Annotated in this window: 42 protein-coding genes and 17 pseudogenes (1 of these 59 running past the window's edge); 42 read left to right on the forward strand and 17 right to left on the reverse strand. The window is 72.5% G+C overall.

The features are described from left to right. A partial coding sequence (locus UG55_RS26760) for a helix-turn-helix domain-containing protein (RefSeq protein ID WP_131799235.1) occupies positions 1–216 on the reverse strand: 216 nt, incomplete at its 3' end. Between the two features lie 83 nt (positions 217–299). Between UG55_RS26760 and UG55_RS00005 the strand changes: the two are divergent. The 4 genes and pseudogenes from UG55_RS00005 to UG55_RS00020 all read left to right on the forward strand — a co-directional run bounded on the left by UG55_RS00005 (position 300) and on the right by UG55_RS00020 (position 6,993). Then, positions 300–1,294 (forward strand): annotated as a pseudogene (locus tag UG55_RS00005) (AAA family ATPase). Between the two features lie 4 nt (positions 1,295–1,298). After that, the gene (locus UG55_RS00010; protein ID WP_066060863.1) at positions 1,299–2,843 is read left to right on the forward strand and encodes a DUF58 domain-containing protein; all 1,545 of its coding nucleotides are present in this window, start codon (positions 1,299–1,301) and stop codon (positions 2,841–2,843) included. Positions 2,844–4,222: 1,379 nt separating this feature from the next. After that, positions 4,223–5,338 carry a transglutaminase-like domain-containing protein gene (locus UG55_RS46445; protein ID WP_396230766.1) on the forward strand — a complete coding sequence of 372 codons (1,116 nt, stop codon included), beginning with the start codon at positions 4,223–4,225 and terminating at the stop codon, positions 5,336–5,338. Beyond that, positions 5,335–6,993: a serine/threonine-protein kinase gene (locus UG55_RS00020; RefSeq protein ID WP_066060869.1), complete on the forward strand. Its 1,659-nt coding sequence runs from the start codon at positions 5,335–5,337 to the stop codon at positions 6,991–6,993. Before UG55_RS46445 ends, UG55_RS00020 begins: the two co-directional genes overlap by 4 nt. A 50-nt stretch (positions 6,994–7,043) precedes the next feature. Here the strand turns inward: UG55_RS00020 and UG55_RS26765 are convergent, their stop codons facing one another. Continuing rightward, positions 7,044–7,253: a DUF4236 domain-containing protein gene (locus UG55_RS26765; RefSeq protein WP_083986227.1), complete on the reverse strand. Its 210-nt coding sequence runs from the start codon at positions 7,251–7,253 to the stop codon at positions 7,044–7,046. 373 nt (positions 7,254–7,626) lie between these two features. Here UG55_RS26765 and UG55_RS00030 point away from each other — a divergent pair, with 373 nt between their 5' ends. The 8 genes and pseudogenes from UG55_RS00030 (at position 7,627) to UG55_RS00055 (ending at position 16,205) form a co-directional block, all read left to right on the forward strand. Continuing rightward, the gene (locus tag UG55_RS00030; RefSeq protein ID WP_066060873.1) at positions 7,627–8,895 is read left to right on the forward strand and encodes a hypothetical protein; all 1,269 of its coding nucleotides are present in this window, start codon (positions 7,627–7,629) and stop codon (positions 8,893–8,895) included. Between the two features lie 2 nt (positions 8,896–8,897). After that, entirely contained in the window at positions 8,898–11,513 is a 2,616-nt protein-coding gene (gene hypF / locus UG55_RS00035) for a carbamoyltransferase HypF (RefSeq protein ID WP_396230767.1), read from the forward strand. Continuing rightward, on the forward strand, positions 11,497–12,621 hold the full coding sequence (gene hypD / locus UG55_RS00040) for a hydrogenase formation protein HypD (RefSeq protein WP_066060879.1): 1,125 nt from the start codon (positions 11,497–11,499) through the stop codon (positions 12,619–12,621). The genes hypF and hypD overlap by 17 nt, the downstream gene beginning before the upstream one ends. Then, positions 12,614–12,791: pseudogene (locus tag UG55_RS30600) on the forward strand (hydrogenase expression/formation protein HypE); the annotation flags it as partial. The gene hypD and the pseudogene UG55_RS30600, both read left to right, overlap by 8 nt. A 1-nt stretch (position 12,792) precedes the next feature. Further along, positions 12,793–12,872: pseudogene (locus UG55_RS30605) on the forward strand (hypothetical protein); the annotation flags it as partial. Position 12,873: 1 nt separating this feature from the next. Further along, positions 12,874–13,738, forward strand: a pseudogene (gene hypE, locus UG55_RS00045) (hydrogenase expression/formation protein HypE); the annotation flags it as partial. 783 nt (positions 13,739–14,521) lie between these two features. Beyond that, complete coding sequence (locus tag UG55_RS46450; RefSeq protein ID WP_396230768.1) at positions 14,522–15,238, forward strand: toll/interleukin-1 receptor domain-containing protein; 717 nt, start codon at positions 14,522–14,524, stop codon at positions 15,236–15,238. A gap of 79 nt (positions 15,239–15,317) precedes the next feature. Continuing rightward, positions 15,318–16,205 carry a hypothetical protein gene (locus tag UG55_RS00055; RefSeq protein WP_304440369.1) on the forward strand — a complete coding sequence of 296 codons (888 nt, stop codon included), beginning with the start codon at positions 15,318–15,320 and terminating at the stop codon, positions 16,203–16,205. A 15-nt stretch (positions 16,206–16,220) separates the two neighbouring features. On the opposite strand, the gene UG55_RS00060 is transcribed toward UG55_RS00055, so the two are convergent. Next, entirely contained in the window at positions 16,221–17,348 is a 1,128-nt protein-coding gene (locus tag UG55_RS00060) for a ketoacyl-ACP synthase III family protein (RefSeq protein ID WP_066060893.1), read from the reverse strand. Positions 17,349–17,630: 282 nt separating this feature from the next. On the opposite strand from UG55_RS00060, the pseudogene UG55_RS00065 reads away from it, so the two are divergent. Beyond that, positions 17,631–17,951, forward strand: a pseudogene (locus tag UG55_RS00065) (pyridoxamine 5'-phosphate oxidase family protein); the annotation flags it as partial. 110 nt (positions 17,952–18,061) lie between these two features. Here UG55_RS00065 and UG55_RS00070 read toward each other — a convergent pair. Then, positions 18,062–19,603 carry an MFS transporter gene (locus UG55_RS00070; RefSeq protein ID WP_083986228.1) on the reverse strand — a complete coding sequence of 514 codons (1,542 nt, stop codon included), beginning with the start codon at positions 19,601–19,603 and terminating at the stop codon, positions 18,062–18,064. Positions 19,604–19,774: 171 nt separating this feature from the next. Between UG55_RS00070 and UG55_RS26770 the strand changes: the two genes are divergently transcribed. The 8 genes and pseudogenes from UG55_RS26770 to UG55_RS46455 form a co-directional block, all read left to right on the forward strand. Beyond that, positions 19,775–19,912, forward strand: coding sequence for a GNAT family N-acetyltransferase (locus UG55_RS26770; protein ID WP_242423500.1), 138 nt, complete (start codon positions 19,775–19,777; stop codon positions 19,910–19,912). Positions 19,913–20,125: 213 nt separating this feature from the next. Beyond that, the gene (locus UG55_RS00075) at positions 20,126–20,707 is read left to right on the forward strand and encodes a dihydrofolate reductase family protein (protein ID WP_066060896.1); all 582 of its coding nucleotides are present in this window, start codon (positions 20,126–20,128) and stop codon (positions 20,705–20,707) included. 442 nt (positions 20,708–21,149) lie between these two features. Beyond that, positions 21,150–21,854: a hypothetical protein gene (locus UG55_RS00080; protein ID WP_066060899.1), complete on the forward strand. Its 705-nt coding sequence runs from the start codon at positions 21,150–21,152 to the stop codon at positions 21,852–21,854. Between the two features lie 831 nt (positions 21,855–22,685). Next, the coding region (locus UG55_RS30610) for a zinc ribbon domain-containing protein (RefSeq protein WP_242423501.1) at positions 22,686–22,888 on the forward strand (203 nt) is incomplete at its 3' end. 1 nt (position 22,889) lies between these two features. Further along, positions 22,890–23,081, forward strand: a pseudogene (locus UG55_RS30615) (OB-fold domain-containing protein); the annotation flags it as partial. Positions 23,082–23,102: 21 nt separating this feature from the next. Further along, on the forward strand, positions 23,103–23,500 hold a 398-nt coding region (locus tag UG55_RS30620; protein ID WP_304440370.1), incomplete at its 3' end, for a beta-ketoacyl synthase N-terminal-like domain-containing protein. A 1-nt stretch (position 23,501) separates the two neighbouring features. Beyond that, a pseudogene (locus tag UG55_RS00095) lies at positions 23,502–24,305 on the forward strand (thiolase C-terminal domain-containing protein); the annotation flags it as partial. Between the two features lie 78 nt (positions 24,306–24,383). Further along, positions 24,384–24,497 (forward strand): annotated as a pseudogene (locus tag UG55_RS46455) (helix-turn-helix domain-containing protein); the annotation flags it as partial. A gap of 118 nt (positions 24,498–24,615) precedes the next feature. On the opposite strand, the pseudogene UG55_RS26780 reads toward UG55_RS46455, so the two are convergent. The 11 genes and pseudogenes from UG55_RS26780 to UG55_RS00150 all read right to left on the reverse strand — a co-directional run. Then, positions 24,616–24,786: pseudogene (locus tag UG55_RS26780) on the reverse strand (IS3 family transposase); the annotation flags it as partial. A gap of 451 nt (positions 24,787–25,237) precedes the next feature. Next, the gene (locus UG55_RS00105) at positions 25,238–26,068 is read right to left on the reverse strand and encodes an MBL fold metallo-hydrolase (protein WP_066060918.1); all 831 of its coding nucleotides are present in this window, start codon (positions 26,066–26,068) and stop codon (positions 25,238–25,240) included. 223 nt (positions 26,069–26,291) lie between these two features. Next, entirely contained in the window at positions 26,292–27,581 is a 1,290-nt protein-coding gene (locus tag UG55_RS00110; RefSeq protein WP_066060922.1) for an NtaA/DmoA family FMN-dependent monooxygenase, read from the reverse strand. Continuing rightward, positions 27,581–28,894 (reverse strand): NtaA/DmoA family FMN-dependent monooxygenase, encoded by a 1,314-nt coding sequence (locus UG55_RS00115; RefSeq protein ID WP_066060925.1) that lies wholly within the window; start codon positions 28,892–28,894, stop codon positions 27,581–27,583. Before UG55_RS00115 ends, UG55_RS00110 begins: the two co-directional genes overlap by 1 nt. A gap of 574 nt (positions 28,895–29,468) precedes the next feature. Beyond that, a pseudogene (locus tag UG55_RS00120) lies at positions 29,469–30,944 on the reverse strand (ABC transporter substrate-binding protein); the annotation flags it as partial. Positions 30,945–31,029: 85 nt separating this feature from the next. Beyond that, entirely contained in the window at positions 31,030–31,977 is a 948-nt protein-coding gene (locus tag UG55_RS00125) for an ABC transporter permease (RefSeq protein WP_066060928.1), read from the reverse strand. Between the two features lie 3 nt (positions 31,978–31,980). After that, positions 31,981–33,018, reverse strand: a complete 1,038-nt coding sequence (locus UG55_RS00130; protein WP_066060930.1) for an ABC transporter permease — start codon at positions 33,016–33,018, stop codon at positions 31,981–31,983. Between the two features lie 79 nt (positions 33,019–33,097). Then, positions 33,098–33,892, reverse strand: coding sequence for an ABC transporter ATP-binding protein (locus UG55_RS00135; RefSeq protein WP_083986230.1), 795 nt, complete (start codon positions 33,890–33,892; stop codon positions 33,098–33,100). Positions 33,893–34,276: 384 nt separating this feature from the next. After that, a pseudogene (locus UG55_RS30625) lies at positions 34,277–35,153 on the reverse strand (ATP-binding cassette domain-containing protein); the annotation flags it as partial. A 204-nt stretch (positions 35,154–35,357) separates the two neighbouring features. Further along, the gene (locus UG55_RS00145; protein WP_242423502.1) at positions 35,358–36,713 is read right to left on the reverse strand and encodes a multidrug effflux MFS transporter; all 1,356 of its coding nucleotides are present in this window, start codon (positions 36,711–36,713) and stop codon (positions 35,358–35,360) included. Then, positions 36,706–37,578, reverse strand: coding sequence for a GntR family transcriptional regulator (locus tag UG55_RS00150; RefSeq protein WP_066060937.1), 873 nt, complete (start codon positions 37,576–37,578; stop codon positions 36,706–36,708). Before UG55_RS00150 ends, UG55_RS00145 begins: the two co-directional genes overlap by 8 nt. A gap of 329 nt (positions 37,579–37,907) precedes the next feature. On the opposite strand from UG55_RS00150, the gene UG55_RS00155 reads away from it, so the two are divergent. Next, entirely contained in the window at positions 37,908–38,360 is a 453-nt protein-coding gene (locus tag UG55_RS00155; protein WP_066060940.1) for a VOC family protein, read from the forward strand. Next, positions 38,354–39,793: an amidase gene (locus UG55_RS00160; RefSeq protein ID WP_242423503.1), complete on the forward strand. Its 1,440-nt coding sequence runs from the start codon at positions 38,354–38,356 to the stop codon at positions 39,791–39,793. Before UG55_RS00155 ends, UG55_RS00160 begins: the two co-directional genes overlap by 7 nt. Positions 39,794–39,864: 71 nt before the next feature. Here UG55_RS00160 and UG55_RS00165 read toward each other — a convergent pair whose 3' ends face one another. Continuing rightward, the gene (locus UG55_RS00165) at positions 39,865–40,524 is read right to left on the reverse strand and encodes a GntR family transcriptional regulator (protein ID WP_066060943.1); all 660 of its coding nucleotides are present in this window, start codon (positions 40,522–40,524) and stop codon (positions 39,865–39,867) included. Between the two features lie 225 nt (positions 40,525–40,749). Between UG55_RS00165 and UG55_RS00170 the strand changes: the two genes are divergently transcribed. The 17 genes and pseudogenes from UG55_RS00170 to UG55_RS30665 all read left to right on the forward strand — a co-directional run. After that, positions 40,750–41,766, forward strand: a 1,017-nt coding sequence (locus tag UG55_RS00170) for an LLM class flavin-dependent oxidoreductase (protein ID WP_242423504.1), incomplete at its 3' end; no start/stop codon positions are given. A 147-nt stretch (positions 41,767–41,913) separates the two neighbouring features. Then, positions 41,914–42,741 (forward strand): fumarylacetoacetate hydrolase family protein, encoded by an 828-nt coding sequence (locus UG55_RS00175; protein ID WP_066060948.1) that lies wholly within the window; start codon positions 41,914–41,916, stop codon positions 42,739–42,741. Positions 42,742–44,488: 1,747 nt separating this feature from the next. After that, a pseudogene (locus tag UG55_RS30630) lies at positions 44,489–44,565 on the forward strand (chaperonin); the annotation flags it as partial. A 1-nt stretch (position 44,566) separates the two neighbouring features. Beyond that, positions 44,567–44,863: pseudogene (locus tag UG55_RS30635) on the forward strand (chaperonin); the annotation flags it as partial. Between the two features lie 117 nt (positions 44,864–44,980). Further along, positions 44,981–45,345 (forward strand): Rieske 2Fe-2S domain-containing protein (locus UG55_RS45035; RefSeq protein ID WP_255360395.1); only part of this gene is annotated, 365 nt, incomplete at its 3' end. Positions 45,346–45,373: 28 nt separating this feature from the next. Then, positions 45,374–45,536 (forward strand): annotated as a pseudogene (locus UG55_RS30645) (ring-hydroxylating oxygenase subunit alpha); the annotation flags it as partial. A gap of 23 nt (positions 45,537–45,559) precedes the next feature. After that, positions 45,560–46,002: pseudogene (locus tag UG55_RS30655) on the forward strand (ring-hydroxylating oxygenase subunit alpha); the annotation flags it as partial. Between the two features lies 1 nt (position 46,003). Then, positions 46,004–46,255 (forward strand): annotated as a pseudogene (locus UG55_RS30660) (ring-hydroxylating oxygenase subunit alpha); the annotation flags it as partial. After that, the gene (locus UG55_RS00195; protein ID WP_066060961.1) at positions 46,255–47,049 is read left to right on the forward strand and encodes an SDR family NAD(P)-dependent oxidoreductase; all 795 of its coding nucleotides are present in this window, start codon (positions 46,255–46,257) and stop codon (positions 47,047–47,049) included. The pseudogene UG55_RS30660 and the gene UG55_RS00195, both read left to right, overlap by 1 nt. Positions 47,050–47,130: 81 nt before the next feature. Continuing rightward, positions 47,131–47,550: a VOC family protein gene (locus tag UG55_RS00200; RefSeq protein WP_066060964.1), complete on the forward strand. Its 420-nt coding sequence runs from the start codon at positions 47,131–47,133 to the stop codon at positions 47,548–47,550. Between the two features lie 115 nt (positions 47,551–47,665). Then, positions 47,666–48,280 carry an isochorismatase family protein gene (locus UG55_RS00205; protein WP_128422797.1) on the forward strand — a complete coding sequence of 205 codons (615 nt, stop codon included), beginning with the start codon at positions 47,666–47,668 and terminating at the stop codon, positions 48,278–48,280. Beyond that, on the forward strand, positions 48,277–49,050 hold the full coding sequence (locus UG55_RS00210) for a class II aldolase/adducin family protein (RefSeq protein ID WP_083986232.1): 774 nt from the start codon (positions 48,277–48,279) through the stop codon (positions 49,048–49,050). Before UG55_RS00205 ends, UG55_RS00210 begins: the two co-directional genes overlap by 4 nt. Further along, complete coding sequence (locus UG55_RS00215; RefSeq protein WP_066060968.1) at positions 49,047–49,985, forward strand: xanthine dehydrogenase family protein subunit M; 939 nt, start codon at positions 49,047–49,049, stop codon at positions 49,983–49,985. Before UG55_RS00210 ends, UG55_RS00215 begins: the two co-directional genes overlap by 4 nt. Further along, positions 49,982–52,474, forward strand: a complete 2,493-nt coding sequence (locus UG55_RS00220) for a xanthine dehydrogenase family protein molybdopterin-binding subunit (RefSeq protein ID WP_083986233.1) — start codon at positions 49,982–49,984, stop codon at positions 52,472–52,474. Before UG55_RS00215 ends, UG55_RS00220 begins: the two co-directional genes overlap by 4 nt. Then, on the forward strand, positions 52,471–53,070 hold the full coding sequence (locus tag UG55_RS00225) for a (2Fe-2S)-binding protein (protein ID WP_066060971.1): 600 nt from the start codon (positions 52,471–52,473) through the stop codon (positions 53,068–53,070). Before UG55_RS00220 ends, UG55_RS00225 begins: the two co-directional genes overlap by 4 nt. Continuing rightward, on the forward strand, positions 53,067–54,917 hold a 1,851-nt coding region (locus tag UG55_RS00230; RefSeq protein ID WP_242423505.1), incomplete at its 3' end, for a xanthine dehydrogenase family protein molybdopterin-binding subunit. The genes UG55_RS00225 and UG55_RS00230, both read left to right, overlap by 4 nt. Position 54,918: 1 nt before the next feature. Next, positions 54,919–55,478 (forward strand): annotated as a pseudogene (locus UG55_RS30665) (molybdopterin cofactor-binding domain-containing protein); the annotation flags it as partial. 119 nt (positions 55,479–55,597) lie between these two features. Here UG55_RS30665 and UG55_RS00235 read toward each other — a convergent pair. Next, entirely contained in the window at positions 55,598–56,155 is a 558-nt protein-coding gene (locus tag UG55_RS00235) for a TetR/AcrR family transcriptional regulator (protein ID WP_066061298.1), read from the reverse strand. 279 nt (positions 56,156–56,434) lie between these two features. On the opposite strand from UG55_RS00235, the gene UG55_RS00240 reads away from it, so the two are divergent. Further along, a complete protein-coding gene (locus UG55_RS00240) occupies positions 56,435–56,881 on the forward strand; it encodes an SRPBCC family protein (RefSeq protein WP_066060979.1) in 447 nt (148 codons plus the stop codon). Positions 56,882–57,062: 181 nt separating this feature from the next. Next, on the forward strand, positions 57,063–57,671 hold the start of the coding sequence (locus UG55_RS00245; RefSeq protein WP_066061300.1) for an acetyl-CoA C-acetyltransferase. The gene runs 609 nt beyond the window's last position; only the first 609 of its 1,218 coding nucleotides appear in the window; the start codon lies at positions 57,063–57,065; the stop codon falls past the right edge of the window.

Below are 57,671 nucleotides of genomic sequence, written 5' to 3' on the forward strand. Positions count from 1 at the left end.
CTTTTTCGGCCTACCGGGAATCGGTTTGGCATGCAAGGCCTCGATACCGCCAGCACGATACTGCTGCGCCCAGGAGAACACGGCCGCCCGGCTGAAGCCCAACGAATCGGCCAGTTCATCGGCGTTCGCCCCGTCATCGACGATCTGGCGGGCCACGCGAATCCTGATAGATTCAAGCGTGGCATGGTCTATTTTCCGGCCGTCCGTTTCCCGCATGCAATGATTAAATCACAATAGTTCTATCCGTGTCCAGTTACTTTCGTTCTATTTAGTACCACCGTAATCGCTGAACAGCCGGAATGAGCGCCAGGAGGAACGTGTCGGACAGCCGTGACGAGGGTGCGGGGCGGGATTTCGCCGCGGCCTTCCAGAGTGTGGTCGACAATGTCGAGCTGGTGGTCCGGGGCAAGACCGAGGTGGTGCGGCAGGCACTGACCTGCCTGCTGGCCGGCGGCCACCTGCTGGTCGAGGACGTTCCCGGTCTCGGCAAGACCTCGCTGGCCCGGTGTCTGGCGGCCTCGGTCGACGCGACCTGCCACCGCATCCAGTTCACCCCGGACCTGCTGCCCTCCGATGTCACCGGCGTCACCGTCTACCACCAGGGCAGCGGCGAGTTCCGGTTCCACCAGGGGCCGGTGTTCGCCCACGTCGTGGTCGCCGACGAGGTCAACCGGGCGTCACCGAAGACGCAGTCGGCGCTGCTGGAGGTGATGGGGGAGGGCCAGGTCACCGTCGACGGCGCGGCGCATCCGGTGCCCCGGCCGTTCTTCGTCGTCGCGACGCAGAACCCGGTCGACATGGACGGCACCTACCCGCTGCCGGAGGCACAGCTCGACCGGTTCCTGATGCGGCTGCGGGTCGGCTATCCGGATCGGGCCGCCGAGGTGGCGATCCTGCGCGACCGGCGCGGCGGCCTGCGGGTCGAGGACCTCCGGCCGGTGCTCACACCGACGAGGTGCTTGCGATGACGGCCCTGACGGCCAACATCCACGTCGCGGACACCGTCCACGGCTATGTCGTCGATCTCGTCGCGGCGACCCGGGAGCTGCCGGGCCTGCGGCTCGGAGCGAGCCCACGGGGCAGCATCGCGTTGCTGCGCGCGGCCCAGGTGCGGGCGGCGGCGGCCGACCGGCGGTTCGTCACCCCGGAGGACGTCAAGGCGCTCGCCGTGCCCACGCTCGCGCACCGGCTGCTGCTGGCGCCGGACGCCGAGCTGCGCGGCTACACGGCCGAGCGCGCCGTCGCCGAGATCCTGGAGACCGTTCCGGTGCCCCGCACGCTGGCCGAGGTCTGACTCCATGGCGGCGTCGAGCCGCCCGGCGGGGGCGGGGCCGTCCCGGCGGGCGTTCGGGATGATCACGGGGACCGGGTGGGGCGTCGCGGTGGGCGCGGTCGGCTGCGGCGTGGCGGCCGTCCTGCTGCGAGCCCCGGAACTGGGGGTGCTGGCGGTCGGCTGCCTCGCCGCGCTCGTCGGCGGTGCGGGGCTGGTGGCACGCCGGGCGCATTTCGAGATCGACATCGAGGTCGTCCCGGCCCGCGTCGCCCGCGGCGAGCCGGCGGTCGCCAGTGTGACGATCAGCAACCCGGGGCACCGGGCCAGCTGGTCCGCCCGGCTGGTGATTCCGTACGGTGACCAGCGCTCGCAGGTCGTGGTGCGCCCCCTCCCGGCGGGCAGCCGCCGCACGGTCGGCATCCCGCTGCCGACAGACCGCCGCGGCCTGTTGCGGGTCGGGCCGGTGGGCGTTCTCACCACTGACCCGTTCGGCCTGTTCTCCCGGTACGAGGCGCTCGACGGGCGCGCGCAGCTACCCGTCCACCCGGCGGCGGTAGCGCTGGCACCGCTGCCCTCGGCGCGTGCGAGCAGCCCGGACGGCCTGCCGGTGGACAGCCGGGTCGAGGGCGGGGTGACCTTCCACGCGCTGCGCGAGTACGCACCCGGTGACGACCTTCGGCACGTGCACTGGCGCAGCAGCGCCCGGGCCGGAACGCTGCTCGTACGCCGGCACGTCGACCCGAGCGAACCTGTCACGACCATTGTGCTCGACAACCGGCGGCGGGCGTACCTGGACGGCCGCGCGGACGACGCCGAGGGCAACGGGGCCGAGGGCAACGGGGCCGAGGGCAACGACGCCGAGGGCAACGACGCCGAGGGCAACGACGCCGAGGGCAACGACGCCCGCGTCTTCGACGTGGCCGTCGACGTCGCGGCGTCCGTCGTCCTGGCCTCCACCCGGAGCAGGTTCCCGGTGCGCCTGCACACCACCGGCGGCCTGCGGCTGGACTGCCGGGACCGGCGTGACGGCGACACGGCCGTCCTCGACGCGCTGGCGGGCACCGGATGGGCCGACGCAGCCGACACCGACGCCGCAGCCAACACCGCCGCCGCCGACGGTGCCGCTGTCGGCGGTGGTCCGGGGTCCGGGGGGGGACCGGCCGGTGGGGTTCGGGCCGCGGGCGATCCGCTGGCCGAGGCGGCGCGGGTCCGCGGCCGCCGGGGCGTCGGTTCGCTGGTGGTCGTCACCGGTCCCCGCGACGTCGGGCAACTGGCCTCGGCGGCGACTCTGGTCAGCCAGTTCGAGCAGGTCGTGGTCCTGCGGGTCACTGGCCTGGCGGGCCCGCCGCCGGGGGAGCGGGCGGCCGAGGCGTCCGCGTCCGAGGCGTCTGCGGGGAACCGGCCCGGGGCGTATCCCCTGGCCGCCGGTGGGCGACTTCGCCTCCTGGAGATCGCGGACACCGCACATCTCGCGTCCGTGTGGGCACGAGGAACCGGAGCCGCGGGACGGACGAGATCGGCTCGGGTGTCGCCCGCGCTGTCGCCGGCCGGGACGGGACGGCCGTCGTGAAGCACGGGCGCGCGACCGGTCCGAGCCGCCCGGACGAGCCGGACAACGCCGGCGGTCCGGTCGGCGCGGTACGGCTCGCCAGCCTCGCCGCGGTGTCGATCACGGCGGGCCTCGCCGGCTGCGCGTTCCACCGCGGATTCGCCGCGTCGGGCCTTCTCCCCGCGATCGCCGTGGCCGCCGTACTGCCGGTGATCGTCTCCGCCGCGCTGACCCGGCCCGTTCGCCGGCCCGACTCGCCGCCGCGGCTGCCGCCGCTGCCGCTGTCAGTGTGCCTGTCCCTCCTGGTCTGGCTCGCCGTCGTCTGGGTCACGCTGTTCCGGAACGGCTCGCCGTATGCCCCCGGCACGCTGCCGGCGGTGTGGGACGGCGTGGTCAACGGGGGAACGCGGCTGCTCGACACGACCCTGCCCGTCCAGGGATCACCCGACCTGCTGGTCGTGCCGCAGGCACTCACCTGGCTCGCCGCACTCGCCGGAGCGGAGATCGCGGCGCGGACGCGGGCGCTGCTCGTCCCGGCCCTGCCGGCGGTCGCCGTGTTCGCCGCGGGGGTGCTGCTCACCGTGCCGGGTGTCGGGTCGAACCTCGGCGTCGCGGCCGGCCTGGTCGTCGCCGTGATGCTGCTGGTGGGGTGCCGCCGGGCGGAGCTGACCGGGAGCGAGCTCGCCGTCGGCGGCCGTGGCGGCCGCGACCGCGGCGCCGGGCAGGCGTGGCCGGCGGCCGCGCTGGGGAGGGTGGTGCCCGCCGCCCTGATGCTGACGGTGACGGTCGGCGCGGCGACGCTGGCCGGGCCACTGCTCGCCGCTGCCGGCCCGGGCGNCGAACCGTATGACGTCCGCAGGCTGCGGCAGGTGCGGCTGGATCAGCGGACGGCGCAGAACCCGCTCGATTTCGTCTCGGCCTGGCTGGGCCGTCCCGACGAGGTGTTGTTCCGGGTCAGCCCGCCGCCGTCCGGAAACCTCCGGCTGGCGGTGCTGGACCGTTTCGACGGCCAGCAGTGGACGTCCTCGGCGCGGTATCTGCCGGCGGGCGGCCGGGTGCCGCCCGCGACGGGCACGGCCTCGGCGAAGCCCGCCGGCAACGCTCCCGCGGAGAGCTCGCACTTCCAGATCGTCGCGTTGGACGGGCCGTTCCTGCCCCATCGCGACCGGCCGGTCGCCCTGAGCGGAGCCGAGCTGGCCGTCGACCTCCGGGACGGGACGCTGACAGCGAGGGAAGGTGGGCCGGCCCTGGCGGACCGCGGCTACACCGTCGAGTCGGTCGCCCCGCGCGAACCCACCCCCGCCGAGCTGGCGTCGGCCCGGGTGCCGGCCGGCACGGACGGCGACGGAACACCGGGCCTGCCCCCGGGCGTGCCGGAGGTGGTCGCCGCGGCCGCCCGGGTGGCCACCGACGGGGCGCTCACCCCGTTCCAACAGGCCCACCAGCTCGAACAGTATCTGCGCGGCCTCACCTACGACCCGTCCGCCCCGGCCGGGCACACCTACGGACACCTCGCGTACTTCCTGGGCACCAGCCGCACCGGAACCTCCGAGCAGTTCGCCGCGTCCTACGCGGTGCTCGCCCGGCTGGTCGGGCTGCCCAACCGGGTGGTGATCGGGTTCAGTCCGAAGCCGGTCGCGGCCGGCGACGATGCCCGGCCCGGTGACGCGCCGAATGGCGCGGCCCACGCCGGAGAGGTCAGGACCGGCGATGTCCTGGTCTGGCCGGAGATCCACTTCGAAGGGTTGGGATGGGTGCCGTTCTACCCGACTCCGGCGGCGGCGAAGGACGACAGCGGCCAGGTGGCGACCTCGGCCCAGGGCGAGCCGTCGGAGCGGGCCCAGCGGGTGGCCGAGGCCGCCGCGGTGCCGGCCCCGACGCCCACGGCGGCCCCGGCACCGCCGGCAGCGCCGGCCGGGGGCAGCGGCACCCTCCTCCTCGCCGCTCTGGGTGCGGCCGCATTGTGCGCGGTGGGCACGAGCGGCTACCTCGTCACCGCGTGGGCAGTGCCGAGGCTGCGGCGAAGACGACGGCGGTCGCGGGTGTCGGACGCCCGGGAGCGGGTGGTCGGCGCCTGGCTGGACACGCTGGACGCACTCGACGTCGCGGGGATTCCCGTGCCGGCTTCGGCCACGTCCGCCGAGATCGTCACGGCGGTCGCCGCGGGTTCCCCGGTCGCCGCGGACCCTGCCTCTTCCGCCGCGGACCCCGTCTCTTCCGCCGCGGACCCCGCGCCCGCCGGAAGCCCCGCGGCCGGCGGAAGCTCGCTGACCGGTCTCGCCGCGCTGGCCACGGTGGCCCTGTTCGCCGGGGGTGAAGTGTCCGCGGCCGACGCTGACACCGCCTGGCGGCAGGCCGACCAGGTACGGGCGCGGCTGCGCCGGACGACGCCGCGGGTCCGGCGGATCCGCCGCTCGCTCGCCCCCGACCGGCTGCGTCCGCGCCGCCGGCCGACGGCGGCCGAGCCGCGCCGGCCGAGGAAGGCGGTGCGGATGAGCCGGGGGACCGGCCGGTGACCCCGATCGGGGAGGAGGGCTCGACCGACCCGGTTGCGGCCCAGGACCCGTGGGAGCCGCGGGAGCCGCGGGTGACGGACAGCGGCCTGTCGGCCACGACCGACGGGCATGATCCGCTGATCCCGGGCTATCGGTCGTTCTCGCCGATCGGGCAGGGCGGGTTCAGCATCGTCTACTCTGCCTACCAGGACCGCTTCGACCGCACCGTGGCAGTCAAGGTGATCAGTTCGGATCTGCGGGACGCGGCGGCGGCGCGGCGTTTCACCCGCGAGTGCCGGGTCGTCGGCAAGCTCACCGGGCACCCGAACATCATCACGGTGTTCGAGGCCGGTTCCACGGCGGACCGTCGCCCGTTCATCGCGATGCAGCACCTGCCGGGAGGGTCCGTCGCGGACACACTGCGACGGACCGGGCCGCTCGGCGTCGCCGACACCCTGCGCATCGCGGCGGCCATCGCGGACGCCCTGCACGCCGCGCACGAGAAGAAGATCCTGCACCGCGACGTGAAGCCCGGCAACATCCTGATGTCCGACCGCGGCGAACCGGTGCTGAGCGATTTCGGGATCGCCAGCCGGGGCTTCGGCGCCGACATGTCCGCGAGCGGGTACGCGTTCACGCCCTCGTTCGCGGCGCCGGAGGTCCTGCGGGGCGACGACCCCAGCGTCGCGTCCGATCTGTACGGCCTGGGCGCGACGATGTACGCGATGCTGGCCGGCACACCGCCGTTCGGCCTCCTTCCCGGCGACAACCTGGCCACGATGATGCTGCGGGTGCTGAGCGAGGAACTCGCCCCGATCCGCCGCCCGGACGTCCACGCCGATGTCGACGGCCTGGTCCGCGGGCTGCTCGCACGCGATCCCGCGGCCCGGCCGCGCGACGCCGCCGCGGTCGCGCAGGACCTGCGGCGGCTGCACGCCCTGGACGGAGTGACCCGGCGCCCCAGCCCGCTGCCTCCGACCGGCCCGCCGCCCGCCGCGCCGGCGCGAGACCCCGGCCCAGGCCCGGTGCCGGTGCCGGTGCCGCTGCCGGTTGAGGGCGCACTCGTCCCGCCGGCGGACTCGCCGCCCGTCCCCGGCCTGGAGGACCTCCGCGGCCCGGGCACACCGTCGGTGGCCGGGCATCGTCCGCTGGTACCGCCGGCGGACGAGGTATCCGGGCGCCGGGAGGCGGCGCGCGGCGGTGGGAAGGACCGGGCGGCGCCGACCTGGCTCAGGCGGATCAGGGCGGGAGTGCTGGTGCCCGTCGGCCTGGCGCTGGCCGTCCTGACCGCCGTCGGGTTGTGGGCCGCGGACGAGGACGCCCCGCCGGGGTCGGGATCGGGAACGTCGACGATCTCCACTCCGCCGACTCCCGCGACACCGGTCGGGCCTTCCGGCCTGAGTGTCACGGACAGAACCACCGTCGTCCGCCTGACCTGGACGAACGGGTCCGTCACCCGGAACCTGCTGCTTCGGGTGTTCGGCCCCGCGGGGGCCGGCGGTCACCTCCTGCCCGACGGTGCGACCCGCCACGACCTGGAGGTTGATCCCCAGGAGCCGTACTGCTTCACCGTCGGGGTGGTGCTGGGGGCGGGGGCGACAGCGGTCGAGGGCGCCTGGTCGGACTTCGTCTGCATCCGAGGGGCGACTCCTCCTCCTTCCACCCCCTCTTCCTAGGGCTGAAGGCCGCTGCTCGAGCCGGAAGGAACCAGGTGGCCGACGGCCTGCTACTGGGTGTTGGTGGACTTGTGGCGCGCCGACGGCCGCCACGACCAGTGGCCCGGCAGGTCGACCGAGGACACGCCTGAGCGCTGCCGGCGGGACCACAGGCGCCAGGTGAGCGGCCCCGCCTTCATGCTGACGGACGACAGCCCGCGGCTGCCCATGTTGAACCGCAGCGGCCCGGCCTTGGAGCGTTTCGTGTAGCGCAGTCCCATCTGCCACCTCCGAATGCGTGGAACGCGCGGGATTCGCGCGTTGCGACCGTCTGGGTACTTTGTGCGCGTTGCCGGGGCTTCCAAACCGGCCGCGGCGCGCCGACGAGCCGGGCGCGCGGCGGCGAGGGCGTGGGGCGTGGGGGTGGCGCGTAGGTGGCAGTGTCTGCCTACTGCCGATCGGCGGTGGGGCCTGCGGCACATAGCGTTTTCCCTGCCGAAGGCGTCGACGGCGGGCCCGCCGCACGCCGCGCGTGACGTTGCGGACCGACCTGGGAGTCCCGGCGGCACCAACCAGGCGTCCCACATGCACCCCCGCACGCGCTCCCGCCGGTGACCCGGACGGGCCACACGACTGACACGACGGGTGACACACATGGCCACCACAGACAGCCCTGCCCCCACCGAGCCCGGCGTGGCCGGGCCGTGTGCGCGTCCGCAGCCCGTCGGAGTTTTCCCGCTGCCCGCGGGCTTCCTGCTCATCCCGGGCGGGGAGGCGACGGCCGTGACCCGCCGGGTCCTCGCCGCCGGCATGCTCCCGGCGACCTGGCCGCCGGAGCTCGCGGCATTCGAACTCGCCTACCAGGGCAAGGTGGCGGAGGCCGCGGAACGTCTCGTCGGCGACGACCCGGTCACCCGGTACAACCGTTTCGTCCTGCGCCCGCCGGGCGAGCCGGTCGAGGATCCCGCCGCCCTGCGCGCGGCCCTGGGCGGCGAGCTGGGTGTGCTGGTGGACATCGTCCGCTTCGCGGTCGGTGAGCTGGACGAGCCGCCGGCCTTCGGGGGTGAGACCGGGGAGATCGCGGCCCTGGTGTGCTCGGCGCACGCCGCGCACGCGATGGCGGCGGGCTGGCTCGGTGACGCGGCCCGCCTGCTGGTCGCCGGGGCCACCGCGGCGGCCCAGCCCGCCCCCGGACTGGCCGCCCAGCTGAGGTCGACCGCCGCGGGGCTGCGCCGGGACGCCGAGGGCCCCACCCCCGAGGTCGTCGCCGACCTGAGCGCCGCGCTCGCCGCCCTGGAGCACACCGACCTGGCCGCCGGGCGCGCCGAGCTGCATCTGACGCTCGGCTCCGTCCACCACGAGCTGGCCGGGGGTGAGCTGGCCGGCCTGCGTACCGCGGCGGAGCACTACCTGGCCGCGCTGCGGCTGATCACCATCGACACCGCCCCGGAGCTGTTCGCCTCGGCGCAGGTCAGCCTGGCCGCGGCCTACCTGGCGATGCCGATGAACTCCGCCTCCGACCAGCTGCGGATCGGGGTGGCCATGCAGGGACTGCGCACCGCGCTGAGCGTCTACACCCGCGAGACCCATCCCGAGCAGTGGGCGGCCACCCAGCTCAACCTGGCGAACGCGCTGGTCAACGCCCCGACCTCGCACCGGCGGGACAACCTCGTGGAGGCGGTCGGGCGCTACCAGGAGGTCATCGCGACCAGGGAGGGTCTCGACGACCCTCTCGCCTACGCCCGCACGTTGGCCAGCCAGGGCAACGCGCTCGCCCACCTGGGTGCCTTCCCGCAGGCCACCACGGTGCTGCACGAGGCCCGCTCGATCTTCGAACAGTCCGGCGACGACGACTCGGCGTCCGCCGTGCGCGGTCTGCTGGACGAGATCGCCCGCCACCGCGCGCTGAGCCGCTCGACGTGACGGTGCAGGCTGGCGGCCCGGCCGCGGTCCGGCGGCGGGTGACGGTCGAAGGGGTCGTGCAGGGCGTCGGTTTCCGGCCGCACGTCTACCGGCTCGCCGCCGGGCTGGGCCTGGCCGGTTTCGTCCGCAACGACGCGGGGTCGGTCGTCGCCGAGGTGGAGGGCGCACCGGCCGCGGTCACCGAGTTCCTGCGGCGGCTGGCCTGCCCGGCACCGCCGTCGGCGCGGGTGGAGCGGATCACCACGGTCGAGATCACTCCGGACGGCCAGGGGCATCCCGCGACCGCGCTCCCCGCGACCGCGACCGCGACCGCGCTCCCCGCGACCGCGACCGCGACCGCGACCACGACCGCGACCACGACCGAGCCCATGCCCGCCGCAGCCGCGACCGCTGCCGGATTCCGCATCGTGACCAGCGCGCCGACCCCCGGCCCGCGGATCACGGTGCCGCCCGATGTGGCCGTCTGCGGTGACTGCCTGCGGGAGCTGGCGGACCCCGCGGACCGGCGGTACCGCCATCCCTTCATCACCTGCACCAGCTGCGGCCCGCGTTTCACGATCATCGAGAGCCTGCCCTACGACCGGGCGGCGACCTCGATGGCCGGCTTCGCGATGTGCCCGCGGTGCGCCGAGGAGTACGGGGACCCGGCGGACCGCCGCTTCCACGCCGAGCCCATCTGCTGCCCGGACTGCGGGCCGCGCCTGTGGTTCCACCCGGCGGAGCACCCCGACCAGCGGACCGACGGCACCGACGCCGCGCTCGCGGCGGCGCAGCGGGCGCTGGCCGCCGGCCAGGTCGTCGCCGTCAAGGGCATCGGTGGCTACCACCTGGCCTGCGACGCGGGCGACGGCGCCGCCGTCGCCCGGCTGCGGGCCCGCAAGGGACGTCCCGACAAGCCGTTCGCGGTCATGGTGCGGGATCTGGAAGCCGCCGCCGAGCTCGCCGACCTCGGCGCGGCCGAACGGGAGCTGCTCGCCTCGGCGGCGGCACCGATCGTCCTCGCCCGGCGGCGGCGCGGGGCGCCGCTGGCGGACCTGGTCGCACCCGGCACCCCGCTGGTCGGGCTGATGCTGGCGTACTCGCCGCTGCACCATCTGCTGCTCACGCCCGCGCCCGGCGGCGGCTCCCCGGAACCGGCCCCGGCGCCGGCCCCGGCCCGGGCGCTGGTGATGACCAGCGGCAACCGCTCCGGTGAGCCGATCTGCACCGCGGACGACGAGGCGCGCACCCGGCTGGGTGGCCTCGCCGACGCATTCCTGGCCCACGACCGCCCGATCGTGGCGCCGTGCGACGACTCGGTGGAGCGCTGGGACGGTGAGCGGGTCCTGCCGGTGCGCCGTTCCCGCGGGTACGCCCCGCAGGCGGTCGATCTCGGACGTCCCGGCCGGCCCGTGCTCGCGGTCGGCGGCGACGGCAAGTCGACCGTCTGCCTCACCACCGGGCGGCACGCGATCGTCTCGCAGTACCTGGGCGACATCACCGGGCTGGACGCGCTGCGGGGCTTCGAGGACTCCTGCACGCGGATGACCGGGCTGTACGAGGTCGAGCCGGTGGCGCTCGCCGCCGATCTGCACCCCGGCTATCTCACCCGCGCCTGGGCGAGAGGGCGGCCGGCGGGGAAACCGGGAACGCTGCACGAGGTCCAGCACCACCACGCACACGTCGCCGCGTTGCTCGCCGAGCACGGCCGCCTCGGCGAGCGGATCCTCGGGATGGCGTTCGACGGCACCGGCTTCGGGCCCGACGGCGGCATCTGGGGCTGCGAGGCGCTGCTGGTCGGCCCCGACGTCACCCGCGCCGAACGGTTCGCCCACCTGCGCCCGGTTCCGCTGCCGGGCGGCGACGCGGCCGCCCGGGAGGCGTACCGGTGCGCGCTCGCGCACCTCGCCGCCGCCGGGCTGCCCTGGGCCGACGACCTTCCGCCGGTGCGGGCCTGCTCGCCCACCGCGCTCGGCGTGCTGCGGACCATCATCGATCGAGGCGTCTCCTGCGTTCCGTGCGGCAGCCTGGGACGCCTGTTCGACGCGGTGGCCTCGCTGCTCGGGGTGCGCCAGACGAGCACGTTCGAGGCCCAGGCGGCCGTCGAGCTGGAGGCGCTCGCCGCGGAGGCCGGCATGGACGTCGCGGACGTCGCGGACGTCGCGGGGTTCGCGGACGTCGCGGGGTTCGCGGACGTCGCGGAGCCCGCCGGTCCGCCGCTCGCCTTCGGGTTCGACGGGGGAGTGCTCGACCCCTCGCCGGTGATCACCGGGCTTGTCGGCGGACTGCGCGCTGGCACCCCCACCCGCCTGCTGGCCCAGTCGTTCCATCTGGCTGTCGCCGAGGCGGTGGTGACCGTCGCGAGGGCGGCGCGCAGCCGGCACGGGGTCGGCGTCGTCGGGCTGACCGGGGGCGTGTTCGCCAACGTCACGCTGCTGCGCGCGTGCCGCGCGCGGCTGGGGGCGGCCGGGTTCGAGGTGCTCGTCCACCGCCTCGTCCCGCCGGGTGACGCCGGACTCTCGCTGGGCCAGGCCACCATCGCGGCCCTGAGCGGCCCTCCGGCCAGACAGCAGCGTCCGGCCCCGGAACAGGCGGGGACGACGGAGAGGAGACCCGGCGTCGATGAGGTACCTGCGTGAGTTCCGCGATCCGGTGCTGGCCGCCCGGCTGGTCGACACCATCGCGGCCACCGCGACCCGGCGCTGGACCATCATGGAGGTCTGCGGCGGGCAGACACACTCGATCATCCGCAACGGCCTCGACCAGCTGCTCGCCGGGCACGTCGAGTTCGTCCACGGCCCGGGCTGCCCGGTGTGCGTGACGCCGTTGGAGACCATCGACCGGGCGCTGGCCATCGCGGCCCGCCCCGAAGTGATCTTCTGTTCGTTCGGGGACATGCTGCGGGTCCCCGGCAGCAGCACTGACCTGTTCACCGTCCGTGCCCGCGGCGGGGACGTCCGGGTGGTCTACTCGCCACTGGACGCGGTCCGCATCGCCGAGGCGAACCCGCACCGCGAGGTGGTCTTCCTCGGGATCGGTTTCGAGACGACCGCCCCGGCCAACGCGATGGCCGTGGTGGCCGCCCGGGCCCGCGGGCTGCGCAACTTCTCGATGCTGGTCAGCCATGTGCTGGTCCCCCCGGCGATGGCCGCGGTGGTGTCGGCGCCGGAGAACCGGGTGAGTGCCTTCCTCGCCGCCGGGCACGTGTGCGCGGTGATGGGCACGGCGCAGTACGAGCCGCTGGTGGCGGCGCACCGGGTGCCCGTCGTCGTCACCGGGTTCGAGCCGCTGGACCTGCTCGACGGCGTCCGCACGGCCGTCGAGCAGCTGGAGGCGGGGCGGGCCGAGCTGGCCAACGCCTACTCCCGGGCCGTGTGCGCCGAGGGGAACGTGCTCGCCCAGCGCACCCTGGCCAGAACCTTCACCGTGTGCGACCGGGCGTGGCGCGGCATCGGTGTCATCCCGGGGTCGGGCTGGCGGCTCGCGGACGAGTACGCCGAGCTCGACGCCGAGATCCGGTTCGACGTCACGGGGCTCACCGCGGCCGAGTCACCCGAGTGCCGCAGCGGCGAGGTGCTCTGCGGCCTGATCAAACCTCCGCAGTGCCCGGCCTTCGGCGGCCGGTGCACCCCGCGGACACCACTGGGAGCGACGATGGTCTCCACCGAGGGCGCGTGCGCCGCCTACTTCCAGTTCCGCCGGCTCAGCCCGGCCGGCACCCCGCGGGGCGCGGGCGACCATGCCTGAGACGACCGGCGGCGGGGTCGTCGACCCGGCGGGCTGGGTCTGCCCACTCCCACTGCGGGACCACAGTGCGGTGATGCTGGGGCACGGGGGCGGCGGGGTGCTGTCGGGCGAGCTGGTGGAGCACCTGTTCCTGCCCGCCTTCGCGGCGACGCCGGCGGTGGACGAAGGGGNGGGCACACCGGCCTCGGCCCACCCGAGCCGGGCGCCGGCCCTGGCGGACTCGGCGGTCCTGGAGGTGGGCGGTCTCCGCCNGGCCTTCTCGACCGACTCTTATGTGGTCCGACCGTTGTTCTTTCCGGGCGGCAGCATCGGTGACCTCGCCGTCCACGGCACCGTGAACGATCTGGCCTGCAGCGGTGCCGCTCCCGTGGCCCTGTCGGCCGGCTTCATCCTGGAGGAGGGCCTGGATCTGGCCGTTCTCGGCCGGGTCGCCCAGGCGATGGGCCAGGCGGCGGCCGGGGTCGGCGTCCGGCTGGTGACCGGCGACACCAAGGTCGTCGAACGGGGCCTGGCGGACGGTCTCTACGTGAACACCAGTGGCATCGGGGTGATCCCTCCGGGTGTCGACATCCGGCCGGAACGGGCCCGGCCCGGCGATCGTGTGCTGGTGTCGGGCCCGATCGGGGAGCACGGCGTGGCCGTGCTGAGCGTGCGCGAGAACCTGGAGTTCGGCGGGGACGTCCGCTCCGACACCACTGCCCTGCACGGCCTGGTCGCCGCGATGCTGGCGGTGGCCCCCGCGGGCGTGCACGCGCTGCGTGACCCCACCCGAGGCGGCCTCGCGACCACCCTGTGCGAGATCGCCGCCGCGTCCGGCACCGGTGTCGAGTTCACCGAGAGCGCGGTGCCGCTCTCACCGGTGGTGGAGGCGGCCTGCGCCTTCCTCGGCCTCGACCCGCTGCACGTCGCGAACGAGGGCCGGATGGTCGCCTTCGTCGCACCCGCCGACGCCGATGCGGTGCTGGCGGCGATGCGGGCCCACCCGGCGGGGCGGGCGGCGGCGATCATCGGCACCGTCACCGCCGACCACCCGGGGCTGGTCGTCGGCCGGACCGCCTTCGGGACGACGCGCATCGTCGACCGGCCCCTGGGCGAACAGCTCCCGCGCATCTGCTGACGCCTGGTCGCGGCGGGTCCGCGCCCGCGGTAATCGGGTGCGAGCCGGCGGTACCCGACGGCGGCGGCCGGACAGTTCGATGTGCGATCTGCTGCGAAGCAGAAAATGTGGTCTGCTGTGGAGCAAAGAACCGCTCGGTCGCGCCCGGGGGACCGTTCGAAACGCCAAAGCCGCGGCGCGCCCGTTCGGAAAGCCCGACACTCCGCCGAACGTCCGCCTTGGTTGCGGTGTGAGCCGGATCAGGACGCCAGCTGACGGCTTTCCGATGATTTTTCGTGACCTGATGCCGGGAAAGAAGTACGGTACAGAGTCGTGGAGAGCGCCTCGCGTGAGCAATGGCAGCGGCCCCTCGTGGTACACGTCGTCTGGCACACGTCGCGGGACGGGGCCGCGCCCGTGGACCGGCTGGCGCGGCGGGTGTTCACCTACCTGTGCGCCGACCCCCTGAACCCACTTCAGCGCGGTCTGGGAATACCGGTCCGGCTGTGGACCAGACATCCTGTGGGTGGTCAGCTCACCGCGGATCCCCNCGCCGAGGTCGACCTCTCCGGCGCGGCCCGGAACCTCGTCATCGTTCTTATCGACGACGCCCTGGTGGCGGCCGACTGGGGCTCCTATCTCGACAGCCTGAAATCCAGGATATTCGCGGATCCGGGCTCCTGGATCATCCCGGTCGCGACGACCAGGAACCACCTGAACCTCAGGCTGATCGCGGACCTCAGCGTGCTGGAGCTACAGGGTGCCGACCTCGAGTTCTGGGACCAGGTTCTCGTGAACAGGGTGATGCACCGGGCCTACCGCCTCCTGCTGGATTCCGCGCCACCTCTGCAGGTGTTCGTGAGCCACGCCGTCCGCGATGGTCTGGAAATATCGCACCGCTTCTGTGAGTACCTCAACCGCCGCACCGACCTCACCTATTTCATCAGCCAGCGGGACATCGCGAGCGGGGACCAGTTCGCCGAGGTGATAGAAAAGGCGGTCGGTGAGTGCGCGCTCCTCGCCGTCCTGACCGACGCCTACAGTGCGCGGCCCTGGTGTCAGCGGGAGGTGTTGGCCGCAAAGGACAACATGTTACCCGTGGTCGTCCTCGACGCGCTTTCCGATGGCACCGCGCGGCTTTTCCCGTACCTGGGAAACGCCCCGGTCGTACGGTGGCGGGAGGACTCGCCGGAGACGATGGAGAAGATCGTCGGCAAACTTCTCGACACCGCGCTGCGCCGCACCTATTTTCCGATCCGGGCCGCGCAGGTGTGTGGAGCGCATCGCCTTCCCGTTCCGGACGGCCTCGTCTGGCAGCCGCCGGAGTTGGCGACGGCCCTCGAACACAGCCGCCGCGTCACGACCCGGGATGACACCGCGGCCGAGACCGACGAGAACCGTGCGACCCTGCTGTACCCGGACCCGCCGCTGGGCACCGACGAGACCAGGCTGCTCCGGCGACTCGTCCCGGACTGTGAGCCGGTCACCCTGACCGCCCTGCTGGCGTCGGCGGGGCTGTGACGAAACCGATGGCGCGTGATCAGCGCCGCAACCGCCGGGGTGGAACGACCCGGTCGAAGAACCGAAAACGGGGGAGTGAATGGTTGTGGGGAGAGACCTGAGAGACCTGAGAGTGGCGATTTCGATCTCCGACAGCCCCGACCTGGCCGAGCGCGGGCTGGGAGACGTTCATCTCCAGCACGCGTTCATCGAGCTCGCCCGGCACATTCTTGCCGCCGGCGGATCGCTGGCCTACGGCGGGGACCTGCGGGTCGGCGGCTACACCCGGGCGCTTTTCGATCTGCTGGAGACCTATGAGAATCCCGGCCGCCCGGCCGCCGAGCGGGTGACGAACTACCTCGCCTGGCATCTGTTCCGGGGGTTCGGAATGTCGGAGCGGGCCGAGCTCGCCGGGCTCGCCACCGTGGTCGGCGTGTCGCCACCCGAGCCCGTGGCCCCGGACGACCCGGAGCTGACCGGGGCGACGACGGTCAGAGCCCGCTGGAAGCGCGCCGCCTGCCTGACCGCGATGCGCAGGCGCATGGCCAAGGACACCCACGCGCGGGTCGTCCTGGGCGGTACGCCGGTCATCAGGAACGGCCTGTATCCGGGCCTTTACGAGGAGGCGCTGTTCTCGCTGGACGCCCAGACGCCGCTGTTCATCGTCGGCGGGTACGGCGGCGCGGCCGGTCGGCTGGCCCAGGCGGTACGCGGGGAGGTGCCGGCCGAGCTTTCCCTCGCCGGCCAGCTCGCGCTTCGCCCGGGCTACGAGGACCTGGTGGATGAGGCCGCGCGGATGGGAACACCGGTCGACTACGACTCGATCGCGGGTCGGCTGGCCGGCGGCGGGACACCGGGCCTGCGTAACGGGCTGAGCGAGGAGGAGAACGAGGCCCTGTTCGAGGCCTGGGACGCGGACGAGATCGTCGCGCTGGTGCTCAGAGGGCTGACGGCGCTGTCCCGAGGCGGAACCGAGCCTCGGCAGTAGTCCCTCGCGGGCGGGTCAGCCAGCCGGGGCCGTCAGCGCCGCGCAGGACCAGGTGAAGCCGGCGCCGGTGCTCAGGACCAGCGCGGTCTCGCCGGGTGCGAGGATCTTGTTGTCCAGCAGGTCCGAGATGCCGGTGGTGAGGTCGCCCGCGCCCAGATGACCGGTGGATCGGCCGAAGTCCAGCGGTTCCGCGCCGGTGACCTCGCCGACGAGCGGGACGAGGACGGATTCCAGCGGGCCGCGGTGGACGCGGGGCAGCACCACGTACCGGGGGCGCCTGCCGTCGCGGGTCAGCCCGGCCTCGTCCACTGCCAGCCGCAGCAGGGTCTCCACCCGCTCGCGTTCGGCCGCCCGGTAGCCGGAGCTGCCGTGGCGGCGCAGGTAGGCACGCTTGGTTCGGCGGACGTCCACGGCCGCCGCCGTCGCCCGGGCGGCGGGGGAGAAGTCGTCGTCGCCGCGGTGCATCCCTTCCAGGTTCGGCGCTGACACGGAGCTCACGGCAACCAGCCGCAGTGCCCCCGCGCGTTCGTTCGCGCCCGCCGTACGTTCGTCCGCGCCCGCGCCCACCACCGGGCCGGCCGCGGGTGCATCCAGGCCGGCCTCGCCGGCACCGGCGCCACCGGCGCCACCGGCGCCACCGGCGGTGTCGCGGCTCACCAGGACGGCGCTCGCCCCGTCGCCGTAGGCGACGCCGAGGTCGCTGTTCCAGCGGTCGAAGCCGGGCGGGCAGAACCGGTCCGCCGTGGTGACGAGCACCCGGGCGATGGACGGATCACCGAGCAGGTGGGCCGCCGCGATCTGCAGGCCGGCCGCGCCGCCGTTGCACATCTGCTGAATGCCGATCGGCTGCGCGGCGTGTGCGCCGAGCTGGTCGGCGATGTAGTGGGCGGGGGACCAGAAGTCGTGGCCCTGGTAGTAGCTCCAGGCGTGCAGGAGGAGGTCGAGCTCCGCGGCGGGCCAACCGGCCTGCTCCAGCGCGGCGTCCGCGGCGAGTACCGCCATCTCCGGCGCGGACGGGCCGTCCGACACCGCCAGCGCCGTGTAACCGGTGTCCTCGGCCGTGGCGCCGATTTCCGCTGGTACCTGCCTGCGTGGGGGAAGCCAGGCGGCGGCGGCGTTGACGACGAGAGTGTCAGTCCTCACGCGGACGGGGCCCCCCACGGGTCGACTGGCACGGAGACGGGAACTCAGGATTCGACGCCTTACGACAAAGAATATGACGGATCTGTGTCAGCTGGATCCAGCTTCCGGCGTAAGTGGCCCTTCGGCCCCCCGCGCGGACGTCGCCGTACCCGGCAGGGGAAGCCGCCATCGCCGTCAGACGGCGGGGCGGCGTGGGGCGTCACCGGTGGGCGCCGCGCGTCGGACGATGAATTTCGGTGCCGCGTGCTGTCTGTAGCTGCATGGACGCAGCGAACCTCGCCGACCGGAGAAGGTACCCGCAAGGCCAGGAACATCGGCCGTGATCCGCGCTGTGCGCTCAGCCTGGCCACCCACGAGTTCGATCTGGTGATCGAGGGTGACGCGAGCCAGGTCACCGACCCGCCGACCGTGGCGGCGATGGCCGCCCGCTGGAATGCGGAGGGCTGGCCGGCCCGGGTGGACGAATCCGGGCGGGCACTGACCGCGGAGTTCAGCGCACCGTCGGCGGGCCCGCCGCCCTGGTCCGTCTACCGGCTCAGCCCGCGGACCGCCACCGCGGTGCTGACCGTCGAGCCTGGAGTCGCCACACGCTGGCGCTTCTGACCGGGGCGCACCGGCTGGCGCCCGAGGTCCGGCCCGCCCGGCGTCGCACGGCTACCGGCCGCCCGGCCGCCCGGCCGCCCGGCTGCTGGCCAGCGCCGCCGGGCTGCTGGCTACCGGCGGTGTTCCGGGCGCTGTCCCGGCCGCTCCGCCTCCTCGACGGGCGCGGGGACATCGGACACCGGGATCCCGGGCGAGTCCGCGAGTGCCAGCGGCGAGCTGAGGGACGGAGCCGGCACCGCTCCGGAGCCGGTCTTCGCCGCGGTGGCGTGGGCGCGGCTGTCCCGTGGGCTGAGCAGCACCGCGGCGGCGGCCAGCAGGGCGAACGCGGCGGCGATCAGGTAGCTGGCGGTGAACGGGCCCGGTTCCAGCGCGTCCGCGACCAGGGCGGCGAGCAGGCTGGTGCCGACGACGCCGCCGATCTGGCCCGCGGTCTGCTGCAGTGAGGTGACGAGCCCGAAGCTGCCGTCCGAGACGGCGTTGCTGGCGATCACGATCAGCGGCGGCTGGGCGTGCCCGAAGGCCAGGCCGCTGCCGATCAGTCCCACGATCACCAGCCACAGGACGTCCGCCTGGGTGCCGTAGGCCAGCACGAGCAGCGAGGCGGCGTAGGCGCAGCCCGCGAGTGAGGCCAGCAGGCGGGGCCCGAGCCGCGTCCCGAGCCAGCTCGCGGACGGCGCGGCCAGCGCGATCGACAGTGTGCGGCACATCGTCACCACCGAGGTGAGCGACACCGAGAGACCGAAGACGCCCTGCAGGAGCAGCGGGGTCACCAGGAAGTTCCCCATGTGCGCGCCGGCGATCAGGAACGACGTGAGACCGGCCGCCCGGACACCCCGCTTCGCCAGCAGCTCCAGGGGGAGGACCGGCTCGGTGCTGCGCCGCTCGACCACCACGAGCAGCCAGAACAGGCCGGGCACCGCGGCCAGGAGCACGATGATGATCGGTTCGGGTCCCCAGGCCGCCGCCCGGTTCACGCCGAAGGTGAGGGCGAACACGGCCACGGCGAGGACCGCGGCGCCGGCCCGGTCCAGGCTGGCCCGGCGGGCGCTGTGATCCGCCGGCAACACGCGGATGGCGGCGATCAGCGGCACCATCGCGATGCCGGCCTGCAGGAAGAACACCGCCCGCCAGCCGATGGCATCAATGATCACTCCGCCGATGGCGAGGCCGGTGACGGACGCCCCGGAGAGCACCCCGGAGGCCCAGGCGGAGGGACGCACCCGCTCATGGGGCGGGAAGACGTTGAACAGCATCGCGAACGACGCCGGAATCGTCGCGGAACCGGCGAGCTGGGCGATGATGCGGAAGGCGATGAGGGACGTCGCGTCCCACGCCAGCCCGGTGGCGGCCGAGAAGACGACCGCGAGGGTCGTGCCGGCGAGGAAGGTCCGGCGATGGCCGCGGATGTCACCGATCCGGCCGAGGATCGGCATGGCCACCGCCAGCGCGAACAGCGAGCCGGTCACCGCCCAGGAGATCACCCCGACGCTGGAGTCCAGGTCCTTGGCGACCGGGCGCAGCGAGACGGTGAGCAGGGTCGCGGTGAAGGTGGTCGCGAACATCGCGGTGAGGCAGGTCAGCAGTACCCGCCGCCGCGCCGCCGGATCATCCCACAGCTGATCGTTCCCGACCTGGCCGGACGCGGTCGGCATCAGTTCTCACTCCCCCCGCGCGGGCGTGGGCGGCACCGGCCTTCCGATCCTGTGTCCTGGTTGGGCCCGAAGGCAAGCCTTGTGTTATGTGATCCGTCCGTGGGACGGGATCCGCGTCCGACGCCGTGGCGGGGTTGTGCCCGGGGGCTGTGCGGGGGCCGCCCGCCCGCCGTGCGCGGCACCGGTGCGTCCGACCTGCTGCTCGGCGCCGCCACGAGCTGGTCGCTGGCGGAGGGCGCGATCGGCGTGCGGCTGTGGGTGGTGCCGACCAATCAGGCCGCGGTGGGCGTGTACCGGCGCCACGGCTGACGAGTCCGGGTGCGGCCGCGTCCCCGCGCCGACCTGCGCGTTGGAGTTCAGCTACCCACTCCGGACCCGGTACGTCGACGTCCGGCGGCGTTCCTGCGCGAACATCCCGGCCACGTGCTGGACGGCTGGCCGCTGCCGACCGATTGATTTCTTACAAGAGCGACCGCTCACGACCCGCTAATTTGAGGGCACCCCGAACGAGAGGAGAGCCCCGTGGGCAGGGTGGTCATGTACAGCTCGGTGTCGGTCGACGGCTTCATCGCGGACGAGAATGACCAGCCCGGACCGCTTTTCGACTGGTTGTCCAACGGTGACGTCCCGTTGGACGAGAGCGGCGCGGTGAAGGTGTCGCAGACGTCCTACGACTACACCCGGCCGTACTGGGACCAGATCGGGGTGACGCTCGTCGGCCGCCACGTCTTCGACATGACGGACGGCTGGGACGGGAAGCCTCCGAGCGGGATCGACCACGTGGTCGTCGTGACGCACCGGCCGCAGCCCGAGGGCTGGGACCCCGAGGCGCCGTTCCACTTCGTCGCCGGCGTCGAGGCAGCCGTGGCCAAGGCGCAGGAGCTTGCGGGTGACCGCATCGTCGAGGTCGCCGCCGGCGACGTCGGTGGCCAGGTGCTTTCCGCGAGCCTGGTCGACGAGGTGCGCATGGACGTCGTACCCGTCGTTTTCGGGTCCGGCAAGCGCTATTTCGGGTCGGTCCACGCGCAGCACCTGCTGGAGGATCCCGACGTGCTGATCCAGGGCAACCGGGTGCTGCACCTGCGCTTCCGGGTGCGCCGCTGACAGATCTGAGCGGGTACGGCAGAAGNCCACTGCCGACCGTGACACAAGATCGGATCTCCGGTGCGTTTGCGTGCAGGAAGACGTCTTCCGGGCGGTTGCGGTACCAGCGTGGCCAGTGTGTCGACCCGGTCAGCGGGATTGTCCTGGCCCGCGCGTGGCCAGCCCGTCCGCCGGCCGAGAGTGTGCCAGGGCGGTCGCCGGGGGTGCGGGGGGTTCGACCGGAGACGGGCACGCCGGGGGGCATTCGCGACCAGGAAGTGTGAGCACCTCGCACCGCGGGTAGTGACCTTCGTTTTGTTTTTTCAGGTGTGCTGATGGCGCGAGTGTCCGTGTGACCTCTTCCGGTCGCCATGAAAAAGGCCTTTTGTTTTAGCCTGTAGATCGCGGGTACTCGGCAACCCGTGTCGGTTACCTCCCTGCAGGTACGAAAGGTCGGTGTGCTGTGTCCTTGCTTGCCTGGGCCATCCTGGTGGTCCTGATCCTTGGGGCGGTGTTCGGCGGCGTCATTCTCGCCGACCGTTCCAGGTCAGCTCGCCTCAGGAACAGATTCGGCCCTGAATACGAACGGACGCTGCGGGAGTCGGGTGACCGGAAGAGCACCGAACGCCAGCTCGCGGGAGTTGCCCGCCGCCGCGACAGTCTCGAGATCCGCCCGCTGGACCCGTCGCGGCGCGAGGCCCTGCAGGCCGAGTGGGCCACGCTGCAGGCCCTGTTCGTGGACGAGCCGGTGACCGCGACCACCCGCGCCGACGAGCTGGTCACCGTCTCCCTGCGCGAGCGCGGCTATCCGACCGATGACCGCGGCGAGACCGCGAGCCTGCTCGCCGCCGACAACCCGGCCCTTGCGGCCGGTTACCGCGGCGCGGGTCCCGTCGCGGCGGCCGGCGTAAGCGGAACGGACCCCGCCACGGACCAGGCAACGGTCACAGCGGATACGGACACGGACAGGCTGCGGGAGCGCTTCCTGGCATTGCGGGCCGTCTTCGAGGAGCTCACTTCCGCGGCGGAGACGTCCGACTCCGACAGCGTGACGCGGCAGCCGACCGACTCCTCCCCGGCGGCGACCGACAGTGCCGCCACCGCGGCAACCACCGACGAGTCAACCGCCCGCGAGGCCGCGATCATCGGTCGCCGGCAACGCCGCTGAAGGGAGAACTGATGAACCTTGAGGATCGCTCCACCGAAACCGGCAACGTGCCGGATGAGATCGTGGCTCCCGGTCACCCGGCGGCGCGGGAGACGGACGCGGACCCGGCGGCAGCCAGCCGGGCGGGGCTGGCTGGCGGGACGCCCCCTGCCGAGACGGCGCCCGAGGCGACCCCCGATGCCGGAGCAGCACCGGGAGCAGAGTGGCCGGGTGCCCAGGCTGATTCCTCCGATCCCGACCTGACGGCTTCCGACCCGGGCCCGACGGCCTCCGACACCGACACCGACACCGACACCGACACCGACACCGACTCGGGTCCGACGGCATCCGAGCCGGATCCGTCGGCTTCCGCCCGGCTGCGGGAGCGGTGGCAGGAGGCGCTGCTCTCCTTCGTCGATGACCCCCGGGGTGCGGTCAGGCAGGCCGACCGGGTCCTCGACGACGCGGTCACTCAGCTCACCGAGGCGGTGCGCCGCGAGCAGGAGCGGCTGCGCGCGGCGTGGCGTGAGGACGGTGCGCCGTCGACGGACACCCTGCGCGATGCGTTGCGCGGCTNCCGGGACTTCCTGGAACGGCTGGCCACCACGCCCCGCTGAGAAGCGGCACGGGAACTCCCGCCTCCCGCCTCCCGCTTCGTGGCCGCTGGTCGGCTGCCATCGCGATACCCGCGGTTCCCGGTTCGGGTGGCAGTCGATGAAGGTGTACCTGTCGGTCGGCTTCTGAGCCCGTCGAAGATGAGCCGTCGAACGTGGTGAGCCGCGCCCGCTCCAGGCCGCTCGCGGTTGACCGGGGCCGGCGGCCCACCAGATGCTGGTCCAGTGCGGAGGACATATGAGTGAGCGGATATCCCTCGTCGACTATCTGGTGTTGGCGGGCGGCCCGCGTCTGGTGGCACAGGAATGCGTCGCCTGCGGCGCCCGCTACTTCGACCGGCGCAACGCCTGCGCGGCCTGCGAGGCGGCGGAGTTCCGGACGGTCGACGTGCCGGACGAGGGTGAGCTCCGGGCTTTCACGATCGTCTCGTTCGCCGCGCCNGGGATTCCGGTGCCCTTTGTCGCCGGGGTGGTCGACTGCGGCGGCACGAGCGTCCGCGGCAACATCGTGAACGTCCCGCCGGACCCGGAGCATGTCCGGCTGGGTATGAAGGTGCGGCTGACCACCGTGCCGATCGGTACCGACGCGGCGGGTGTCGAAGCCGTCGGGTACGCGTTCGAGCCGGCCGCCTGAGGGCGGAGAACAGGAGACCCGATGGCGGAGAACGTATGGATCCTCGGCATCCACATGACGAAGTTCGGCAAATACCCGGCACTCGACACCGTCGACCTGGGTGCCGAGGCGATCCGTGGCGCCCTTGCCGACGCCGGCCTGCGGATGCGGGACGTGGGCGTGCTCGCCGCGGGCAATCTGATGGGCGCCGCGGGCTCCTTCGGCCAGCGGCTGCAGAAGCAGGTGGGGCAGACCGGGATCCCCGTGTTCAACGTCGCCAACGCGTGCGCCACGGGCGCCACCGCACTGCGGGTCGCCGTGATGGCGATCCGAGCCGGTGAGGCGGAGGTGGGCCTGGCCGTGGGTGCGGAGAAGCTCTCGGGCGCGGGGCTGCTCGCCGGGGGTGCCCGCGCGGCGGAGGGTGACACCTGGTCGCGCGANGGACGCTTCGGTGCGGTCGCGGCGCTGGACGGCCGGGTCGGCACCGAGACGATGCCCGGGGTGTTCGCGCAGATCGGCATGGAGTACGGGCACAAGTACGGCGGCACCAGCTTCGAGTTGTTCGCGCGGATCTCGGAGAAGAACCACGCGCACTCCACCCTCAACCCGTTGGCCGCCTACCAGAAGCGGTTCACCCTCGACGAGATCATGAATGACGTCATGATCGCCTACCCGAACACCCGTCCGATGTGCTCGGCCAACTGCGACGGTGCCGCCGCCGCCGTGCTCGTCGGCGAGTCGAAACTGCGGACCCTGTCGCTGGAGCAGCAGCGCCGGGCTGTGAAGATCAGCGCATCGGTGCTGACCAGCGACCCCTGGCAGGAGGCCTGCCAGGTGCTGCCCGACGTCAACACACTCACCCGGGCCGCCGCCGCGCAGGCGTACGAGCAGGCGGGTGTCGGCCCGGAGGACCTGGACCTCGTCGAACTGCACGACTGCTTCGCCACCGCGGAGCTGGTGCACTACGACAACCTCGGCCTGTGTGAGGTCGGCGGTGCAGTGGACTTCTTCAACTCGGGCGCGACCTGGCGGGACGGAACGACCCCGGTCAACGTGTCGGGTGGCCTTGAGTCCAAGGGCCACCCGATCGCGGCGACCGGAATCGCCAACGTCTGGGAGATCGCCACTCACCTGCGCGGTGAGGCCGGTGACCGCCAGATCGACAACGCGCGGGTCGGCCTCGCCCACGTCATCGGCCTTGGCAACGCCTGCGGCGTGCACATTCTCGAGAGGTCCGCGAGTTAGAAGACGGCGGTCTCAAACGGTCAGTGCATCAGCCCTGGTAGAAGGGTGATCTGCTGATCGGAGGGCTGGGTGCGGGGCGTGGAGTTGACCTTGGAGGATCGGGAGTCGATCTCCAGGGGGCTGGCGGCGGAGTTGTCGCATCGGGCGATCGGGGCGCTGCTGCATCGCAGCCAGTCGGTGATCAGCCGTGAGGTGACGCGGAACGGCGGCAATGCGAGTTACCGGGCGGCGGACGCCCAGCGGCGCGCGATGGAGAACCGCCGGCGACCGAAGGCGTTCATGCTGGAGGAGGACCGTCGGTTGCACGACGGTCGAGATCGTCCGCGGTGCGCCACGGCCCCTTGCGGTGGACAAGCTCCGTCTTGTACAGCCCGTTCACGGATTCGGCGAGCGCGTTATCGTACGAATCTCCGACACTGCCGACCGACGGTTTCGCTCCGGCTTCGACGAGCCGGTCGGTGTAGCGGATAGACGTATATTGACCGAACTCAACCGGTCGTCGCAACACCAGGCAGTTGAAGTGAAAGTAGCTGGTCGTTCATCGCCTCGGCAGGGGTCTTCCTGAACCGCCCCGGGTTCGGTGGAGACCGGTCCATTCGAGAGGATCGAGTCTTGCCCACTCCCAGGAAGTACCCCGATGAGCTTCGTGAACGTTCCGTTCGGCTCGTGCTGCAGCTGCGTTGTGAGTAGCCGGCGGAGGCACGAACCGGGGCCGTGCTCGGGGTGCGGGACGTCGCTGGCCGACCGGCCGGTGACCCGCACCGAACGCCGGCAGGTGTTCGACCTGCCCGACCTGCCCGACCTGCGCCCGCAGGTTTCCGAACATCAGCTTCTGGAGCGGGAATGCGGCTGCGGGACACGCACGAAGGCGACCGCACCGCCGGGGTGGACGCCCCAGTGCAGCACGGGCCACGGAAACGGCTGGGCAGCGGTCAGGACGGGCGGGCCGGGTCGGCGACGAAGTGCAGGTAGCGGTCGGCGGAGCGGTGCATGGCGGCGTGGCCGTCGGCTCGGACGATGGTCTGCCAGAAGGCGCCGTAGATGGCCTCGAACGCGAACGGTTCCAGCAGCCGGACGGCCCGGCGGACGGTTTCCGGGCGCTCCGGGATGTAGTTCGGGTAGGAGTACATGAAGCTCACGTAGCGGCGGTCGAGAACGACCTGCAGGATGTCGCCGGAGAACAGCGCGCCCTGGCCGTTCTCGCCGTCGGCGTAGTGCAGCACGGTGCCGCCGTCGAAATGCACCCCGCCGTTGACCAGGGTGAGTCCCGCGCCGATGGAGAGGGTGTCACCCGTCCACAGTTCGACGGCGGGGGAGCGGCGGCCGAGCCACTGTTCGTCGGCGGCGTGGACGTAGATGGGGACGTCGCCGAAGGCGTGGCTCCAGTCGACCATGGAGCCGTAGAAGTGCGGGTGGCTGACGGCGATCGCGCTGATGCCGCCCAGCGCCTTGACCTGGGCGATCAGGTCGTCGTCGAGGAACGGCACGCAGTCCCAGAGGATGTTGCCGGCCGGGGTGGTGACCAGCAGGGCCCGCTGGCCGATGGAGATCTTCGGCTCCGACCCGATGCCGTACACCCCCGGGCCCTCCGGTTCCAGCCGGCCGTGGAACCCCTCGGAGTAGAGGGTCTTCAGCGAGGTCCAGCGCTGCCCGTCCCAGCCGACGTACTGCCGTTCGTCCTCGCACACCGGGCAGTCGGCCCGCGGTGCCCCGTACTGCACGCCGCAGGTGGCGCAGATCGGCAGGTCGACGGCGAGATCCATGGGGCCCTCCGCTGGGCGCTCGAACGGGTGGACGGTGGGTGGCCGGCCGGGGGACGGCCGGGGGACGGCCGCTGGGGTCGGGGACGGCCGCTGGAGGTGACGGTAGGGCGGATCCGGTCGCCTGTCCGGCGACGAGCGGGCGCGCGCCGCGGCCCGCGGGTGAGGGGACTGCCACCCGCGGGCCCGCGTGAGTTCCGGCGATCAGGCTGCTACCGGCAGCGGGTCAGAATTCCAGCAGGTTGTCGCGGAAGTGCGGGAAGGAGTAGCCGTCCCGGATGAGACCGCGGCGGCGCAGCGCAGGGGCCAGGCCGTCGGTGATCTCACTGATCGCGCGGCGGAACATCGGCTGCTGGATGAGGAAGCCGTCGCCGCCGACCTCGTCCATCACCTCGCCCATCTGCGCGGCGACCGCGTCCGGGGTGCCGACCAGTTCGACGGCGCCCGCGGACGGATACGACGCGAACTCGCGCAGCGTCATGCCGGTGCTCTTCTCCCGCAGGTTCTCGGCGGTGCTGCGGCTGGCGTTCGTGCGCATCGCCGGCATCGGGGCGTCGAGGTCGAACTTCCCGAAGTCGATGCCGCTGTAGTACGACATCCAGCCCAGGTTGATCTCGATGTTCGCCTCGTGGGCGGCGAGGGCGGCGGCGCGCTTCTCCTCGGCCTCCCGCTGGGTCTCGCCGAGCACCGGCGAGACGTTGAACATCACCTTGCAGGAGTCGGGCTTGCGGCCGAAGTTCTCCAGCCGGGCCACCAGGTCGTCGCGGAAGGCCTTCATCGTCTCGACGCCGGTCACGTTCGTCATCACCAGGTCGACGTTGCGGGCGGCGAAGTCCTTGCCGCGGCCCGATCCGCCGGCCTGTGAGAACACGGGACGTCCCTGCGGGGGCGGCAGGGAGTTGAGCGGTCCGCGCGAGCGGTAGAAGCGGCCCTCGAAGTTGATTTCGTGGACCTTCGCCGGGTCGACGTAGACGCCGTTCTCCCGGTCGATGGTGAGCGCGTCGGCGTCCCAGGAGTTCCACAGCTCCGAGACGAGCTGCACCCATTCGTCGCCCTGGTCGTAGCGCAGGTCGTGGTCGGCCTGGCCGTCGAGCCCGTAGTTCTGCGCGGTGCGGTCGTTGTGGGACATCACCAGGTTGGCGCCGCCGCGCCCACCGGAGAGGTGGTCGAGGGTGGCCAGGGTGCGGGCGGCCATGTAGGGCGGGTGGAAGGTGGTCGTCAGGGTGGGGAGGATGCCGAGGTGCTTCGTCGCGCTGAGCATGAACGGCGTCATGACGAACAGGTCCATCTTCGGCGCGTGGAAGCCGTTCTTCAGCGCGAAGTCGGTGTTGCCGCGGAGGATGTCCGGGACGAAGTGGGCATCCTCCAGGATGATGCAGTCGAAACCCGCCCGCTCCACCGCCCGCGCGGTGTCGATGTAGAGCTGCGGGCTCATCCATTCGGTGGCGCCCTCGCCGGACCACATGTCCTTCCAGGACTGCACCCCGCAGCCGGCGAAAAGACCGAGGTGGAACATCAGAACTCCAGCAGGTTGTCGCGGAAGTGCTCGTGCGTGTACGACTCGCGGATCAGGCCGCGGCGCTTGAGCGCGGGGGCCAGCCCGTCGGCGATCTCGGCGATGCCGCGGCGGTCGAGCTCGTTGGAGATCAGGAAGCCGTCGCCGCCGACCTCCTCCATCGCCTCGCCCATCTTGGCCGCGACCGTGTCCGGGGTGCCGACGAGCTCGAGGGAGACGGTGGTCTCGTGGGTGGAGGCGAGCTCGCGGAGGGTCTTGCCGTCCTCGCTGTCCTTGGCGTACCGCGACATCGACGACTGGTGGCCGTTGACCTGGCCGGTCAGGTCGGGCAGCGGCTTGTCGAGGTCGAACTGGGAGAAGTCGAGCCCGGAGAAGTACGACATGACCGCGAGCTGGGTCGCGACGGCGTCGTCGGTGTGCTGGGCGGCCCGGATGCGCCGGCGCTTCTCCTGCGCCTCCTCGTCGGTGGCACCGAGCACCGGGCGGATCAGGTAGAGCACCTTGCAGTCGGACGGCTTGCGGCCGTTGGCGATGAGCCGGGCGGACATGTCCTCCCGGTAGGCCTTCATCGCCTCCACGCCGAGCGGTACGCAGATGACCGTGTCGGCGTTGCGGGCGGCGAACTCGCGGCCGGCGGGGGAGCCGCCCGCCTGGCAGATGACCGGGCGGCCCTGCGGGCCGGGAACCGCGTTCAGCGGGCCCCGGCAGCGGAAGAACTCGCCCTCGAAGTCCACCGTGTGGACCTTGGTGTGGTCGGCGAAGGTGCCGGTCTCCTCGTCGAAGACGACGGCGCCGGGCTCCCACGACTCCCACAGCTTGCCGACGAGGTCGATCCACTCGTCGGCCATCCGGTAGCGGAGGTCGTGTTCGAAGTGCTTCTCGTAGCCGAAGTTCTGCGCGGCGCGGTGGCTGGAGGAGGTGACGAGGTTGCCGCCGACCCGGCCCTCGGTGAGGTGGTCCAGCGTCGCCAGCATCCGGGCCGCCATGAACGGCGGGTAGAACGAGGTCGAGATGGTGGGAATGAGCCCGATGCGTGAGGTCGCCTGGCCGAGAATGCCGATGAGCGCGGTCGGGTCGTGCCGCGGGCATTCCATGTTGTACTTCAGGTAGGCCTGCATGTTGCCCTGGAAGGCGTCCGGGATCATCAGGCCGTCTTCGAAGATCATGTAGTCGAAGCAGGCCCGTTCCAGGGAGCGGGCGACGTCGACGTAGAGGTCGGGCTTCATCCATTCCCGCGCGCCGGATCCCCCCCAGGTCCCGCGCCAGGACTGGACGCTGAAGCCTGACCCGACGAACCAGCCCATGTGGAACATGCTCTCTCCTCGTCCTGGGGCGCTGGGCCCGATCCGTGGCCGTCCGACAACCTTTCGGCGGGGCGGCCCGTTGTTTCTGTGAGAAAACCCCGGCGGTGTTTCGGGGCGGGTGCCGGCCGGTTCGTCCGGCATTACGCCGCCGCCGGCGGCCGGGGCCGCCGGAAACTCCCGCTGCCTGGGCGGAAAACGAACCGCCGTGCCGGGAGGATTGCGCCGACACGGCGGTTCGCGGAGTCGCGGCGGGTCGCGGTGCCCCCCCCGGGCGGGCCCGCGGTGCCCCGCGGCGGCGGTGGAGTCCGCCGCCGCGGGGGGAGTGGTACCGGCTTGGCGACTACTGGGTCTTGGAGAGCGCGGCGAAGTCGATCGCGCTCTCCGAGCGGTAGTAGTAGCCGTCGATGCCGGCGGCGAAGACGACGTTCGGCTGGATGAACGCGATCGGAATCGTGGGCTGGTCGTCNTGCCAGATCTTCTGCGCCTCGTTCCAGGCCTTGCCGGCCTCGGGGGAGAGCGCGTCACCCGCGGCGACACCCTTGTCGACGGCGGCGTAGAAGGGCTCGCTGGCCCAGTTGGTGGNGTTCAGCGGGGAGTCCTCGGTGAATGCCAGCAGCAGCTCGTACGGCGGGGACTGGCTGATCGCCCGGTCGGTCACGAGCTGGATGTCGTAGGTGGCGTTGGAACGCTGGTCCTCCACCGAGGCGGCCGGCTGCTTGTCAACGGTGAAGTTGAACCCGGCGTCCTTTGCGTACGACTGGATCTGGACCGCCGCCTCCTCCAGCGCGGGAATGCTGTTGGAGATCAGGATCTTCGCCGAGACGTTGTTCACCCCGGCCTGGGTGAGCAGTGACTTGGCCTTCGCGGGGTCATAGGTGAAGGTGCGCAGACCGTCGGAGGAGTATCCGGGGTAGCGCGGGTTGATGAATCCGGTCATCGCCTCGGCGCGGCCCAGGAACACCTCCTTCATGATCTGGTCGTAGGGAATCGCGTAGCTCAGCGCCTGCCGGACGAGCTTGCTGTCGAACGGCGCCTTCGTCGTGTTGACGTTGGTGTTGACGTACTCGATCGAGTCGATGTTGAACGTCTGCAGCTTGCTGTCGTCCTTCATGCTGTCGACGTCCTGCGGGCGGAGCTGGACGGCGATGTCGGCGTCACCGTTGCGCAGCAGGTTGGTGCGCGTGCCGGGGTTGGCGACGACCCGCTGGGTGATCGTCTTGATCGCCGGCTCGCCCTCCCAGTAGTTCGGGTTGGCCTTCAGCGTCAGGCTCTGCCCGGCCTCGACCTTGTCGAGGACGTAGGCGCCGTAGCCGAAGTTCCCGGTCTCGGCCGACCACTTGACCGCGTACGGGTCGTCCTTGGTCTCGTGCTCCTTCAGCAGATCGCTGTCGAAGATGTCGCCGCTGACGTTGGCGAGCAGCGAGAGCAGGGTGAAGCCGTCACCGGCCCGGTCGATGGTGATCGAGACCGTGTAGTCGTCGATCTTCTTGAACTGCCGCTCCGGGTCGACGATCGCCGGTGCCGAGATGAACGGCGCCACCGAGGTCGAGTTCCACTTCCGCTCGTAGGACCACAGCACGTCGTCCGCGGTGAGTTCGTTGCCCGCGTAGGACTTCACGCCCTTGCGCAGGTGGAAGGTGTAGGTGAGCCCGTCCTCGCTGACGTCGTAGCTCTCGGCGAGCTCGCCCTCGAACTCGAAGAAGTTCTCCTCCTTCGACCCGCCGGGCCGGTCCGCGGTCACGATCGGGTTCCGGACGAGCTGCGCCTGGGTGTTGATCTGGAACTCGAAGCCTTCGTAGGTGAAGGCACCCGCGTCGTAGGCGTACGCCGTGGGCAGGGAGGCGACGGCTTCGACGATGCTGTCGACTCCGCTTGCGGCGCCGGACGAGGACGAGCCGGAATCACCGGAGCAGGCGGCGGCGAGGCTGACGGCCAGGCCGGTGGCGGTCAGCGCCGCGCCGGCGCGGCGCAGGCGGCGGGGAAGGCGGCGGCCGCGGGGCACACCCGGGCCACCGGAGGGGTCGTGACCCCCTCGGAGGGGAGTGTTTTGGGCAGGCATCAGAGAACTCCTGTCGAAGGGTGAGGTGACAAGGTGACGGGCATGTCGAACGGCGGCCGCCTCGACGCGGCCGCGGGCCGGGCTGTCAGCCGCGACGGCCGAACAGCTTCGCGGCCGAGGAGGCCATGACCGCGACGGTGAGGATCAGGGCGATGGTGGGGAAGGTGGCGGGCCACCAGCGGCCGACGGCGGCGTCGGTCGCTCCGCGGGCGATCATCGAGCCCCATTCGGGCTGCGGCGGGGGGAGCCCGGCGCCGAGGAAGCCGAGCGACGCGGTGAGGATGATGCTCACCGCGAAGATGACGGAGATGTTCTCCAGCGCCGGTCGGCAGGAGTTCGGCAGGACGTGGCGGAGTGTCAGGCGCAGCTCGCTCATGCCGGCGAGGCGGGCGGCGTCCACATAGGCGTCGGAGCGGACCCGCAGCACCTCGGTGCGCACGAGCCGGGCCTGCAACGGTGCGAGGACGATGGCCAGGGTCCCGATGAGAGTGGTCAGCGAGGCCCCGTAGAAGGCCACCGCGACCAGGCCGACCAGCATTCCCGGCACCGCCTGGATGAAGTCGACCGCGCGGCCGACCAGCCGGGCGAGGATGCCGCGCGGCCCCCGCGAGGACTCGTTCATCCCGGTCAGCAGGCCGAGCAGCGCGCCACCGGCGGTGGCCAGCAGCACGACGATGGTGGCGACCCCGACGTTGGTGCGGGTGGCGGCCAGGAGCTGGGAGAACACGTCCAGACCCGACCCGTCCGTCCCGAACCAGTAGTCGCCGTTCGGCGCGGTGGACGTCGGCCCCGCGATCCGCTCGGGGTCGTAGGGGGTGACCCACGGGCCGATGACGACGATCACGGCGAGCAGCGCGAGCGGGAGCAGGCGCAGCAGCCACCCGCTCCAGCCGGCCCGCCGCGAGCGGGCGCCGTTGCCGCTGCCGGCGCCCGTGCCCGGCGCGGTGCCGCCGGTGCCCGGTGCCCCGGCCGGTATGGTCTCCGGCCTGCTGCCGGCGGCCTCCGGCAGCTCGGCGGTGTCGATGACAGCCATCGTTTACCCTTCCGCCCGTACGCCCGGCCGCCGGCGCGGATCGAGCGTCATGTTGATCAGGTCGACGGCGAGGAACACCAGCAGGGACACCGCCGCGACGATCACGAGGAATCCCTGCATCGCGGGAATGTCACCGGAGGTGACCGCATCCGCGAGGTACCCGCCGATGCCGGCGAAGCCGAAGATCGACTCCATGATCACGGCGCCGCCGAGGGTGTAGCCGAACAGCGTGCCGCAGGTGGTCACCGCGGGCGGCAGCGCGCGCCGGAACACACTCGCCCGCACCGTCGCCGCCGACGCGCCCGCCGCGATCCGGAACCGGGTCGGCGCCGAGTCCACGGCTTCCTCCAGCCCGCCGATCAGCATCTTGATCAGGACACCGCTCTGGCAGACCACCAGCACGCCCACCGGCAGCACCAGGTGGCCGAGCATCGACCAGGTGGCGTCCAGCCGCAGGGTGAGGAGGGTGTCGAGGAAGGGCATCTTGGTGACCTTCGGCACCGCCTCCACGTCACCGGAGAGCCGTCCGAGCGGTGCCGGTGCCCAGTGCAGGGTGGCGTAGAAGACGAAGACCGCGGCGACGGCCACGGCGAACTCCGGCAGGCCGCCGGCGATCCGGGCGAAGCCGCGTACCGCGAAGGCCAGCGGGCTCTTCGGCCGCAGCACCGCCAGCCAGGCGAGTGCCACCGCCACCACGATGGACAGCAGCACTCCCATCAGGGCGAGCTCCACGGTGGCCGGCAGCCGGTTGGTGAACTCCTCGGCGACCGGCTGCCCGGACATGATCGAGTCGCCCAGGTCGAACCGCATCGCGTCACCCAGGTAGTGCAGGAGCTGGTGGAGCAGGCTGCCGTCCAGGCCGAGCTCCTTCTCGATGGCGGCCCGGTTGGCCTCGGTGGCCTGCCCGCCGGTCAGCACCGCGACTGGGTCGCCGGGAATGCTCTGCACCAGCAGGAACGACACCGCCGCGAACACCAGGAGCTGGAACGGGAGCGCGACGATGCGGCCCAGCCACCACCGATGTCGGCGCAGGATCTCCATGGGGCCGGTGTCCTTTCTCCGGGCTGAAGCGGAATGGTCGGTGAGGTGGGGCCCGCTGCGGGCGCTGCGGATGGGGGCCTCAGGCGGCGGTGCGAGCCCCGCCACCGCGGAACGCCGCGAGCAGCGCCGTGGTGTAGGGGTGGCGGGGGGCGTGCAGCACCTGGTGGGTGTCGCCGTGCTCGACGATCTGGCCGTTCTTCATGACCACGAGCTCCGAGCAGACGAACGCGGTCGCCGGCAGGCCGTGGGAGACGAAGACGAGCGCCGCCCCCGACTCCAGGCAGTACCGCTTGAGCAGGTTGAGGATCGAGCCCTGCACCGACACGTCGAGGGCGGAGACGACCTCGTCGCAGACGAGCAGCCGCGGCCGGACGACGAGGGCGCGGGCTATCGCGAATCGCTGCCGCTGCCCGCCGGAGACCTCCGCGGGATTGCGGTCGACCAGCGCCGGCGCCATGCCGAGCGACGCCACCGTCTCGTCGACCTTGGCGTCGGCGGCGCGCCGGTCCAGGCCCAGCAGGCGCTGCGCCGGCTGGCGGATCGAGTCGCGCAGGGTGCGCAGCGGGTCGAACGACGAGGTGGTGTCCTGCGAGACGAACTGGACCTCGCGGCGCAGCTCCACCCGCGAGGCGCGCATCGACAACAGCGAGCGCAGGGACGTCCCGTTGAACGTGACCGTGCCGGCCGAGGGGGTCTCAAGGCCGACCATGATCCGTGCCAGGGTCGACTTGCCGGACCCCGACTCGCCGACGATGCCGATGCGCTGGCCTGGTTCGACCGTGAGCGACACCCCGTCGACGGCGGTGTGCCGGTTGCGGGCGGGCCCGAAGTGCTTCACCACCGAGGTGGCTGCCAGCTGCGCGAACGCATCCACGCTACTGCCCCTTCTCGGATTCGACGGGCGCCAGCGGGCGCCGCTGTGGCGGTGGGGTGACGGCCACCGGAGTCACCGGAGCCGCTGCGGAGACCGGGGGCGCGGTGCCGGCCGGCGATGCGGTGGGGCCGGTGCTGCCCGGCGGACTGGCCGGCGCCGCGGGCGGTGTGCCCGCGGCGGCCGCGGTGATGCTGGCGAGTGTCGGCAGTTCGTCCAGCTCGGCGCTGTCGAGTGTCGGCACGCAGCGCAGCAGGCCGATCGTGTACGGATGGGTGGCCGTTTCGGAGAGCTTCGCCGAACAGCGCTTCTCCACGATCCGGCCGCCGTACATGACGAAGGTGCGGTCGGTGTACTCCTGCGCGAGCAGGATGTCGTGGCTGATCNCCAGCACGGACGCACCCGACTCCTGGGTGAGTTCGAGCAGCATCTCCATCGCGTCCCGGGCGAGGGAGGCGTCCAGCGCCGACGTCGGCTCGTCCGCGATGAGCAGCCGGGGCGCCCCGCACAGTGCGATGGCGATCATCGCGCGTTGCCGCATCCCGCCGGACAGCTCGTAGGGACGGGCGGTCAGGACCCGCTCGGTGTCGTGCAGCCCGACCTTCTCCAGCCAGTACCGCGAGATCTCCTCGACCGCGGCCCGCTCCTGCCGCGGATGACGCCAACGACGCCGGTAGCCCGCGGCCGCGCCGTCACCGGCCGACCGCTCGGCCCGGATGACGGCGCCGAGCTGGCTGCCGATCGTCCAGACCGGGTCGAGGGTGGTCATCGCGTCCTGGAAGACCATGGACAGGCCCGGGGTCCGCCGCGGCATGCGGGTGCGGACCGTGCGGGACACCGGCGCCCCGTCGAATTCCAGGCTCCTGTGCGTGATGTGTACGGACGGCTGGGTGAGGAAACCCGCCAGGGCGAGGCCGAGCGTGCTCTTCCCCGAACCGGACTCGCCGACGAGCGCCACCCTTTCGCCACGCCCGAGCGAGAAACCGACATCATCGACGGCGACGACGGCGCCACGTGGCGAGTCGTAGCGGACGGTCATTCCCTCGACCCGAAGAATCGGTGGTTCCGATTCCTCGGCGAGAGTGCGGTGTGGTGCGGTGTCGCTGATCACGGTGCTAGTGGTCATCGCAGGCCACCCTCTGGTCGATCGCTGCCCCGAAGCCCCGCGGTGACGGGCCTCGAACCAGATAATTGAGAAGCTGTGTTTCTCTGGTACGCGGGGCCGGTAACCCGTGCTTTGCGCCTGGTCAACGCCGCTGAACATGCTGTGCCGCAGTATGTTTCCGCTGGTTACGCCGCCGGACACCTGGTGGGCCGGCCGGTGGGAGGCAGGTCTGGAGCAGGGCGGTTCCGCACCTGCCGGAGCAGGCGGGAAACCGGGTCGAATTCGGTGCTGATTTCCGGCCGAAGCGGTCGGCGAGGACACCGGGGCATTGCGCCGGTGGGATTCGCGGGCGGGCCGCGAAATCTATTCAGGACGCGCGGTCGCGCCCGGTGCGGCCGCCGTTGTCGGCGGCTGCGGTGCCAGTTCCTGTGGTGCCAGTGGCCCTGGTGTCAAAGGCTGTGGTGTCGGCAGCTGGGCCGTGGGCAGCTGGGCCGTGGCGGTTTCGGGCTGGCGGGCGGCCCGGGTGCACAGCAGACAGGCGGTCCCGAGCAGGATGAGCATCGTCGTGCCCAGGGGCAGGGCGCTGTCGGTCCCGAAGGCGCCGGCGAGCGGGCCGACCAGGCCGCCGAGCGCGAACTGGACCAGGCCGAGCAGCCCGGCCGCCGTCCCGGCGTTCCTGGCCTGCGAGCGCATGGCCTCGGCGGAGGCGACCGGCATGCACATGCCGATCGAGGCGACGGTGAACCACAGCGCCGCAATGACCAGCGGGGCCAGGTCGAGTACCGCGCCGGTGATGATCAGCGCGGCGCCGGTCGCCGCCACCGGGAGGCTGCGCAGCAGCGCGCCGTGCGAGCCGAAGCGCGCCGACAGCCCCGCGCCGAGCTGGCTGCCACCCATGAAACCGAGGGCGTTCAGCGCGAACAGCAGCCCGAACTGGGCCGTCGAAACCCCGTACGCCTCCGTGAGCACGAAGGACGAGGACGAGACGTAGGAGAACATCGCGCCGTAGGCGAGCCCGACGATCAGCGCGGAGGTCAGGAACGACCGGTCGGTGGCGATCATCCGGTAGGTGCGGTAGGTCGCCTTCGGCCGCAGCGGCACGCGCCGCTCGGGCGGCAGGGTCTCGCGGACGGCGACGACGCTGGCCGCCCCCAGCACGACACCGAGCCCGGCGAGGACCAGGAAGACACCGCGCCAGTCGGTGACGACCAGCAACGCGCCACCGAGGTTCGGCGCCACGATCGGCGTCAGCCCGCTGATCAGCGCCATCCGCGCGAACAGCCGCACGAGCCGCTGGCCCTCGGCCTGGTCGCGCACCGCGGCGCGGGCGATGGTCATGCCGAAACCGGCGAAGATTCCCTGCGCGCAGCGCAGCGCGGCCAGCGCCGGCACCGACCACACCAGCGCGCAGGCGGCGGAGGCCACGGCGTAGAGGGCCATCGCGCTCAGCAGCGGCCGGCGGCGGCCGGTGGCATCCGACAGCGGGCCGGCGAGGACCTGGCCCACCGCGATCCCGATGACGCAGGCGGTCATGGTGAGCTGGATCGACGACGGATTGGTGCGCAGGTCGTCGGCCATGTGGGGCAGGCCCGGCAGGTGCACGCTCATCGAGAACGGGCCGAGCCCGGTCATCGCCCCGAACAGCACCATCGCGGCCAGCGGCACGGACCGTTCGCGCGTCTGCCCGACCCGCTGGTCGGGCGGGCTGGAATCAGGCAACGTCGGCCCGGGGAGACGCGGCCGCGGGCCGGTTCGCGGGCGCGATCCGGCTGGTCGGCTCGGCCGGGGCGTCGACTCCGAAGGAGAGGGCGACGCGGTCACCGCGGAAGTGCGTCCAGTGCAGGTCGCGCGGGCGTCCGCTGCTGTCGCGGACCACCACCTCGCGCAGCAGCACCGGGGTGCCCGGGGCGACCTCGAGCAGCCGGGCGGTGCGCTCCTCGCAGGGGACGGCCTCCACCACCGCGCGCCCGCCGCCGTACGGGGCGTCGAAGAGCCGCTCGAACAGGGCCTCGTACCGCGGCGGGCGGTGGTCGATGGCGACGACCTCGGCGAAGTACCGCTCGGGTGCCGCGGGCATCGGGACGTAGCCGGCGCGGACGCACAGTGGCTCCCCGTCGAGCCGGAACACCTGCTCGGTCATGAGGACCTCGGTGTCGTCGAGCTCCAGGCGCTCCCGCAGCAGCCGGGTCGTCGGCACCACGCACTGACCGAGCTCCTCGATCTCCAGCCGGCGCCAGTTCTCCTCCCCGTACAGCTCCCGGGGCAGCATCTCGCCCTCGTTGACCTGCACGATGCCGCGGCGGACGGTGGTGCCCCGGCGGGGTGCCCGGGTGACGAGTCCTTCGTCGGCGAGCATGGTCAGCGCGCGTCGCACCGAGTTGCGGCTGATGCCCAGCGAGCTGACGAGGGTGTTCTCGGCCAGTTCTTCCGGCCGGTCGAAGTGCCCGGCGCGCAGGCCCGCGCGCAGCAGCTCGTAGGCCCGCCGGGACGAGACCTGCAGTTGGCGCCCGGCCGCCTGCGCCCGCCGGGCGCGGCTGAACTCGACTCGGGACCGTTCGATCTCCGCTGACCGGTCCACCGTCATCGTGCCCTCCTCATTGCTTGCCGCCGAACATCACTTGCCGCCGAACCCGATTCCGTCACTCGTGGCATTACTCCACGTGTTCGCCGCGCCCCCCACCTTCAGGTGCTCGTCCGCCTCGCAGGTCGGACGCGCCCGCTGGGCTGCCGTCGACTGTATACGGTAAGACTGTTGCGGTCTCGCGGGAAAGCCCCCGGCTCCTACGAAACATGCATGTCACACCGTGTTTGCCCAGTGAACGAGCGCTCTGGGGGCTGGCGGGCCGCCGGGCAAGTCGGTATACAGTAGCCGAAGACCGCGAAGCACCTGCGCCGTGAGCTGGGAGGCTGTACGTGACCGTGGGCAACCAGACCGAATCGCTGCCAGTAGTCCGGCCACCGATCGTGACGAAGGCCTTCGACCACATCGTGCTGAACGTCGAAGACCCCGAGCGTTCCGTGCGGTGGTGGGTCGACAACTTCGGGATGCGGACCCACCGGCTGCAGGAGTGGCGGGAGGGCCGCGCGCCGTTCCCGTCCGTGGAAGTGGCACCGGGCGTGATCATCGACCTCGACGCCCGCACCCCCCGCGGCGGAGCCGGGCGCAACGTGAACCACTTCTGCGTGGTCATCGAGCCGTGCGACCTGGCCGAGCTCGCGACCTCCGGCGTGTTCGACGTCGTGGGCGGCCCGTTCCACCGGTACGGCGCCTACGGCAACAGTGACCTGCTGTACATCCGCGACCCCGACGGCAACGTGGTCGAACTGCGCCACTACGGGCCGTCCCAGCTGGACGGGCCGTGCTGAGCGGGCGGGACTCCGCTGCCGGCGCGACCGTCCCCGCACCGGTCCCGCCGCCGTCAGTGACGCCGGCGGCGGGATCGGCGAGCGGGCCCGCGCCCTGGGCGGGGGACGCCATCGCGCTGGTGGACAGCTACCGCCGCGGCGACCACGACCCGGCCGCCGAGCTGGAAGCCGCGCTCGCCGCGGTCGCCCGGTCGCGGCTGGGAGCGGTCTGCCACGTCGACGCCGACGCGGCCCGGCGCGCGGCGCGGGAGGTCGACCTCTCGCTGCCACTCGCCGGTGTGCCGTTCGCCGTCAAGGAACTGGAACAGGTCGCCGGGTGGCCGCGGGCCGACGCGTCGGTGCCCCTGCGGGGCCGCCGCTCCGTGCGCAACTCCACCCAGGTCCAGCGGCTGATCGCGGCCGGCGCGATCCCGGTGGTGCAGACGACGTCCAGTGAGCTCGCCCGCGGCGCGCACACGCTCAGCCGGCTGCACGGGGTGACCCGCAACCCGTGGCGGCTGACCGCGGCGGCCGGCGGGTCGTCGGGCGGCAGTGCCGCGGTCGTCGCCGGTGGGCTGCTGCCGCTGGCGACCTCGACCGACGGCGGCGGCTCGACCCGCCAGCCCGCCGCGCTGTGCGGCCTGCCCGGGCTGAAGGTGACCTGGCGGATCGTGCCCGGCGGGCCGGAACCGGTGCTGGAGCCGTTCACCGTGGTCACCACCACCCTGACCCGCTCCGTCCGCGACCTGGCCCGCGCCCTCGACCTGACCGCCGGCTTCGACTCGCGCGACCCGTTCAGCGCCCCGCTGACCCCCAGATTCGAGGCCGGTCTCGGGACGGTGCCGACCACGGGCCTGCGGGTGGCCTGGCTGCCCGGCCTCGGCGGCGCCGACGTGGCCGGGGGCGTGCTCGCCGTGGTCGAGGACGCGCTGCGTGCGCTGGTCGGGGCCGCCGACCTGCGCCTGGTGGACCTGCCGCTCCCGGCGGTGCCGGGCCCGTCGGCGGCGTTCGCGGCGATCGCGGCGCTGCGTATCCGGCGCATCCTGGGCCCCTACTGGCCCGACTGCGCCGACGAGCTCACCGACGAGATCCGCGCGGTCATGGAGTCGACCGACCGGCTCGACGCCCGGGTGCTCACCGAGCTGGACACCTACCGGACCGACGTCATCGAGACGATGGCGTCGCTGTTCGACCAGGTCGATCTGGTGGCCTGCCCGACGACGGGGGAGGCCTTCGACGCCGAGACCGGAACCCCGGAGCCGGGGCCGCTCACGCTGGCGAACGTCTCGGGCTGCCCGGCGATCTCCATTCCGGCGGGGACGGGCCCGTCCGGCCTGCCGGTGGGCCTGCACCTGTTCGCGCCGCATCACCGCGACGACCTGCTGCTGGAGCTGGCCGCCAGCGTCGAGCGCGACCACCCGTGGCCGCTGGTCGCACCGGGCTCGCCATGCTGACCGGGACTCGATCGCCCGCGGCAGCCTCCGCCGCGGCAGCCGCGGCCGGGTCGCGGCTGCCGCGCCGCGAACTAGACCTTGGGCTGTTCCCGCTGGTAGCGGTGGGCGGCGCCGTTGATGTGGGCGCGCATCTCGGCCTCCGCCCAGTCCGCGTCGTGGGCACGGATCGCCTCGAGGACGCGCCGGTGCTCCTCCCAGGCGCGGCCGGAACGACGCGACACCCCGGCGGAGAAGAGCAGCTGGAGCCGGTTCTGGAGGTCGTGCAGGACCTCGACGAGACGCATATTGCCGCTCGCGCGGGCGAGCAGGTCGTGGAAGCGGGCGTTGAGCTCGGAGAGCCGCTCGAAGGCACCCGCCTCGGTGACGCTCTCGCCCTCGCGCAGCACGGCCTCCAGCTCGGCGTCGATCTCGGACGCGATGCCGCGGGTGGCCGCCCGGCGCACGGCGGTGACCTCGAGGGCGGCGCGGACCTCGATCAGGTCGTCGGCCTCCTCGCGGCTGATCACCGTGACCATGACGCCCTTGCGCGGGGTGACCTCGACGAGGCCCTCCGACTCCAGCAGCCGGATCGCCTCCCGGACCGGGTTGCGCGAGACCCCCAGCTCCTCGGCGAGGCGGTCCTCGATGACACGGCTGCCCTGGGTGAGCTCGCCGCGCAGAATGCGGCCGCGAAGCTCGTCGGCGACGAGCTGCCGCAGCGGGCGGTAGGCCGCGCCGATCGTCGTTTTCATCTCTCCCACCCGCACTGGACAGTTGGATTGTGGACAGTATACAGAAATAGGGTCGGGTTGCCAGGAGCGGACCGGCCGCATCCGTGGCCCTGTCAGCCGCCCTGAGGTGTACCGCATTTCCGGGTGCTTCGTCCCGATGCCGCGCCCATCCGCGCGCCGCTTTCCCGTGCGAGCTACGACACCAGCTTCGACAATTGATTTATCCGTGTACAGACGATATGGTTAGTGGAGGTGCCGGTGCTTGCCGGAGTGAACTTCTTCCCGACGGTCTCGCCAGCGGAGAAGTCGGCCGCCCAGTTCTTTGACGAGGCGCTGGACCTGTCGATCCTCGCGGATCGCCTCGGATACTCGTCAGTCAAGATCGTCGAACACTACTTCTACCCGTACGGCGGGTACAGCCCGGATCCCGTGACTTTTCTGGCGGCGGTCGCCGCCAGAACCGAACGTATCCGGCTCATAACTGGCGCGAACATTCCCGCCTTCAACCACCCGATCAAGCTCGCGGGTCAGCTCGCGATGCTCGACAACCTGTCCCACGGGCGGCTCGACGTCGGTTTCGCGCGGGCCTTCCTGCCGGGCGAGTTCGAGGCCTTCGAGGTCGACATGGACACCAGCCGGGCCCGGCACCAGGAAGGCATCGCCGCCGTCCTGAAGCTGTGGACCGAGACCGACGTCGTCTGGAACGGAACCTTTCACCGCTTCGGCCCGGTGAGTATGCTCCCGCTGACCTACCAGCGGCCGCACCCGCCGGTCTTCATCGCGGCGACGTCCACACCGGAAAGTTTCGTGTGGGCCGGCAGCCAGGGCTTCAACCTGATGTTCATCCCCTTCACGTCGACGAACGAGAAGGTGGCCGGGCTGCTCGATCTCTACCGGCAGGCCCGCCTCGACGCGGGCTACCCGGCCGGCTCCGAGCGGATCCAGATGGGAATTCACTGTTTCGTCGACGACGACGGTGACCGGGCCCGGCGCAACGCCGCCGTGTACTACGCCGACTACGTCGACAAGATGGCCGCGACCTGGGAGGCGTACATGGAGCGCAGCCCCGCCCAGTACGCCGGCTACGCCGACATGATCACCGGGATGCGCAAGAAGTCGCTGGCCGAGCTGGAGGACAAGGCCCAGGTCTACGTCGGCACCCCGGCGAACGTGCGCGAGCAGGTCGCCGCGACCTTCGAGTCGTTCGGCGACATCGAACCGTCCATGCAGATCAACTTCGCGGCGACTCCGCTCGCGGACGCCNGGCGCACCCTCGAGCTGTTCGCGGCCGAGGTCATGCCGGCCTTCCCGAGCAGTGCCGCGCAAGCCCCGGTCCCGGTGGCCGCGACCAGCTGACACCGGGCGCTGTCGCCGGGCAACAGACCTGATCACACGACCAGAGGAGTAATCGTGCGCTTGTCCACCGTCCGTCGTCCCGACGGCCAGACCGCCGCCGGTCGCGTCGAGGGCGATGAGATCGTCCTGCTCCCGTTCGCGAGCGTGGGCACTCTGATCGCCTCGGGGCCGGACTGGCGCGAGGCGGCCGCAGCCGCCGGCGAGACCGTCGCGCTCGAGGGCGCAGACCTGGCCCCGCTGGTGCCGGAGCCGCCGAAGATCGTCTGCATGGGCCTCAACTACGCGACCCACCTGCGGGAGATGGGTCGTACGCCACCGACCCACCCCACGCTTTTCGCCAAGTACGCCAGCTCGCTGATCGGCGCGCACGACGACATTGTCATCCCGCCGGTCACCAACGAGGTCGACTGGGAGGGCGAGCTCGCCTTCGTCATCGGCACGAAGGTCCGTTTCGCGGATGCGAAGGCGGCCAGCGAGGCGATCGCCGGATACACCGTGATGAACGACATCACGATGCGCGACTGGCAGTTCCGCACCCTGCAGTTCCTGCAGGGAAAGACCTTCGAGGGCTCGACTCCGCTCGGTCCCGCGCTGGTCACCCCGGACGAGCTCGACAATGCCGACGACCTCGCTCTGCGCACCCTCGTGAACGGTGCGGTCATGCAGAAGTCGCGCACCTCGGACCTGCTGTTCCCGGCGGCCGAGATCGTGCGCTACGTGAGCCAGTTCATGACGCTCGTCCCGGGTGACGTCCTCACCACCGGAACTCCGGGCGGTGTCGGGCACGGCCGCGACCCGAAGGTCTACCTCGCCGACGGCGACGTCGTCACCGTCGAGATCGAGGGTGTGGGCACCACCCAGAACACGATCCGTTCCGCCTGATTTCCCGCCCTTTTCCCGCGCCCTTTTCCGTGGGGTTGGGCAGGGCTGTGCCGGATCGCATCGCGCCCGCCGGCACATCTCCGCGGCGCGCGCCGCGAAGTTATTCGCCAGCGTGACCGCCGGGCCGCGCGCGGTCAGCGTCGCCCGCGTGATCCGGTTACCAGCCGAGGCATTCTGGAACACGAATTCATCCCCCCGAGACCGACGGGACAAGCCGCCGAAACATCGGGGACGGACCATCAAAGTCGCCGGCCGGGCGCCCGGCCGGCGGCACATCGCGAATTCCTGCCGCGTTTCGGGGCGCGGCGGCTCGTGGGTTTCTCGCGGGCCGGTGGAAACCCGCCCCGACCGGCCACCCGCATGAGCGAAGAGCCGGGTTTCGCCAGACCGGTGAGAGGTGCAACGTGCTCGTTCCCAACCAGGCCGCCGACGGCGGCACCCTCACGACTCTGTTCCGCCGCGCCCTCGAGGGCTGCGACGTCCGCCCCGGCGAGACGGTGGCGGTGCTCGGCAACGCCCAGTCCCCGCCGCTCTACGTGGAGACGACGCAGGCCGCCGCGGCCTCCCTGGGCGCGCGGGTCTTCACGGTCATGCTGCCCTCGATCAGCCGGTCCGCCGGCCTCGTCCCCGGAGTGGGTGAGGTGTACGGGCTGACTGGGCTGACCGGACTGCGCCCGGTGGTCGAGGCGCTCAAGGCCGCCGACATGGTGGTCGACCTGTCCATCCTGCTGCATTCGGCGGAGCAGGAGGAGATCCTGGCCGCCGGCACCCGCATGCTCATGATCACCGAGCCGCCGGAGATCCTGGAGCGGCTCTTCCCGACCGACGACCTGCGCCGGCGGGTGGAGTTCAGCACCGCGCTGTTCAAGAGTGCCAGCGAGATCCGGATCACGTCGGACGCCGGCACCGACATCACCATGGGGCTGGGCCAGTTCGGCGCCGGCGGCGGCTGGGGCTTCACCAACGGCCCGGGAACCCACGCGCACCTCAGCGCCGGCCTGGTCGCGGCCTACCCGAACGAGGGCAGCGCCAACGGCCGTTGGGTGATCAACAGTGGTGACATCATCTTCCCCTTCAAGACCTACGTGAACTCGCCGATCACGATCGACGTCGTGGACGGGTTCATCCGCTCGATCGAGGGCCNCGGCGCGGACGCCGAGCTGTACCGCGACTACCTGGAGAGCTGGGGCGACCCCGAGGGCTTCGCGATGTCGCACATCGGCTGGGGGCTCAACGAGAAGGCCCGCTGGAACGCGCTCGCCCTGCTCGACCGCGCCGCCACCCAGGGCATGGACGGCCGCTGCTTCGCCGGGAACGTGCTGTTCTCCACCGGCCCCAACAACGAGGCCGGCGGCAGCCGCTTCACCCTCGCGCACTCCGACGTCCCGGTGCGCGGGTGCAGCGTGTGGCTCGACGACCGGCAGATCCTGGACCACGGCCGGTTCGTGATCGAGGAGCTGCAGGTGGAGACCGGTGCCGCCCGGCTGGGCAGCCCGCTCGTCGCCGCCGTCTGACCGTCCAGTACCCCCAGTCCAGCCCCCAAGCCCGTCCAGCCCCCAAGCCCGTCCAGCCCCAGCCCGTCCAGCCCGTCCGCGTGCCGCCCGCATGGCGGCCCCCGCCGGCACCCGCCCGTCGCCGGCGACCGTCTGGAGGAGAACCAGTGACCACCGAAGCCATTGAGAGCCCGGCCCCGGCCGCGCTGCCCGCCGCCCCGGCGCCGCTGCTCGGGCCGCTGTCGTGGAACCTCGTGTACGTCGACGACCTGGCCACCATGCGGGCGTTCTACGAGGGTGTCCTCGGCCTGCCGGTGAAGAACGCCTCGCCNTACTTCGCCGCGTACCACACCGGGGGCTGCACCCTGGAGCTGATGGCCCGCAAGGACAACGGGCCGTCCAGCGACAGCGAGGCCCGTGGCTGGGAGCGCAACCGGATCCTGATGTCGTTCAAGGTCGAGAACATGACCGGGGTGATCGCCGAGCTGACCCGGCGCGGCGCGACCCTGCTGCACGGCCCCTCGCCCACGGTCTCCGCCGACGGTGTGGCGCCGGAGGGCCAGGTCGCCCAGTTCATCGACCCCGAGGGCAACATCTTCGAGCTCTGCGACGAGCCGCTGTTCTTCTGAGGCGCGAGGCCCGGCTTCCTGAGGAGTGATCACGTGAGCATCAGCGTTCCCGAGCAGGCCTCGGCGGACGGATCGACCCCGACCCGGCACACGCTGCCGACCGCCGCGGGTGCCGCCGTGGCCAACGAGCTCGCCGAGCAGACCCGGGACCAGGTCGACCGGGCCGAGGCGCCGCCGCGCCGGGCCCGGCCCTGGCAGCGCTACCTGGAGGCCGACCTCGGCCTGCGCGAGTACTGGTACCCGGCCGCGCTGTCGGACGTGCTCCCCGAGGGCGGCACCCATGTGGTGAAGATGCTCGGCGAGGAGATCCTGCTCGTCCGCAAGAACGGGAAGCTGTACGCGGTCGAGGACCGCTGCGCCCACCGCGGCACCCGCTTCTCGGAGCGGCCGCTGGTGCTGTCGGAGGACACCATCACGTGCTGGTACCACACGTGGACCTTCGACATGGAGGACGGTGACCTGCGCTGCATCCTGAACGAGCCNGGCAGTGCGCTGGCCGGCAAGACCGGGGTGCGCGCCTACCCGATCGTCGAGGCGAAGGGCCTGATCTTCGTCTACATCGGCGACCAGGAGCCACCGCCGCTGGAGGCCGACGTCCCGGCCAGCTTCCTGGCGCCGGACACGGTGATGCACTACGGCGAGCCGGGCGTCGTGCGGGCGAACTGGCGGCTCGNGCTGGAGAACTCCTTCGACCCNGGCCACCACTTCATCCACAACTGGTCGCCGTACGTCATCGAGTCGGGCTTCCCGATGACCTTCGGCTACGTGGCGAAGAAGGGTGAGGAGGCCGGCGAGGTCACCTACGTCGTCGACGCACCCGGGCCGAAGGGCTTCTCCCGCTGCACGGCGACGACCGAGCTCATCTTCTCCGCGGTCATCCCGGGCAAGAACGGCCGCCCGGACACCACCTACACCGCCCCCGCCGCGGTCGGGAAGACCCGCGAGGAACTGGTGGAGGCGTTCCTGGCGATGCCCCCGATCGAGGTCGGGATCTGGCTGCCCTCGTGCAACGAGACGGTGAACTTCCCGTCCAACATGATCACGTTCGACTGGCTGGTGCCGATCGACGAGAACACCACCCGCTCCTTCATGTTCGGCGCGAAGGCCTGCGCCACCGAGGAGGAGGCCGAGGCCTGGCGNGGCGAGACCGGCCGGGTCGAGTGGTACGTGCCCACCGTCGAGAAGTTCCTCATCGACGACAACAAGGCCCGGGAGAGCATGCAGACGTTCTACGAGAAGGAGAACGGCTGGGACCGGGAGCGGCTCTACCGGCCCGACCTGGAGATCACGATGTTCCGCAAGTTCTTCAGCGAGCACGCCCGGGACATCCAGACACCGGACAAGCTGATCAAGCCGCGCAGCCGGCGCAACCCGACCCGGGGGCGGTCCTGATGGCGGCCGGCGAGGCGGCGGTGCCGCTGCCCGGCGCGCTGCTGGCGGGCAAGGTGGCTCTCGTCGTCGGCGGCACCCAGGGCATCGGCATCGGGATCGCCCGCGCCTTCCTCGGTGCCGGGGCGAAGGTGGTCGTCGCCGGCCGGGACAAGGCGCGCATGGACGCGGTGGTCGAGGACCTCACCGCCGTCGCCGGGCCGGGGCACGTCACCGGCATCCAGGTGGACGTCCTGGACGTCCCCGCGAACACCGCGGTCGTCGAGGCGACCGTGGCGCACTTCGGGGCGCTGGACATCCTGGTCACGGTCGCCGGGGTGTTCCGTCCCGCGGAGCTGGTCGAGGTCACCGAGGAGGACTTCGACGCCCAGATGGACCTCAACCTCAAGGGCACCTTCTTCGGGGTGCAGGCGGCCGCCCGGTACTTCCTGGCGGACGGCCGCCCAGGAAAGATCATCACCGTGAGCTCGGTCGCCGGCCGGCGGGCCTTCCCCGGTTCGTCGGTGTACGGGGCGAGCAAGGCGGCCGTCGAGCATCTGACCAAGGTGTTCGCCGGTGAGCTGGCTCCGCACGGGATCAACGTGAACTGCCTGGTGCCGGGCAGCATCCAGACGCCGACGAACTGGCTGCTGAACCGGCCGGGCGCGGCGGAGGAGTCGGCGGCCGGGACCCCGGCCCGCCGCAACGGCCTGCTCGTCGACATGGGGGCCGCCGCGGTCTACCTCGCCTCGGGCGCGGCCGACTTCGTCCACGGCGCGGCGCTCGTCGTCGACGGCGGGGTCGCGGCGGTCGGCTGACCGCCGTCCCGCGGCGCCCTCGCGGACGTTCGGTGCCTCTTCTCCCTCCCCGCCCGCATTCCACGAAGGAGGCCACGCGCCATGCCACTCGGAGCGATCAGCTGGAACCTCGTGTGGACCCACGACATCGGTCCCATGACCGCCTGGTACCGCGACGGTCTCGGCCTGAAGGTCCTGGCGACCACCGACCAGTCCACGGTGTTCGACACCGGGCCGTGCATCCTGGTGCTCATCGGCCGGCACGACAACGGCCCGTCGGGCAACCCGCCGCTGAAGGGCTGGGAGCGCAACCAGGTCCTGTTCACCTTCAAGGTCGATGACATGGAGGCGGAGCTCGCCGAACTCGCCGAGCGCGGGGTCGAGCCGGTCCACGTCGCCCCGGTCGTCATCGACGGCGTCGACACCCCGCGCTGGCGGGTCGCCCAGCTCATGGACCCCGAAGGCAACATCGTCGAGCTGTGTGACGAACCCGTCCGCTGGCATCCCCACATCCATGCCTGACCGGACGGCCGTCCCGGCAGGCCCGGCCGTCCCGTCAGGCGGGGCCGGCGTGTCGCCGGACAGTGCGGCGCTCGCCGAGCTCGAGACGCTGCGCGCGCGGTTCGCGGCGTCCGGCATGGTCGGCCGGATCGGCTGGGGCCAGCGGCCGGCGGTCGTCGTGGTGGACCTGATCCGCGGCTTCACCGACCCGGCGTCACCGCTGGGCGGTGACCTCACCCCGGTCGTCGAAGCGACCGGGGAGCTGGTCGCGGCGGCCCGGCGGGCGGGGGTGCCGGTGTACTGGGCGGAAGTCGCCTACGCCCCGGACCTCAGCGACGCAGGGGTCTGGCCGCTCAAGATCAGCGCTCAGCGGCTGCTGGTCGAGGGCGGCGAGTGGACCCGGCTCGACGCCCGGCTGGACCGCCGGCCCGAGGAGGCCCGGGTGGTCAAGAAGCACGCTTCCGCCTTCCTCGGCACCGACCTGGCCGCCCGGCTGCGCCGCGCCGGCGTCGACACCATCCTGGTGGCCGGCTGCACGACCAGCGGCTGTGTGCGGGCCACGGTGGTGGACGGCTGCGGGCTCGGGTTCCGCCCGATCATCGTGCGGGAGGCGGTCGGCGACCGGGCGCCGCTGGTGCACGAGGTCAGCCTGTTCGACCTGGACGCCAAATACGGCGACGTGGAGGGGCTGGCCGGGGTCCTCGACACGCTGGCGCCGGCGCGCACCGACCGAGCCCGGGGCGCGGCATGAGCGTGCCGGGCAGCGCGCCGCCCCGGAACGGGACGGTGGCGCCGGGCGGAATCCTGAACGTCGGAAGGACCGCGGGGGTCGCGACCGCGTGCCGGGTGCTGGCCGCGGACGGGCAGGACCACTTCTGCTTCGGCCACGTCAGCGCCCGCTCGGCTGACGGAGGCGTGTTCGTCAAGGCGGTCGGCCCCTCGCTGGCGCGGGTCACCGCGGCCGAGGTCGCCGAGATCGGCCCGGACGGGGCACTGCGGACCCCCGGCCTGCGCCTGCACGAGGAGACCGCGCTGCACCACGGGATCTACGCGCGCCGGCCCGACGTCGGGGCCGTCGTGCACACCCATCCGCTGGCGGTGCAGAGCGCGACGACGCTCGGGCCGCCGGCCGGCGGTGTGTACAGCCAGGACGAGGTGCCGTTCGCCGCCGGCCTCGCCTGGTACGACGACCCGGCGCTGGTCGCCGACCCCGCCCGCGCCGCGGCGTTCGCCGCCTGCCTCGGCGGCGCCCGCGGCGCGCTGCTGCGGGCGCACGGGCTGGTGACCGTCGGCGCGGATCTCGCCGAGGCCACCGCGCTGGCCCTGCTGCTGCACCGGGCGGTCTCGGTGCGGCTGGCGGCGATGGCGGTGGGAAGCCCGCGGCCGCTCCCGCCCGCGGCCCTCGACGGCCTGTGGAGCGCCTTCGAAGCCGGCCACCGCGGCCGGATGACCGCCATCTGGGCGGACGCCTGCGCCGGCATCGGCGCCGACGCGGGCGACGGTATCGGGGAGGTTCGTTGACCACGGTCAGTGCGCTCGTTGATTCCGCGGCGTCCACCGCTTCGCCCGGGGCCGCCGCGCCGGCTGTCACCCGCTGGGTCCATCCGACCTGCCTCGACGAGGCGCTCGCCGAGCTGGCGGTGCCGGGCAGCGTGCCGGCGGCCGGCTGCACCCAGCTCGCCTTCGCGCTGGCCGACCCGCGCCGCCGGCCGGCCCGGCTCGTCGCCCTCGGCGGCGTCCCCGAACTGTCCGCCATCCAGCGGATGAACTGGGCGGACGGCCGGGGAACGATCGTGCTGGGCGGCGCGGTCACCCACGCCCGCGTCGCCGCCGACCCCGACCTGTGCGCGGCCGTGCCGGTACTCGCCGACGTCTTCTCCCGGGTCGGGAACGTGCGGGTGCGTTCCGTCGCCACCGTCGGCGGTGTCCTGGCCGGCGCCGTCTACGCGTGGGATCCGCCGACGGTGCTGCGGGCGCTCGGGGCGAAGGTGCGTCTCGACGGCCCGAACGGGCGGCGCACGGTGGCCCTCGACGACTTCTACCCGGCGCCGGGCGTCACCGCGATCGCGGCGGGGGAGCTGCTCACCTCGGTGGAGATCGACGTCCCGCCGCCGCGCACGGTGGGCCGCTATCTGACGCTGAAGACCCGGTCGGCCGAGGACTCCTCGGCGCTCGGCGTGGCGGCGGTGCTCGGCTTCGACCCGTCCGGGGTGTGCGTGCGGGCCCGGCTCGCCCTCGGCAGCGCCACCGCGACCCCGGTGGGCTTCGCGGACCTCGACGGCCTGCTGCTCGGCGAGGGCCCCGGCTCCAGCTCGGCGAAGGCCGTCGCCGACGGCTACGCCGACCGGGTGAGCTGCGTCGACGACCTGCGTGCCAGCGCTTCCTACCGGGTCGAGATGGTGCGGGTCTATGTGCGCCGGGCCATCCTGGCCGCCTACGAGGCGGGTGCGGCGTGAACGACCCGCGGACGAAGGTCGCCGGCGGGCTGCCCATGCTCGGTGACCTCTCGGATGTCGGCCCGGGGCTGCTGCACGCCCGGCTGCTCACCGCGACCGTCCCGCACGCCCGGCTCGCCGTGGACACCTCGGCGGCGCGCGCCGTGCCCGGGGTCGCCGCGGTCTTCTCCGGCCGGGAGCTGGAGGCGGTGCTCGGTGGACGTCCGCTGCGCTTCGGCCCGGTGCTGCGCGACCAGCCGCCGCTCGCCGTGGAGCGGGTGCGCTACGCCGGTGAGCCGGTGGCGGTCGCGCTCGCCACGGATCCCGACGACGCCGACGAGGCGCTGCGCCACGTGACGGTCACCTACGATCCGCTGCCGCTGGTCGTGGACCCGGCGGCCGCACTCGACCTGCCGCCGTCCGGCGCGGTGCTGCACCCGCGGGAGTCGGCCGGGTCGGCGGCGTTCCCCGAGATCCGGCTGCGCCGCGAGGCCGGTACGAATCTGATCAACCACTTCGTCATTCGCAAGGGTGACGCCCCGGGCGCGCTCGCGCGCGCCGACCACGTCTTCACCGACACGTTCACGACCGCGGCGATGCACCACGGGGCGCTGGAGAACCACGTCGCGATCGCGGTACCCGACGCCGAGCGGCTGGTGGTGTGGTCGGCCACGCAGACGCCGTACAAGGTGCGGGTGCAGCTCGCCGAGCTGCTCGACCTGCCGCTCGACCGGGTGGCGGTGCGCACCCTGTACCTGGGCGGGGCCTTCGGCGCGAAGTGCTACGCGAAGATCGAGCCGCTGGCCGCCTGCCTCGCCCGGGCGCTGGACCGCCCCGTCCGGGTCTGCCTCGACCGGGCTCAGACCTTCACCACCGTCACCCGGCACGCCACCCGCGCCACGGTCGAGACCGGCGTGCGCTCTGACGGACGCATCACCGCCCGCCACGTCACCGCCTGGTTCGACGCCGGCGCCTACGCCGACATCAGCCCGCGGGTGATCAAGAACGGTGCCTACGGGTACGGCGGGCCGTACGACATCGACGACATGTGGGTCGACGTGTACGCCGTGTACACCAACCGCCCACCGGCCGGGGCGTTCCGCGGCTACGCGTCACCGCAGGCCGCGTTCGCCTACGAGGGGCAGACCGAGCTGATCGCCCGCCGCCTCGGCCTGGATCCGGGCCGCGTGCGCCGGGTGAACGCGCTGCGCGACGGCGGGCGCAACGTCACCGGCGAGACCGTCACCGACTGCCACTACGAGACCCTCCTGGACGTCGCGGAGAGGGCCTTCCCCGACGTCGCGGGCAGCGCGCCGCCGCAGCCGTTCGCGGACCCGGAGCCGTTCGGGGACCCGCAGCCGTTCGGGGACCCGCAGCCGTTCGGGGACCCGGAGCCGTTCGGGGACACCGTCGTGCGCGGCCGGGGCGTGGCGCTCACGGTCAAGGGCACCAACACCCCCTCGGTGTCGCAGGCCGCGGTCCTGCTGAACCGGGACGGCAGTGTGCAGGTGCTGACCAGCACCGTCGAGATGGGCCAGGGCGCCCACCTGGCGCTGGCCCGGCTCGCCGCCGAGGCCCTCGGCATCGACGAGCGGATGGTGTCCGTCAGCCTGCCTGACACCGATGTCACCCCCTACGACCAGCAGACCAGCTCGTCGCGGTCGACGATCGCGATGGGCGGCGCCGTCCGCGACGCCTGCGCGAACCTGCTCGACCTGATGGCCCGGCTCGCCGCCGACCACTGCGGGGTTCCGGTCGAGCAGGCGCGCGCCGGCGGCGGCCGGGTACGGGTCGGCGGTGGCCGGGATGACGCGGCGGCGGCGAGCTTCGGCTACGGCGAACTGGTCACCGTGCTGCGCGCGGGCCAGCTCCGCTGCGAAGGTGCGTACGCGTCGCAGGGCAGCCTCGACCACGAGACCGGGCAGGGCATCGCCTCGTCCCGCTGGCACCAGGCGAGCGGTACCGCCGAGGTCGCCGTCGACCTGGAGACCGGTCAGGTCCGCGTCCTGCGCTACCACGCGGCGGTGTGGGCGGGCCGGGTCGTCAACCCGGTCGAGGCGCGTATGCAGGTCGAGGGGGCGGTGATCCTCGGCCTCGGCTCCGCCCTCGGCGAGGAGCTCGGCCTCGACCCGGACGGCGGGCAGGCCCAGCGCGGTCTCCTCGACTACCGGCTGCCCGCGCTGACCGACCTCCCCGAGATCACTGTCGACCTGCTCGGCGGGCCGGACGACGAGATCTACGGGCTGGGGGAGACCGCCGTGCCGCCCGTGGCCCCCGCGGTCGCCGCCGCGGTGGCGGACGCGACCGGCGTCGTCATCACCGACCTGCCGCTGCGCCCCGAACGGGTGCTCGCCGCCCTGCGCGCCCATCGCGGGTTCGCGCTGGCCACGGTCGGTGCGCCCCAGCCGGCGGCCCCGCCGGGCGGGGCCGGCCGCCGCGGCCTCCATGAGCGCCGCACGCGCAACGCGCCCGACAGGCAGGACGACAAGCAGGAAAGGATCTCGCGATGACGGAGCACGACGACCCGCGGCTGCCGGTGCGCCTGGTCGTGAACGACGACGAGGTCGAGGTCCGCCCGCGTGGTCACCACACCCTGCTCGACGTGCTGCGCCGCGAGCTCGACCTGTTCGGGGCCCGGCCCGGCTGCACGGCCGGTGCCTGCGGATCGTGCACGGTGCTGGTCGACGGCGCGCCGGCGAGCTCCTGCCTGCTGCCCGCGCACGTGGTCGGCGGCCGTCCGGTGCGCACCGTCGAAGGGCTCGCCGGGCCGGGGGAGCTGCACCCGGTGCAGCAGGCCTTCATCGACCACACCGCGTTCCAGTGCTCCTACTGCACCCCCGGGTTCATCCTGACCGCGGTGGCGCTGCTCGACCGGGAGCCGGACGCCTCACGGGAGCGGATCCGCGCCGAGCTGGCCGGCAACCTGTGCCGCTGCGGCAGCTACGTCAAGATCATGGACGCGGTGCTCGACGCCCGTGACCGGATGCGCGGGTACCACGACGACGGCACCCCCTACGCGGGTGTGTCAACCGCGGGTGCGTCGGCCGTGGGTGCCTCGGCGGGCCGGTCCGGCGATTCCCGCGAGCCGCGGGCGGCGCTCGCATGACCCCCAAGGCGAGCACCACGCCCCGTCGCCCGGAGAGCCAGCAGACCGGGGTGAAGGCGGTGGGCCGGCGGGTGCCCGTCGGCGACGCCCGGGACCGTACCGTCGGGCGCTACCCGTTCGTCATCGACCGGGTACCGGCTGGCTGCCTGCACGCGGTGCTGGTGCGCAGCCCGCACGCGCATGCCGAGATCCGCGCGGTCGACACTACCGCCGCGCGGGCGAGGCCGGGTGTCGTCGCGGTCGTCACCGGCGAGGACCTGCGACGCTGGGCCGCGCTGCCGGACGGGCCGTTCCCCTACTACGGCCCCGTCCTGCCCGACCGGCCCGTGCTGGCGATCGGCCGGGTCCGCTTCGCCGGCGAGCCCGTCGCCGCGGTCATCGCCCGGGACGTCGACACCGCCCGGGAGGCCGCCGCCGCCGTCACCGTCGACTACGACGTGCTGCCGGCGGTCTTCACCCCGGATGCCGCGATGGCCCCCGACGCGCCCGTCCTGCACGACCACGTGCCGACGCGGGACGTGATGACCTTCCCCGACCTCGTCCTGCACACCGAGGACGGCGGGAACGTCTGCAACCACTTCCGGCTGCGCCGCGGTGACGTCGACGCCGGGTTCGCCGCGTCCGACCACATCCTGGAACACGAGTTCCGCACCCCGCAGCAGCAGCACGTGCCGCTGGAACCGCACGTCACCATCGCGACGGTGCGCGGCGACGCGGTCGACGTCTGGACGTCGGCCGCCTCGCCGTTCACCGTGCGCAGCCAGGTCGCCGAGAACCTGCGGCTGCCCGAGAGCAAGGTGCGGGTGCGGGTGCTCAACGTGGGCGGGGCCTACGGGGCGAAGACCTACCCGCGGCTGGAACCGCTGGTCGCGGTGCTCGCCTGGGTGGTGCGGGGGCGGCCGGTGCGGGTCGAGCTGACCCGGGCCGAGGAGTTCGCCACCGTGGCCCGGCACAGCTCGGTGGTGCGCATCCGCACCGGCTTCCGCGCCGACGGCACCCTGCTCGCCCGCCGCGTCGAGGTGCTGTGGGGCGCCGGCGCCTACGCCGACATCTCCCCGCGGACCATCAAGAACGGCGGCTACAGCGCCGCCGGGCCGTACGACATCCCGAACGTGTCGATCGACTCCTATGCCGTGTACACGAACACCACCCCGTCGGGCGGGTTCCGCGGGTACGCCATCCCGCAGGTGGCCTGGGCGTACGAGAACCACACCGACCTCATCGCCGAGCATCTCCAGCTCGACCCGACCGAGCTGCGCCGCCGCGTCCTGCTGCGCCCGGGTGACGCCTTCGCCACCGGCCAGCGCATCGAGGACTTCCACCTCGCCGCGCTGATGGAGACCGCCTGCGACCGGATCGGCTGGAAGCCCGGCCCGGCCGCGTCCCGGCGGGTCGTGGTCGCGCCCGGCGTGGTGCGCGGCAAGGGAGTCGCGACCATCCTGAAGACGACGGTGACGCCGTCGACGTCCACGGTGGCGCTGAAGCTGGACGAGGAGGCCAACCTCACCGTCATCTGCTCCACCGTGGAGATCGGCCAGGGCGCCCGGACGGTGCTCGCGCAGCTCGCCGCCGACGCGACCGGCGTGCCGCTCGACCGGGTGCACGTGACCTACCCGGACTCCGCCGTCACCGCCTGGGACCAGACGACCAGCTCGTCCCGCTCGACGTTGATGATGGGCGTGGCGGTCGAACGGGCCGGCGCGCGCCTGCGCGGCGAGCTCGCCCGCCAGGCGGGTTCGCTGCTGGGCGTGCCGCCCGCCACGGTGGACGTACGCGCCGACCGGGTCCGCTGTGACCTCGGTGTGGGCCTCAGCTACGCCGAACTGCTCGCGCGGACGAAGCTCGGCNGGCTCACCGTCTCCGAGGTGCACGCCAGCGACGGCGGCCTCGACCCCGAGACCGGCCAGGGCATCGTGACCCCGCACTTCTACCACGCCGCGGCGGCCGCCGAGGTCGAGGTCGACCTGGAGACCGGCGCCGTGCGGGTCGTCGACCTGCATGTCGAGTCGTACGCCGGGCGGGTCGTGCACCCCACCTTCGCCGAGCTGCAGTGCGAGGGGAACGTGGCGTTCGGGGTCGGGCAGGCGATGTCCGAGGCGATGGTCTGGGGTGGCGAGTCGGGCGCGCTGCTCAACGACAGCCTGCTCGACTACCGGATCCCCTCGGTCCGTGACCTGCCGGAGACCTTCTCCATCGGGCTGACCGAAGACCCGGCCGGCCCGGACGGCGCCCGCATCCACGGGGTGGGGGAGACCGGGTCGCCCGCCGTGCCCGCCGCGATCGGCAACGCCGTCGCCGAAGCCCTCGGTGGGCGCATCCACGAGCTTCCGCTGCACCCCGAACGGGTCTGGGCGATCGCGCGGCAGGCACAGATCTCCGGGAGCGGCCACGGTGGTGCTCGGCCCTGATCGGCGGTGATCCGCCGGGCCGGATTGGCCATATGCGGGGCGGGCACGGTTGTTCCGTCCACCGGAGCCGCGGAAGGTGCTGGTCACGGCAGCGGGCCGGGGTCGGCGGGGCATCGGCGTCAGCCCGGCGGGTCGGGCGGTGTGGCGGGGTGTCCGAAGGCGGCGAGCATCTGTTCCATCGCCAGATCGACGCCGTCGCGGTCACCGGTGGCCAGCAGGTCCAGCAGGAGGCCGCGGGTGACCGCGAGCGCGAGGCGGGCCTGCGTCCGCGCGGCCGCGGGCGGGTGCCCGTCGCGGACGAGTAGATCGCTCATCGGGCCGAGCCAGTCCTCGACGACGCCGTCCAGCAGGGGCTGGGCGTAGGCGCGGCCCTGGAGCGCCTGGCCGTAGATCTCGAAGAACAGGCGCTCGAACGGCGCCAGCTCCGGCTCGCTGAGCTGCCGCCACATCCGGCGCCCCAGCTCGGCCGCGGACGCCGCGGGTTCGCGCCGCATCTCGGCGAACGCGGCGCGCTGACGTTCCTCCATCGCCCGCACGACCTCGACGAGGAGGCCGTCCCGGGAGCCGAAATGGTAGATGAGCATGCGATGGCTGGTGCCCAGGGCGGCCGCCAGCTGTCGCAGACTGACCTCGCCGACTCCGTGCTCGGCGACGTGCGCGATGACGTCCGCCAGCAGGCGCTGTCGCGCGCCGTCGGGTGGGCCGCCCGGCGCGCCGGCGCTGCCCGGTCCGCTCGCGCTGCCCGGCCCACCCAGCTCGCCATCCGGCGGGTTCTCGACCGGGCTCGGGCTTCTCGCCGGGCTCCTCGCCGGGCTCTTCGTCGGCTTCTCCGCCGGCCTGTCCGACAGCTGACCTTGCGACGTCATGTACCAGATGGTACATGTACCACCTGGTACAGATTGCGGCTGGCCATCCGGCCGCGCGCGCGACGTCCGCTGCTCTCAGGGAGGCACCCCGTGTACTACGAGACCTCGGTGACCATCGACGCCCCGGCCGACGAGGTCTGGGCCGTGATGCGGGATGTCCGGCGCTGGCCCGCCTGGACGCCGACGATGACCGCCGTCGACACGGCCGACGACGAGCTGCGCGACGGCAGCGTCGCGCGGATCCGGCAGCCCCGGCTGCCGGTGGCCGAGTGGACCGTTACCGACCTGGTCGCCGGCGAGGGCTTCTCCTGGATCAGCAGGGCCACCGGCATGACCACGGTCGCCGACCACCGCATCTCGCCCGCCCCGGCCGGCAACCAGGTCACCGTGCGGCTGAGCCTGCGCCAGTCCGGGCCGCTGGCGCCGGTGGTCGGCCTCCTCATGGGACGGCTGGTCCGCCGCTACGTCGACACCGAGGCCCAGGGCCTGCGGGCGCACTGTGAGGAGCGGGTTCGCGCCGATCGGCGCGGAGCCTGAAGCGATCCGCCCGCCGACGGTCCCGCCGCGGATCGGTACATGGGATCGGTACATGAATGCCACGGCGGGGCTGGGCGCGGCGCTGTCGGGCACCTGACGGCCTTGGGTTGACGCTCGGCCGGCGGTGCGGGAGGGTGTTCCCAACCTAAGCAAGCGCTTAGTAGTTAGGGAGCGGATGTCGATGCCGGAAGCCGTGATCGTTTCGACCGCCCGCTCGCCGATCGGCCGCGCGGTAAAGGGTTCCCTGAAATCCATGCGGCCGGATGACCTCACCGTGCAGATGGTGCGGGCCGCATTGTCGAAGGTGCCCGAGCTCGATCCGGCCGAGATCGACGACCTGGTTCTCGGCTGCGGGCAGCCGGCGGGAGAGGCCGGCAACAATCTGGGCCGCGCGGTCGCGGTGCTTGCCGGTCTGGACCATCTGCCCGGTACGACGGTGAACCGCTACTGCTCCTCCAGCCTGCAGAGCACCCGGATGGCGTTCCACGCGATCAAGGCGGGGGAGGGCGACGCGTTCATCTCCGCCGGCGTCGAGACGGTGAGCCGCTACTTCAAGGGCAACGCCGACAACCTGCCCGACACCCGGAACCCGGTGTTCGCCGAGGCGCAGGCCCGTACCGAGAAGTTCGCCTCCGGTGGCCAGACCTGGGTCGACCCGCGCACCGAGGGCTGGCTGCCCGACCTCTATATCGCGATGGGGCAGACCGCCGAGAACGTCGCCCAGCTCCGGGGGGTCACCCGGGCTGACCAGGACGCGTTCGGCGTGCGCAGCCAGAACCGCGCGGAGAAG

Origin of the sequence: Frankia sp. EI5c, assembly GCF_001636565.1 — a bacterium.
GTDB lineage: Bacteria > Actinomycetota > Actinomycetes > Frankiales > Frankiaceae > Parafrankia.

Coding starts and splice junctions, on each gene's coding strand:
- UG55_RS00010 (WP_066060863.1), top strand. CDS start 1,299: ATGGCGGCGTCGAGCCGCCCGGCGGGGGCGGGGCCGTCCCGGCGGGCG.
- UG55_RS26765 (WP_083986227.1), bottom strand. CDS start 7,253: ATGGGACTGCGCTACACGAAACGCTCCAAGGCCGGGCCGCTGCGGTTC.
- UG55_RS00030 (WP_066060873.1), top strand. CDS start 7,627: ATGGCCACCACAGACAGCCCTGCCCCCACCGAGCCCGGCGTGGCCGGG.
- hypD (WP_066060879.1), top strand. CDS start 11,497: ATGAGGTACCTGCGTGAGTTCCGCGATCCGGTGCTGGCCGCCCGGCTG.
- UG55_RS46450 (WP_396230768.1), top strand. CDS start 14,522: ATGCACCGGGCCTACCGCCTCCTGCTGGATTCCGCGCCACCTCTGCAG.
- UG55_RS00055 (WP_304440369.1), top strand. CDS start 15,318: ATGGTTGTGGGGAGAGACCTGAGAGACCTGAGAGTGGCGATTTCGATC.
- UG55_RS00070 (WP_083986228.1), bottom strand. CDS start 19,603: ATGCCGACCGCGTCCGGCCAGGTCGGGAACGATCAGCTGTGGGATGAT.
- UG55_RS00105 (WP_066060918.1), bottom strand. CDS start 26,068: ATGGATCTCGCCGTCGACCTGCCGATCTGCGCCACCTGCGGCGTGCAG.
- UG55_RS00110 (WP_066060922.1), bottom strand. CDS start 27,581: ATGTTCCACCTCGGTCTTTTCGCCGGCTGCGGGGTGCAGTCCTGGAAG.
- UG55_RS00115 (WP_066060925.1), bottom strand. CDS start 28,894: ATGTTCCACATGGGCTGGTTCGTCGGGTCAGGCTTCAGCGTCCAGTCC.
- UG55_RS00125 (WP_066060928.1), bottom strand. CDS start 31,977: ATGGCTGTCATCGACACCGCCGAGCTGCCGGAGGCCGCCGGCAGCAGG.
- UG55_RS00130 (WP_066060930.1), bottom strand. CDS start 33,018: ATGGAGATCCTGCGCCGACATCGGTGGTGGCTGGGCCGCATCGTCGCG.
- UG55_RS00150 (WP_066060937.1), bottom strand. CDS start 37,578: ATGACGGTGGACCGGTCAGCGGAGATCGAACGGTCCCGAGTCGAGTTC.
- UG55_RS00165 (WP_066060943.1), bottom strand. CDS start 40,524: ATGAAAACGACGATCGGCGCGGCCTACCGCCCGCTGCGGCAGCTCGTC.
- UG55_RS00195 (WP_066060961.1), top strand. CDS start 46,255: ATGGCGGCCGGCGAGGCGGCGGTGCCGCTGCCCGGCGCGCTGCTGGCG.
- UG55_RS00200 (WP_066060964.1), top strand. CDS start 47,131: ATGCCACTCGGAGCGATCAGCTGGAACCTCGTGTGGACCCACGACATC.
- UG55_RS00205 (WP_128422797.1), top strand. CDS start 47,666: ATGGTCGGCCGGATCGGCTGGGGCCAGCGGCCGGCGGTCGTCGTGGTG.
- UG55_RS00210 (WP_083986232.1), top strand. CDS start 48,277: ATGAGCGTGCCGGGCAGCGCGCCGCCCCGGAACGGGACGGTGGCGCCG.
- UG55_RS00225 (WP_066060971.1), top strand. CDS start 52,471: ATGACGGAGCACGACGACCCGCGGCTGCCGGTGCGCCTGGTCGTGAAC.